The sequence below is a fragment of the Sporosarcina sp. SAFN-015 genome (genome assembly GCF_051966875.1).
In the GTDB taxonomy this organism is placed as follows: domain Bacteria; phylum Bacillota; class Bacilli; order Bacillales_A; family Planococcaceae; genus Sporosarcina.
Window position 1 is genome coordinate 173,014 of record NZ_JBQCKP010000002.1, and the last position, 55,749, is coordinate 228,762.

Sequence of the window (55,749 nt, forward strand, 5' to 3'; positions counted from 1 at the left end):
CGGAGTTGATGGACGTCCAAAATGCCGCAACAGAATCTTTCAACGTGAACCATAACGACTTTTTCACGTTTACGGATATTTTCTTTGATAATATCTTCTCCGACTGGGCGGTGCATTCACGGATTACGGACGCAAAAAGTAAGCTGAACAGCGTGCTTCACGACGTCCGCCGTGTACAAGACCAATTGCGGCGAAAACGCGATGAAGCAATGGAAGAATTGAAGCGTCTCGACCAGCAGGAGAAGGATATTATTGTGTCTTAATCAAACTCCAAAAACTCAATCCGATTGCCGAACGGGTCGTGCGAAAGAAACGGGCACGTCCTGCGATCGGCGGTTCTTCTGATATTAAACAACCGGCTGTTTCCAATCGTGATTTCAATTGTTCAAGCGCATGTACGGTGAAGCCGGGATGCGCTTTTTTGGCAGGCATGAAATCAGCTTGGATGCCAATATGAACTTCCTGCGCTCCGCATTTGAACCAGCATCCGCCGCGCCCTTGCAAGTTTTCCGGCTTCGGAATTTCTTCCATGCCAAGCAGCTTGCCGTAAAATTCGCGTGCCTGCTCTTCAGACTGAGGAGGTGCCGCGATTTGGATATGGTCGATGCCAGTGAAAAATTGAGTCATCGTATTTCGCCCCTTTTTGTTTTGTTATGTACAGTGTAGATGAGTTTTTCAAGAGAAGCTATGACGGGAAATGAAACAATATGTATAAGATTTCATTATAGTAAATTGTTTTTATAATAAGTTGCGACGGTGAAAGCATCTGTAACGACTTCTAGAGCGCTAAATGCATTTGGCAAGCTGAGGAATTTTTAATATCTATTGAATCCAGAGAGTTATCTATTAAATACGCGGAGTTATCTATTGAATGCAGAGAGTTATCTATTGAATCAAAGAAGTTATCACCAAAAAGGGTCTTTTGATTCATTTCTTATGAATCATTCAAATAACTTTACACTTCTGCATAACTTAGTGTACTATGTAACTAATACACCGGTACAGGAGGAGGTAAATAGGTGAAGCAGTGGAACGGATTATTGCATAAGGAATGGGTGCAGTGGAGAGGGCAGATTATCGTGCTAGTCATTCTGCTATTGGCGGGATTGTTTATATTGCCGTCGTTGGCAAAGGTGCTCGCAATAGGGGAAATTTCCGTATTTGAAATCACGATGGCCATCGGCTTTATAGCGGCAGGTGCATGTATATTGGTTCCTGTCATTGCATTCTCGATGATGTTTAACAAGGATATGAAAAGGCCAGATATATGGTTCCATTCTACAGCGTCCACAGTGAAGCTTGTCGGGGTGAAAATGTTGATGTCAGCTGGAATGGGCTTGGCATACTTGCTTGCTACGGTACTAGTCGTTGCGATAAGGTATGCAATTACACCTCAACCGGAGGCCATCTTCAACGAGTTATTATTTTATGGAAGTTTGTTGATCATCGGAGTTTTTCTTGCTTCCATACAGTTCATGGTATACGGTTTTTTCTTTATCGTCATAGACCAGTTGTTAAAGCCTTTTCTTAAAGGGTTTTCCTTTGTTGTCACATTAATATTATTCATCATTTCAGCAAGGATTTATGGGGAAGTAACCGGTTCTAATCTTTATGACAAATTTATACGCGTTGGCAGTTTTGATCTAATGTCCCTTAAGAACCCGGTGATCGATCTCCAATATGATTACTTCACCGTCACGAATACAGTTTTGTATGCTGGTGAGATTATATTCGCCGTTCTCTTTACTGTTGGCTTGTTCTATTTGGCAATCGCCTTGTTTGAAAAGAGGGTGCGGCTATGACAAGCTGGAATGGTTTATTGAGAAAAGAATGGGTGCTCCAGCGGATTACTTTTATAGTATTAATCGCGTTTATTATCTTCATTGCTGCATCCAGTTTTGCTCCCTTGGCGGTGGGGGGCAAATTTGATCTTATAGAGATTACGAATACGTTCTCGTTTTTGCACATGTATTTTGGTGCGTTACTATTTGTCCATAGTCTTAATACAGACATGAAGCGACCGGATATATGGCTGCATTCGCCAGCTTCGATAGGGAAGCTTTTGGGGGCTAAAATGCTGATTGCTTTACTATTGGTTGGGGTATCTAGCCTGGTTTGGAGCGGCATAGGAGTTTTCACGTATTTCATTGGAGGATTTGTAGGAGTTATTCCAGAATGGCCAAATTTGTTAAAAGTGTTATTGACTACAGTCTTTGCGATTTCTGCAAGTTTGCCGATATGGGTGATTTACAAGATTTTAGCATTGAGGGTTGGCTGGTTGGCGGCAATTGTCATGCTTATCATTCTTTTCATAGGATCGATTCTATGGGGCATTATGGAGACGGTCTGGCATGGGTTCGGACCTTTCGCCGGTTCAACTCTATACGCTATCGTTTCAATCGTATTATTCACAAGCGGAGCCATCCTGCTTGAAAAGAAAGTGAGGTACTGACGATGAGCATTGATTTTTCACCGGATAAGCCGATTTACCAGCAGCTCATCGACCGGATTTTGGGAGATATTATGCGAGGCACGCTTGCGGCGGGAGAGAAGTTGCCGTCTGTCCGTGAGTATGCAGTTGAAGCAGGCGTGAATGCCAATACGATGCAACGCGTATACAAGGAGTTGGAGCAGATGGAGATCACTGAGACGAGAAGGGGGCAGGGATCATTCGTGACGGAGGATCAGGAAAAGATCACGGCGCTTCGGAATGAAATGAAGGAACAACTCGTAACGTCATTTATTCAAAACGTGAAGTCTTTCGGATTTACGACGGACGAAATTGTAAAGTGTCTGCAGGAACGGGGTGGCGAGAATGATTGAATTGAAACATGTTGTGAAAAAATATGGGAGCAAGAGGGCATTGCTAGACGTGACGCTGTCGATTCCGAGAGGGAAAGTGATAGGGCTTGTCGGTGAAAATGGGAGCGGTAAGTCGACATTATTGAAGATGATGGCGGGTTTATTGACACCAAACAGTGGAAGCGCGACGTTTGACGGAAAGCCGATTACGCGGCGAATCGCTTCAAAAATTGCCTATATGTCCGACACGGATGATTTCTATACGTATTTCACTGTTCAGCAACTCATCGATTTTTATGAATCGCAATTCGATGATTTTGATGTGGTCAAAGCGAAGGAGATTGTGCAATTTCTGAACGTATCGCTTACATCGCGGATAAAAAGCTTATCGAAGGGGAACCGCGGGCGGGTGAAAATCGCCGTGACGCTTGCGAGGGAAGCGGACGTTTATTTACTCGATGAACCGTTCTCGGGCCTTGACCCGATGGTGCGCGACGATATTTCAAAAGGGCTCATCCGTTTTACGGATCCAGAGCGCCAGACGGTCATCATGTCGACACATGAAATTCGGGAGGTCGAGCCGCTGCTTGATGAAATTATCGTTATGAGGGGTGGTCAGTTGATTGCCCATGAGGCGGTCGACGAAATCCGTGACTTTTACGGAATCGATGCAACAAGCTGGATGGTATCGCTATTCAAAGACCAGCAAGTGGAAAGGGAGTTGGGAAAATGAAACCGGTAGTAGAATTAAAGAATTTATCTAAAACAATTCGAGGTAAGAAGATCATCGATAATTTGAATTTGTCGTTGTATCCAGGACAGATTACAGGCTTTCTCGGTCCGAATGGAGCTGGGAAAACGACGACAATCCGTATGATGGTCGGTCTCATGAAACAAACGGGAGGCGACATTGTTATCGATGGAGTGTCGCTTCGTGAGAATTTCGAGGAGGGGCTTTCGAAGGTTGGCGTTATCGTTGAAAATCCAGAAATGTATAAGTTCATGTCTGGATATAAGAACTTGATCCATTTCGCTCGTATGCATAACGGCGTGACGAAGGAGCGAATTGATGACGTCATCCGCCAAGTCGGGATGCAGAACCGAATCCATGAAAAAGTGGGGACTTATTCGCTTGGGATGCGCCAACGTCTCGGACTTGCGCAAGCGCTCCTGCACTCGCCGAAGTTCTTAATTTTGGATGAGCCGACAAATGGGTTGGATCCTGCAGGAATCCGCGAATTCCGGCAATACTTGCGTAAAATTTCCGAAACGGAAGGGGTATCCGTTTTCGTTTCCAGCCATATGCTTTCCGAGATCGAGCAAATGTGCGATCGGATTGCCGTCATTCAAAACGGTAAACTCATCGATATCCGTGAAATGTCTGAGGCGCGTGAGTCATTCTATTATTTGGAAGCGACCCCTGGGGAAAAGGCGAAGCGAATGCTTCTTGACGGAGGATTTACGGTTGAAGAGTTCAAAGGTGGCTTGCTTGTGAACGCCGAGCAGCACCAAATTCCGGGCTTGGTCGAGTCGTTTATTGCCGAAGGGCTGCAAGTGTTTGCGGTTCAACCGCACCGGAAGACGTTGGAGGATGAGTTCTTGGAGATGACAGGAGGTGGCCAAATTGCTGAAGCTAATGCAAAATGAATGGATGAAGTTATGGTATAAAAAAGGTACATGGGTCATGGTTGGCATTCTTGTAATCATAACAGCCGGCATGATGGGGTTAATGAAATGGATTAGCATGCAAGAGAATATGGGTGGCAATTTCACGAGGGAAGGGATGGTCCAGGATCCATCATCACTGGGCGGAACGGTCTTGTTGCTTACAGTTATCGTAGCAGCAGGCATTGTCGCATCCGAGTTTTCTCAAGGGACAATTAAAATGTTGTTGACACGCCCGGTAAAACGATGGAAAATCCTCTTGTCTAAATTTATAACGGTAAATCTGTTTGGCATGTTCCTCATGCTAATCGGATATATTGTCTATATCCTTTTGGCGCTCCTGTTATTTAAGTCAGGTCCAGACGCTGGTCTGTCAAGTTGGACAGTTTGGAGCAAAAGCTTATATATGCTGCTTCTTTCATTCGGTAATGTATTCATTACAACGACATTCGCGTTCACGATCGGCAGTGTATTCCGATCCAGCTCGCTAGCGATTGGACTGTCGCTGTTCATCTATTTCACTGGCTCTACGATCAGCGCCTTGCTTTCAAGATATGAAATTGCGAAATACTTGTTATTTACACATATGGATTTGACTCAATTCGAGACAGGCATGATGCTAATTCCGGATTTAACGATGCCGTTTTCACTTGCCGTATTGGCCGTTTATATCATCGTCTTCCTCGTCATCAGCTTTACAACATTCGTAAAACGTGATGTTACTGCTTAATTGATAGGTACAATCAAATAGTGGATTCCTGATTTGCCCAATACCGGTCACATAGATGGCCGGTTTTTTTAGTTCTTTTTTATTATATATTTGTCATTTTGAGGGTGGATAGATAGAGTGAAAAGGGGCAAAACCCGTCGATTTCTATCGAATTTTTCCCAATTTCCTATTGTCGGAATGTTTGCTACAGTGAAAGTAGCAACACCGAATCTATGAGGAAAAGAGGAGAATAAATGAAGAAACCATTGAAAGTTCTCGCGGCAATCGCAATTGCAGCCAGCATGGCAATCTCAACGGGAAGCGTATATGCAAAAGACGACTTCCGAGATTTCAAAGAGGATCAAATGAAGCAAAGGGGCGAAACGTTCCGAGTACTCATTACGGCAACGAGTGACAAAGAACTGCAACAGCTTCAACAAAGCTATGAGCTGCGCAATGAATTCGATGGCCACTCCTATACGACGGATGTGACAGCGAAGGAGTTTGAGGCTTTGCAACATTTGCCGCACATCACTGTCGAAAAAGTGGACGTCCTTTCGATTCAAATTGATCCGTCCTCTTTGAAGTTGAATGATGAAGTGGATGCGGCGGCTGCAAGCCAGTCTGTTCCTTGGGGAATCAAAGCGATTTATAATGACAATAATTTAACTTCTACGACAGGCGGCTCAAACGTGAGAATCGCCGTGCTCGATACCGGCGTTAACGTTAATCATAACGATTTATACTATAACGCAGAACAATGTAAAGACTTCACACAAAGCTCGTCGCTAGTAAATAATTCTTGTACCGACCGCAATGGGCATGGAACCCACGTCGCTGGGACTGCATTAGGCGAAGGCGGAGATGACAGAAGAGGGGTTTACGGGGTCGCTCCAAATGCGAAGCTTTGGGCATATAAAGTATTGAACGACTCCGGAAACGGCTATGCGGATGATATTGCGAATGCAATCCGCCACGCGGCAGATCAGGCATCAGTGCAGCGCGTGAAAGTCGTCATCAATATGTCCCTCGGTTCGAATGGAGAAAGTTCGTTAATCACGAATGCCGTCAACTATGCGTATGACCGCGGTGTATTGGTTGTCGCTGCGGCAGGGAACGACGGCTATTCCCCTGGTTCGATCGATTATCCGGCGGCATTGCCATCAGCAATCGCAGTTGCGAATCTTGAAAACCGATTGGAAAATGGCACATATCGTGTCGCCAATTCATCATCTCGGGGCCATGCAAGGACAGCAGGCGATCATCTTATCCAAACGGGAGATGTTGAACTGTCGGCACCTGGCACATCCATCTTCTCGACTTGGTACAATGGCGGATACGCGACAATTAGCGGCACATCTATGGCAACACCGCATGTCGCAGGACTGGCAGCGAAAGTCTGGGCGGAAAATCCAAGCTTCACAAACGTTCAACTACGCGCCAACTTGCAAAATCGTGCGAAATCATATGACATCCTCGGTGGTTATCATGCCGGACGAGGAGACGACATTGCGTCAGGATTTGGATTCGCACGAGTACGTTAAACTAGCCTCCTAATGAAAATCCCATACATTAGGCCGAAAACAGTCCCTTACTCCCCTGGGACTGTTTTCTCATGTAATCATGTAATTGACATGATACGTTTGAATAGTAAGAAAGTAAAGGGGTGCTTATGATGAATATCGGATCCATCCTGAAATACTACAGAATGAAAAACAATCTAACGCAAGCCGAACTTAGCAAAGGTGTCTGTTCCATCTCCCATTTAAGTAAAATCGAGTCGAATAAATACATTCCCCATAATGAAACAATCAATGAACTGTTTAAACGTATGGGCATTGAATGGGAGAGGGAAGTGGATACATACGAATATTGGAAAGCGAAATTGGAAACGTTCATTATGCACTCGGTCTATTACGACCTGAAATCGATGGAAGAAGTATATAAGGAGCTTTCCACTCAAGAGGACTATTTGCAATCGACGGATTTAGTGAACCGCTACGAGCTCTATAAGTTGCGTTACTATTTATTCAAGCGGGACATGCCTCGCGCAACTCAACAAGTCTCAATCCTAAAACGAATGGAAACATCATTTACGGACTATGAAAGAGGCGTCTCCAAAGTCATTCACCTCATGTTCGATATTTTTTCTCAAAACTTTACAGAAGCAGAAAACCGATTGGAACAAATCGAAGAATACCGCGAACGAATTCCATTCATGTTCGAAGGAGAATTATTCTATCAAAAAGCGTACTTGCTCCACAATCGAACGCAATACGGCAGATCGACATACTTTGCAGAAATGGCTGTCGACCACTTCCGAAAGGATTGCAATTATATCCGCCTCCTCCACGCACAGCTCCTGCTGGCCATCAACTACACAAATCGCGACTTTGCCTTGCAAGCGGATGGTTTATTCAAAACAATTCTCCGCAACGCCAAAATGATGGAGATGGATCAGCTGTACCAAGGAGCACTCTATAACTATTCGGTATTGCAAAATCGGAGGGGTCTCCATAAGTCGGCATACGAGATGTTGACGGAATTAAAAGCGTTGTTGGAACCGGGGACGGATTATTATCAGGCGGTACTAATCCATTTATTGCAAACCGCTGTCGAAGAACAAAAAGAAATGGATCCGTTGCTCGATGAACTGAAAAAGCTTACGGAAAGGAAGAATGACCCATATTTAAAGATTCAGTTGAATTACTTTAGAAAGACAAAATTTTCCCAACGAGAACTTTTTGACTATTGTGAACAAACGGTATTTCCTTTTCTAAAGAAACATGATTATATAGGGGAAGCAAGAAGTATCGCTTGGCGGTTGGCAAACTATTGCCGATCCATCGGCGATAACGAAAAAGCGGCACTGTATAGTTTATATTACTATGACAAAGGAGAGAAGGAATTATGAAACGAAAGTTATCCATCATTTTACTAACGGCAATGTTCGCCGCATTTGCCGGAACAGGAACTGCTTTGGCAATGGATCCGAATGACAGCGTAGAAGCAAACACAAAAGGAAGAGATAACTTAACACCACCATCGATCTTACCCCCACAAGTATAATAAAAAGGTGTTCCGAGCTTTGCAGCTGCGGGACACCTTTTCTATTTGCCGTGACGCGATTACAAAAAAGCACTTCAACAATCACTTATGATTGTTGAATGTGCTGACAAGACCAGTTATTGTGCCAAGGGCGATAAAAGCGAACAGCGTGTACATGATATAAATGAACCACATGAAGACTTCACTCCTTTTTATCGTCAATCCTACATTCCATTGTAGCATCAGTTTTGGGTGGAGGCAACGGCAGACACAAGGATGTCGAATTTGATGATGGGGGTGATTATTGGTGGTGTTTGGGTGGGTGGAAAGACCTGAGACGAGCATAACATCGTGAGACTGCGCCATAACTGGCCTGAACTCGCGCGAACCCCCGTAGAACACCATGCAAACATGCCATTTCTACCAATTCTCCTTAATTCTGAAACCCCACCCTACCACTCACCGTATTGTAACAAAGCAATAGGGGGTGCTGTGATGCGTAAAATAGTCGTTTTCATAGTTATGATGTTGATCCTTTTACCGGCCCAGGTCCATGCAAAGTCATACTCGATTGATCGGGTGCAGATCAAGGGGTGGGTGCAGCCGAATGGCGATATGTTGGTGAATGAGGTGTTCACGTATACGTTAGATGGATCGTTTTCGCAGCTGAAGAGATCGTTTCCGGATAAGCATCTCGGACAGGTCGCTCGGTTCGAGGCGTACTTGATTGACGGGCAGGATCCCGTTGTCGGGGAGATTAAACAATCTGACTTGACGAAAGCGACAGTGACACGTGAAGGAAGCACGTACAAAACAGCCATCCGTGCGGAAGATAAAGTCGTATCTGTCATTTACATCTACACGATGCAGAACGCGGTGACGTCATACGATACATACAGTGATTTGTCCGTCACCTATTTTGAGGACGGCGCCAATCATGATGAGGATTTGAATAATGTGGACATCGCGTACGTGTTGCCAGGCGACGTTGGTGATGATGCAATCCACGGGTTTATGCACGACCGTGAAGGGGAAGTGCGGATGGTTTATCGCGACGGCATTTCGTTTCATACGCCCAAGTCGGCCGCATCCACAGTGACGGAGACCCGTGTGCTGTTTCCTTCAACGATTATGACGGCGCAGCAAAAAATTGCGGAGCCGATATCGTTTGAGGAAGCCATCCATCAAGAGCAGCAGATTATCGATAAAAATGAATCCAGATGGGTAAACATCCCTGTTGCAATGAAGGCGGGGAACGGTCTCAGCATTTTCTTCATCGTACTTTTTGGTATTCTTGTCTTGCTGAGACAACGTGTATTTTCCCTGTTCGGCAGCACAGACCTCGTCCTGCAGACCGATCCGACGTATTTGGCTTTTGTCGATCGGAACGGCAAATTCAACCGGAAAAGCTTTCTATCAGGTTTGTTTTCCCTTGCTGAAAAAGGAATTATAAAAGTGGAATTGACTGATTCAGCAGCACGTTTTCAAGGGAAGGAAGGTGCCCCTGAAAAGACGCTCGTGTTTCGGCTCCTTCAATCGAATGAACACTTGAAGAAATCGAAACAAAAATTACTGCCCCATGAGCAATATTTAGTGACATGGCTATTCAAAGGAAGAGTAGGACATCGAAAATTCCATTTGCACGATATGGCAGGGCCGTCCGTCCGTGGGGATAAAGAGAATCGAACCCAGCTGCGAAAGCAAAGGCAATTCCATGAAAATCATGAAACTTGGCATGACGAAGTGCTTCATCTGATGGAAGACGCAGGGTCTCTTTCGACCTTGACGCCTAAACTAATGAAGATAGCTATTTTCCTGCTAACCACATTCGTAACGATGTACGGATTTTATGCAGATGGTGCAGGCGGTTGGGGAATTGCATTTCCTGCGATTGTAATGATTATCGGAATATATTTTTATAGTACAAATCCCGGAAAGAAATGGCCGGCAATCTTGTTCTTCATCGGAATGTTTTTTGCAGGGGCCCAAATTGCAGCTCCCGCATTAACGGACGCAGTCCTTTATGCAATCATCTGTGGGGCCATTTTATTTTTCATCGTTCCAAAAGCGATGCCAAGCTCGCTTACAGCCCTTTACACAAAGATGAGCATTACGAAATTCAGAAGACAGGTGAAACGGGGCGTGCCGAATTATATCCATTCGGATGAGATCGACCGTTGGATTGCACGTGCTTATTTATTAAATAGATCAAAGAAAAAGCTTCCGAAAATAAAACGTAGTTTGCCTGAATCAGCTTCAATGGCGGCATTGTTCGCATTGCACGTGGATCCGCTTTATTTCTCTTATTCCACTTGGGGCCCGATGCCTGTTGATAAGAGCGCATCTTCCTGGAGCGGCGGCGGATCATATGATTCCGGCGGTGGTTACAGCGGTGGAGGAGATGGCGGCGGCGGTGGCGCGGGGGCCGATTGATATAGGTTGATATGGAAAATGCCGGCTTGTAAATAGCCGGCATTTTTCATTGTTTTTCCTTCAATAAATCACGGATTTCTTTCAATAATTCTTCTTTCGCGTCAATGGCTGGCGTTTCTTCTTTTGCCGGCTCCTTTTTCCGTTTAAACTTCATCAGGATTCGGACGAATAGGAAAATCGAGAAGGCAATAATGAGGAAATCGATGATTGATTGCAGAAATAGACCGTATGTAAGATTGGCGTTTCCGATTGTCACATGAAGACCGGACACATCGACTTTCCCTGTAAGAGCAGCGATAATCGGTGTAATGATATTCGCGACGAGCGATGATACGATGTTTCCAAAAGCTGCCCCGATGACAACAGCAATCGCCAAGTCCAAGACATTTCCTTTAAATGCAAATTCCTTAAAATCTTTCCACATATTTTCACCTCCTTTCAAGTTGTTTTTCTCTTCTTGTTCGCATATAATGGGAACAAATGTTCCTAACGGAGATGAGAGCTTTGCGACAGGCTTTATTGAAAATATGTCAGCGCCATGAATTGGCGGAAATGATTTATATGAGGGCGGATGGCACATTAACGAAAAGGCGCATCCGTATCCTAGCGGTCAGCATTGATTCGTTCACGGCCTACTGCCATCTGCGCCATGAAAAACGCACGTTTAAACTAGACCGGGTCTTGTCCGTCCAACGACTGTTGAATCATGAGCGGCAGGCGATTTGAGCTTCATCATTAAAACTCTTCTTCAGGAAACCACCGATATACTTGTAAATCCACTTTTCCGTTTGCCATGAACTCCACATCTTCCGACTCAAGCAGTTCCCGTTGCAAGCCGCCTTTTTCTTCCCGATCGGAAGGGGTTGATATGCCGCCTTGCGCATTGATAATCCGGTGCCAAGGCAATTCATATTTAGCGCTCATCGAATGAAGGATTCTCGCGACTTGCCTTGCGCCGCGCGGATTTCCGGCAACGCTTGCGACTTGTCCATAAGTCATGACATGGCCGGCAGGGATATCCCGGATGATTTGTATAACTCGCTCTGTAAATGGAACCATTGTAAAACCTCCTCATTCTGAAACTATCCAAGTCACTTAATCGTACACAAGATATATAGAAATATAAATGGGAGAGTGGTCACATTGAGTAACTTGTTTACGAAGCAGAGTCACATTGGATATATGATAAAGATTGCCGGCGTGGTCGTGATGGTATGGGGATTCATTCAAGGAATCTATTCCTTGTTCATGATGGCGCAAATGGGTGGCCAGTTTATGAATGAATGGGGAGAAATGCAGTATGCAAGCGGGATAACGGGCACTGCATTGTTCGCATTCATCAGCATTATTGCGACGCATTTTCTCTACGGGCTACTGATCATCGGATTCGGGGAAGTGATTGATACATTGCAGAAGATTTATTTCCGCATGGATCCGGAAGCAAAGAAGCAATGGGAGAAAGAGCAGAGGGAGAAGAAGGAAGCTCTCACCCCAGAAGGAGAAGTGCCTTTTTGGGTAGATCAGGAAGTGAAACGATATTATGAAAAAACACAATCGAGTGTCCAATCCATCGAAAAAACGAGCGAACCATATGTGTTTAAAATTACAGTAGATGAGCGAATTGAATATATGGAAGTAGGGAACTTCGAACCTCGCATTTTATCCGATGAAGAAGCAGCTAAATTTTCAGAATGAAAAGCACCTCGTCAATCTACGACGAGGCTGCGTTTCTTTCGCTTTTGAAATTGGACGAACAGGAAAGTTGTAAGCGTGAGCCAAAACGAGCTTGCAATCATGCCGCCTAAAATGTCGCTTGGATAATGAACGCCAAGGTAAATGCGGCTTGTCGCAATCAAGCCGAACATCAAAACCGCAAAGACTACTAAAGTGATTCGACCTATCGTTGAACGGATATGGCGCCATAGCAAATAAGTAAATAGCGCGTATAAACTGAAGCCCATCATCGTATGGCCGCTTGGGAAGCTATAGCCGCCAGCTTCGGCAAGTCGATGGAATTCAGGACGTGCCCGTTTGAAAATGAATTTTAAGGTTTGATTCAATACGCCTGTCCCAATCATCGCAAAGAAAAAGAAATAAGCTTGGCTTCTGGAGTGCAACCCCCATAACAACAGGGCGGTCACTGCAATGATGAGAAGCATGACAACTTTCGTGGAACCGATGAATGTAAAAGCGTGCATGATCGGCGTCAGCCAAGGTGCTTCCAAACCTTGGATAGCATCGATGATCGACCTGTCATAGCCATTGATCATTTCGCTAAGAATTGCTGTTACAATAAAGGCAAAGGCAGCGCCGAATAAAATACATAAACTAATGGCCACGGAAGGGCGAAACGGTGATTCCTTCATCTAGATCATCCTTTCTTCTGCGACATATTGTACAGGAAAAGGCAGAAGCTGCATATAGTGGAGTGGGAAAGGGAAGTGGAATCGAATGGATATTGCCATATTGCTTATCGTAGCCTATTTTGTCGGCAATATGCTGACGGCAACAGTAGTCGGGAAACTTTTCTATCAAAAAGATATTCGTTCAGCAGGCAGCGGAAATCCAGGGGCACGCAATGCAGGCAGAGTGTTTGGAAAAGCAGCATTCACGATTGTTTTTCTAGGAGATGCGCTGAAAGGCGTCCTCATCGTGTTGTTAGCGAAATGGATGGGAGTAGACGAATGGATTCAATTGATGTGCGTTCTCGTCGTCATGGCTGGACATGTTTTTCCGATCATCTATAAGTTTCGCGGCGGACAGGGCGTATCGACGTTCATTGGCGGGATGCTCGCTTTCCATCCACTCGTCGTCGCTTGCTTCGTAGTCGTGTTCCTTGTCCTTTATCCATTTCTAAAAAACTTCAGCTCTGCCGGATTAAGCGCGATGGCACTGTCGCCACTGTTCCTCTTTGGATTGACAAAGGAATGGCCGCAGACGATTGCCGCGATTCTCGTCGTCGCTTTTCTCCTATTCGCCTATTGGAAGGATTCATTCAGCATAAGAAAAGGGTATAGAGAGAATTAAGACGAACGAGACTAAGAGAAAGGAGAAGTCATATAATGAAAGAAATTAAATCTATGGAAGAATGGGAACACGTACGAGACCAATCGAAAAAAGAGCCAGTCTTCCTTATGAAGCATAGCACGACGTGCCCGATCAGCGCTGCGGGATACCGAGTATTTGAGCAGTATGAAACGGATTTTCCGAAATACTTTCTAATTGTCCAAAGAAGCCGCCGACTGTCAAATGAAGTGGAGAGCGAATTGGGCATACAGCATGAAAGCCCACAGTTATTTCTATTGAAGGACGGCGAAGCAGTTTGGAATGAAAGCCATTACGGAATTAGCCAATCAAATATCAAATCGGCCGTCGAAGCGAACGGCTGAAACGTGCAGGCATCTCTTACAGGGGTGTCTGTTTTTTATTGGCGGGAAAAAGTCCCGAGATGAGCATAACGCCGTTAGATTGCGCCATAACTCGCCCGCACTAGCGCAAAACATGCCTAAACTTGAGTAAAACTAACCCACACTTGCACATAACGAACAACTACCCGCGCATAACCTTCCAAGCATCTATTCCTTGTGAAACTCTTCACAATAAATGACACTTATCATATGCAAAGTCATGACGTTCATCTATTCTGCAAAACGGGTAAGCAGTTTAGTATGAACATAAGGAAATTTAACGAGGAGGCGTTCACTTTGAGCAAGGAAAAAACGAAGCAATTGCACAAAAATGTTGCACCTTATGCCAAATCGGATTTAAAAAAGAGTGTCATCCAACTGATCAATACGGTTCCGCCTATATTTTTACTATGGTTTTTGGCGTATCAAAGTTTGTCAGTATCGATTTGGTTGACGATTGGAATTGCTGTACTTACGGCGGGCTTTGTCGTACGGACGTTTATCATCTTCCACGACTGCACGCACGGTTCATTCTTCAAAAATAAAAAAGCTAATGACATTGTAGGAACGATAACAGGGATTATCACGCTATTCCCATATGAAAAGTGGAAACGTGAGCATGCCATTCACCATGCAACAAGCTCCAACTTGGATAAACGGGGCGTCGGGGATATTTGGGTTATGACAGTCGAAGAATATATAGAAGCGTCGAAATGGCAGCGACTCATGTATCGCTGCTACCGGAACCCGCTCGTCATGTTCGGTCTGGGACCCTTATATTTAGTACTCATTACGGGTAGGATCAACCGTAAGGATGCGCGTCAGAAAGAACGCAATAACACGTATTTGACGAATGTAGTAATCGTCGCACTTTATGCATTCATGGCATGGCTCGTCGGTTGGGAAGCGTTCCTCATCGTCCAAGGCTCGATCATGTTTGTCGCAGCAGCGCTCGGCATTTGGCTCTTCTACATCCAGCACACATTCGAGGATTCTTATTTTGAAGAAGAGTCTGAGTGGGACTATGTGAAAGCAGCAGTCGAAGGCAGCTCCTATTACAAATTGCCGAAAGTCCTTCAATGGGCAACTGGCAACATCGGCTTCCACCACGTCCATCATTTGGCGCCGCGTGTACCGAACTACAATTTGGAAATAGCGCACGAATCAACACCGCCGCTTCAAATGGCGACAACGATCAACATTAAAACAAGCTTAGAATCACTCCGTTATAAACTATACGATCCGGCGAACAAGCGGTTCATCACATTCAAAGAAGTGAAAAGCGCAGTGAAACGCGCCACACCAAGCATTGATTTGAATGAATTGAAACCGAAGAGAACGAGCTATGACAGTAAATGATAAGATGCAGCCGCCTTCCTATGAGGCGGCTGTATGTTTTTGGTATAATGGAAGGAACAGGACGGTGAAATGGATGCAAAAATGGTATAGTATTTTCCCGAGAAATCCGTGGCTCAGTATTTATGCATGGGTCGTCTTTTGCCTGCTGCCGTTCTTTTTCATCTTCCGATCTTGGTCGGCGGTCGGAATATCAGTCGGCACCGGGTTATTAGTCCTTTTCTTCATCTCCTATTTCTTTTCATTCAAGTCTAAGAGCGGTCTCGTTTATATGTGGGTCAGCTTTGAAATCGTCATTAATATCGTCATGACACTTCTGTTCGGCTATGTGTACTTGTCGATTTTCACAGCGTTTTTCATTGGAAATATTAGATCGACTGTCGGTTTTTTCATCATGTACGGGTTACATATCTTCTTCACGGTCAGCGCAATTGTCACAGGCTTTTTCTTAGAAATCAACCTGTTCTTACCGCAAGTGCATTTCATCCTTATAACAGTGATCGGCGTCATCTTACTTCCGTTCAATCTGTACAACCGCGGGAAGCGAGAAAAACTCGAAGATCAGCTCGAGGATGCGAATGAACGCATTTCAGAATTGATTCTAATGGAGGAACGGGAGCGGATCGCGAGGGATTTGCATGATACGCTTGGTCAGAAATTGTCGATGATTGGATTGAAAAGTGACTTGGCACGAAGATTAATATCGAAAAATCCGGTTGAGGCGGAAAAGGAATTGGCCGATATACGCCAAACAGCAAGCACTGCGCTAAAGGAAGTGCGTGAGCTTTTGGCGGATATGCGTGCAACACGGCTCGTCGATGAAGTGATGCGCGCTCGCCAAATCCTTGCTGCAGCGGAAATCGAATTGGAGATCGAAGGAGATCCGGCTGTGACCGCCATACCTTCTAACGTTGAAAACGTCCTCGGCATGTGTCTAAAAGAGGCGGTGACGAATGTTGTGAAGCATAGCGAAGCAACGGTTTGCCATATCGTTTTCAAGCAGGAGGACGATAAAGTTTCCATTTTTGTGCGAGATAACGGAATTGGAATGAAAGCGAGGAAGTCGGCCGGCACAGGCTTGAAGGGAATGCAGGAGCGACTCGAGTTCGTGAATGGATCGCTCGAAACGGATGAGGACAATGGCACGACATTGAAAATCCGAGTGCCTGTCGTCATTACACATCAAGTTGAGGAGGGATTGTCGTGATTCGAATCGTCATTGCTGAAGACCAAGGAATGATGTTAGGCGCATTAGGCTCCCTTTTGAACATGGAAGACGATATGGAAGTCGTCGGAATGGCGCGGAACGGGGAGGAAGCGGTCCGCCTTGTGAAAGAGCATGAACCCGATATTTGCATTATGGATATCGAAATGCCGGTCATGACAGGTTTGGATGCAGCGGAGGAGCTCGTTGGGGTGGATTGCAAGATCATCATCTTGACGACATTTGCGCGTGCAGGCTATTTTGAGCGCGCACGGAAAGCGAAGGTTCGTGGTTATTTATTGAAAGACAGTCCAATCGAAGAACTCGTCGATTCCATCCATGCGATTCAGGCCGGACGCCGGATCTACGCGCCTGAGCTTGTCGATATCGCATACGAGGACGACTCTGAAAACCCGCTGACCGACCGCGAAACCCAAGTGCTTGGGCTCGTTGCGGAAGGAAAGACGACGAAGGAAATCGCGGGAGAGCTCTATTTGACGCCAGGAACCGTACGAAATTACATCTCCGTCATCCTCGAAAAGCTGGAAGTCGGCAATCGGATTGAAGCGATTTCGAGGTTTAAGGAAAAGGGCTGGTTTAAATAAAGTGCGTTAGGTGAAGGAATTCCATCTCCTTTGCCTTTTTTATTTTCTGCCTGTCGGCAATCGCGTCCAAAGCGTGTCTTCGTGCGTCCAATGCGATGCGCCTCGCGTCCAAAGAAAGGGGTCGCACGTCCAAATCGGCCTGTCCCGCGTCCAAAGTGAGGGGTCGCACGTCCAAAGCTGGCTGTCCCGTGTCCAAAGTGAGGGATTGCACGTCCAAAGCTGGCTGTCCCGCGTCCAAAGCGAGCCAGCCCCCGCTCAAAGCAACCCCATTCCCTCCAAAAAATCCACATGTTCAGAATGTCCTCGCCCCCACCAATATGCTATGCTTTTCTTAGCAAGACAAAAGGGGGATCTGTATGACACAACACACTTTAGCAAACGCACAGGAACGCGATCGGCAAGACAAACTCGCTTCCTATCGAGATGAATTTTACATACCGGCAGACACAATCTACATGGACGGCAATTCACTCGGTTTATTGTCGAAACGTGCTGAACAAACGCTGCTCGAATTGCTGGAGTCATGGAAAACGCTTGGCATCGATGGATGGACGGAAGGGGAGCATCCGTGGTTTTATTTATCCGAGCAAGTCGGGGAGAAAATGGCGCCGCTTGTTGGAGGAATGAAGGGCGAAGTCATTGCGACCGGCTCTACAACAACAAATCTGCATCAGCTCGTCTCGACATTTTACAAGCCGGACGGCAATAAAACAAAAATCCTCGCGGACGAATTGAATTTTCCCTCTGACATTTATGCGTTGCAAAGCCAGCTCCGACTAAAAGGCTTCGATCCTGACACGCATCTCATCCGTGTTAAAAGCCGAGATGGCCGTTATTTAGATGAAGACGACATTATCGAAGCGATGACCGACGATGTAGCGCTCATCGTGTTGCCGGCGGTTTTATACCGAAGCGGGCAAGTGCTTGATATGGAAAAGTTGACGAAAGCTGCGATTGAACGGAATATCCCGATTGGCTTCGACCTTTGCCATTCCATCGGTGCAGTTGAGCATTCGCTCCATACTTGGGGAACGGATTTCGCGTTTTGGTGCACGTATAAGCATTTAAACGGTGGACCGGGTTCCGTCGGTGGCTTGTTTATCCACGAAAAGCATTTCGGCAAAGTACCGGGGCTCGCTGGCTGGTTCGGCTCGAATAAGGAGTCGCAATTTGATATGGATCATACGATGGATCCCGCGTCGGACGTCGGTGCGTATCAAATCGGCACACCTCATGTGCTTAGCTTGGCGCCGGTTATCGGCTCGCTCGACATGTTCGAGGAAGTGGGCATCGCGACAATCCGTATGAAATCATTGGAATTGACAGGCTATATGCTCGAATTGATTGAACAGGAGCTGCAAGGATTCGGCTTTACAATCGGAAATCCGACCGACGGAACGCGCGGCGGCCATTTGTTGCTTGAGCACGAGGAGGCGGCACGCATTTGCAAAGCATTGAAGGAAGATGGCATCATACCGGATTTCCGCGCGCCGAATGGCATACGGCTCGCGCCTGTCGCTCTGTACAATACATTTGAGGACGTCTGGCAGACAGTGCAGAAGCTAAAGGTCATCATGGATGAAAAACGATACGGAAAGTTTGAGAATAAAAGGGGTGTTGTCGCATGACGGGTGAGTGGATCGATATATCACAGCGGCTGCATAATGAAATTGCCGAATGGCCGGGGGACACGCCGTTTTCCTACGAAGTTAAGTTCCCGAAAGCGGAAACAGGTTCTGTGAACATCGGAAAGATGACGACGAGTACGCATATGGGGACGCATATCGACGCGCCGTTTCACTATGACGATAATGGAATGAAAGTGCATGAGCTGCCGATTGATGTATATATCGGAAAAGCTCGTGTTATCGATGTTTCGGGACTTGAAAGCGTCGGAAAATCCGATTTGGAAGGAATCGATTTCGGTAGCGTGGAACGCATTTTATTAAAAACATCAAGCCGTCCAAACCCGGATGTGTTTCCGGAAACGTTTACCGTTTTGCGGTCGGATATCGGTCCTCTGTTGAAGGAGCGGGGAGTAAGGCTAATCGGAGTCGATACGCCATCCGTCGATCCGGAAGAGAGCAAGACGCTGGATGCTCACCATTCACTGCATGATAACGACGTCCTCATCTTGGAAAACATCGTCCTCGAAAACGTCGAGCCGGGAGATTATGAACTGATAGCACTTCCACTGCCGATTGAAGGCGGAGACGGAAGTCCAGTGCGCGCAGTCGTTAGGAAGTGGCAATCATGAGCGAAAAAGGGATCCATACCGACTTCAAGGATAATATGACATACGGCGAGTATTTGCGTCTCGATAAAGTTCTCACAAGCCAAGAACGGTTATCCGGCCACCACGATGAAATGCTGTTCATCATCATCCACCAAGTGAGCGAGCTTTGGATGAAGCTTATTTTGCATGAGCTGAACACCGCAATCGAGCTGATTGAAAAAGATGAACTGCCGGAAGCGTTCAAAATGCTAGCGCGCGTCTCCCGTGTACAAACGCAGATCATCCAGGCGTGGGATGTCCTTTCGACGTTGACGCCTGCTGAATATATGGAGTTCCGGGAAAGCCTCGGTCGCGCATCGGGCTTCCAGTCATACCAAAATCGACTGATTGAATTTGCGCTTGGCTACAAGCAGCCACATATTTTAAAAATCTATGAGAAAGACCCTGATCTTGCGGGTGAATTAAAGATTGCCTATGAAGCACCTGGAATCTATGACGTAGCCATCCGCGCTCTATCACGTGCGGGATTCCCAATCAACAAGGAATTGCTCACTCGCGATTTTTCCGTAACATACAAAGGCGATCCGACCGTGGCAGCTGCATGGCTCGAAGTATACCGCGATGTCGATCGTTATTGGGACTTGTACCAACTCGCCGAAAAGCTTGTCGATATCGAAGACAGCCACCAGCAATGGCGCTTCCGCCATATGAAAACGGTTGAACGGATCATCGGTTTCAAAACGGGCACCGGCGGTTCGTCGGGCGTAGACTATTTGAAATCCGTCCTTGACCATAAATTCTTCCCCGAGCTGTGGGACGTCCGGACGAAGTTGTGAATAAGTAAAAGCCTCGCCAGTTCACTTCGGCGAGGCTTCAATATCTTCAAATCGAATCTCTTTCATTTCTCCTCTTTTCATCTGCAACAGCGAATGCCTGATAACGCTTTTTCCCACGGTAACTATCCCGATATTGTTTTCCGTCTCGACAATCGCTCCCGTCTGCATCTCCAAATAGCGGAGACCTTCCTGCCATTTCGCATCCTTCGGGCAATCAATCGCCTTTTCGCCATTACGAATTGAAAACCCGACATCGCAATACCGGTAAATCGTCCTCTTCACTCGCCGTCTCGCATTGCCCCAAATCGCCATTTTCATAAACGTTCCCCAAATACCGGAGAAGCTCATATTATGGGACGGGCTGCTCGTGAACTGTAAAATGTCTAGCACTTCCCGTTTCGACGTCAATCGTGATCGGACTGCTGAAGCATAATGGACATCCCCTGACAGGATGATGCACTGGGACAGACTCCAATGAAACAACTGCCCGATGAAATCGGTGAATCCTTTGCCGTTATATTTCCAAGCCTCAAAATCAAGCACTTCGTGAATCGGAAACCCGAGCGCACGTAGTGGATAGACATATGAATGAAGAACAGATTCGATCAAGCCTAATCCATACAGCGGAGTAGGCGAGACGATTATAAGTGGATCCCCTCGTGTCCAATGGGACTTCAAAAGGGTCCGCGCTGTCACTTTCCAACCGGACGGGCCAATCAATCTCGGTGTCTGGACCGTCTCCTTATACATTCGCCCGACTTTCACCGGTTTCGGGTCTTGCTCAAAATGACGCATTGTCCTCGTATTTAAAAATAGCGCAGCAGGTGTAGTAGGCGCCACGAATTGCCAGCCATTAAATGACCAAAGCCGATTCGCCCAAACCTCATAAGCAGTTGAGTGAGCAATGAACCCGTCGAAATGACTACACATCGACTGTAGGAACCCCTCCCCGAACCGTTGTGGCTCATTGCCCCAACCTTGGAACGCCCAGTATGCACATAGCCCGTTCGCAATAACGTGTTTTCCCAAAGGCGAAGCGAGCACCGCACTGCGCCAGTCTGCGGATAAATTCCAGTCATCCGTCACATCATGATCATCAAATATCATATACGTAGGCATATTTGCAAAAAGCCTGCGTATTCGGTGAAGCGAACTGATCGCCCCCAGAAGATTCTTGGTCTGCTCTTCAAAACGGCCTCGATATTGCTCAAGTTCTTTGCGATCCTCTGGAAAATAAACATAGAATCCATTGTCTTCCACCAACTCATCAAACGATGGCAGAAAAACACCTTCCCATATCGCCGGACTCCAAGAGAGCAAGTACATCGCTGCATACTCACCGAACGTGAGCAAATGATTCGAAGCATTGGCCGAAGTGAACCGACAAAACCGTTCCGTTATAAATTGCCGTCCATTCACTTGCCAGATGGCCGTAGCAAATGGCTCCTCCTGCAAACCCGGATCGAATTGCCCAAGATCCTCATTACCAATATAGTGTTCGGCGACCGTTCTGATGACTGGAAACAAAGGATCCGCCACATCATCCGCATAAATTTGGTCGCCTGTAAGAAACAAAGCACTCGGCCGTCCTGCAAGATTCCTCATTTCCTTTTGTAGAAGTTCATCTGCTGCAACGAGGGCATCATCTCCCTTTCCATGAAATTTCCGACAAGATGCATATAGAAAAGTTGGAGCTGCAGTAGCGGGGATGAAAAACGAAGGGTAGGGAAGTCCATCGTACGTGATGGAATCTTCATTTTTGTGAATCAACCCGAGGCTAGCCAAATTATTTATAATTTTTCCAACGCGAAAAAGCAGGTCATAGCCAAGGAGTGTATCCGTTGGGAATTGCCCACGCACCTGTACAAGGTGAATGAACAAACGATGGCCTGCTCGTATTGATGTCGTATTCGTGGCGGTGTCAAGCGGCACAAGCGTGTCAAGACAATAAACGGCAGCGTCCACCTCAACAGGACGGTCCGTCGCCACCCAAATGGCAACAGATTCCGTGTCTACCCGCCGTAACATAGGCCCTGCTAAAATCCCCGCACTCTCCATGCAAATCACCACCATCACTGACGTTATTACTATTAGCGTATTCAGTCTTGATGACGATGGTGTGTGCAGGATGATGAGGGGTTTTGCCACCTCTGCCCATCTTCAGAAATTCTTCAGAAAATCCATGCATGAATCTTCATCTTCTTTGTAGACAATAGATGTATGAATAGAAAAAGGTGAGGTTCATCCAATGAAAAAAATACTAATGATTCTACTTTTCGCCGCATTGGCGTTTTTCTTCCTCATTAAAGATAAAGATGCTCGTAAAGAAGCAGACCCTCTCTACCACGAGGCGAAGGCCGCTATCGTCCTTGAAGCGGATTCGGGAAAAATCCTCTACGAGCAAAATGCGAAAGAAGCACTGCCAATTGCAAGCATGTCAAAGCTGATGACCCAATATATCGTCCTTGAAGCAATCTCCGACGGCCACCTCTCATGGGACAGCCAATACGAGCCATCCACTGCCGCCTTGAACCAAACGCGACATGCCGTCATATTAGGGATGGACAAGAACAAAACATACAGTGCTCGTGAGCTATTTACAGCCATGACTGTCACTTCCGCAAATGATGCTGCTATCGCACTAGCTGAGATGGTGAGCGGATCGGAAGAGGATTTCGTGAAAGAGATGAATAAGAAAGCAAAACGATTTGGCTTGCGCAACACTCATTTCATCAATGCAACAGGGCTGGATGAAGAAGAAACGAACCGTGCTTCCGCCAAAGATGTTGCTGCGATTGCAAACGAACTTCTCACACAATATCCCGAAGTGCTGGAATTCACCCGCCTGACAGACTTTACAACAAGTGAAGGGACAAAGCTATGGAGCACGAACCTTATGCTCCCCGGAATGCCGCAAGCAATGACAGGAATGGAAGGATTGAAAACAGGATATACCGAGGAAGCAGGGCCATGTTTCGCTAGCACAGGCATCTATGAAGGGAAACGGATCATCACAGTCGTCATCGGCGTCGGGGAGGACAGCAAGGATACTGCGCCACGATTCGAGCTGACACGTGACCTGATCGACCGTTATGTTTTGAATGAATCATAGAAGAGAAGTAACGACCTTGCATGGTATAATGAAAAAAAATTTGCATAAGGGGTCGATACCTGTGAATGAAACCGAAAAAGCGAAGTGGATCGAAAAATTGCCATTACTGCAAAAAATCATTGAAAAGCAGGAAGTATTATGGCGAAACCCGTTGAACGGCGACAGTGCATTCGGGATCACTCAAACGGGCATTACTGAGGCTGATGTGAAGGACGCGAGCGACCGGTTGAAACGTTTTGCTCCGTACATCGCAAAAGTATTTCCCGAGACATTAGCGGCAAACGGTATTATTGAGTCGCCGATAACGAGGATTCCAAAGATGAAAGAAGCACTCGCCTCTACATATGAAACAGAAATAGTAGGGGAATTACTGTTGAAACAAGACAATGCGCTTCCGATATCAGGCTCGATTAAAGCACGTGGCGGCATTTATGAAGTGTTGAAACATGCTGAAACGCTTGCTATCGAAAACAGGCTCCTCCATAAAGATGATAACTACGAGAAATTTGCTGAGCCGGTATTACGTAATTTATTTGCAAAGCATAAAATAGCTGTCGGTTCGACAGGAAATCTCGGTCTGAGCATCGGCATCATGAGTGCGAAGCTCGGCTTCAATGTTACCGTCCATATGTCCGCAGATGCGAAGCAATGGAAAAAGGATCTCCTACGGGAAAAAGGTGTGACAGTCGTCGAATATGCGGATGACTATAGCAAAGCAGTAGAGGAAGGCAGACGCCAGGCAGAAGCCGACCCGCTTTGCCACTTCGTCGATGATGAAAATTCGCTCGACCTTTTCCTTGGTTATGCCGTTGCAGGAGAACGAGTCGCTGCGCAATTAAAAGAACATAGCATACAAGTCGATGAGAACAATCCATTATTCGTTTATTTACCGTGTGGGGTTGGCGGGGGACCTGGCGGTGTTGCGTTCGGCCTGAAGCTTCAATTCGGGGACAATGTCCATTGTTTCTTCGCGGAACCGACACATTCACCATGCATGACAATCGGCATGATGACAGGCTTGCATGATAAAGTTTCAGTCGCAGACTTCGGCTTGGACAATCAAACAGCGGCGGACGGGCTTGCAGTCGGTACTCCATCTGCATTCGTCGGCAAAAAGATGGAACTGCTTCTCGAAGGGTGCTACACAATTGCGGATGAAACGATGTTCAAGCTATTAACAATGATTGCCGATACCGAAGACATCCGCCTCGAACCATCAGCACTTGCGGGAATGACAGGACCTGTTCAAGTAATCCGTAATGAAGTACCTTTTGCGAATGACGCAAAAGCAACCCATCTCGTCTGGGCAACTGGCGGCAGCATGGTGCCCGAAAATGAAATGGATATTTACTATGGAATCGGCAGGAAATAATCGAGCTATTTCCCGGGAAATCGACGAATTTCGGGAAATATTCCGTTAATATTTTCTCCCTCAACCGCTATAAATAGGACTTTTAAGTCGAAATATGGCCTCTAGAAGCAGGAAATAACTAAATGGAATATGAAAAGGGGCCGCTCATTGGGCCCCTTTCATTTCCTTATGTGAAAACGGACATTTCCCGACAATCGGTTCGATATCGTCGCCGATGAAAAACTGTTTCCATTCATTATGTGAAGGATCTCCGTAATGGCTAATGTCCGGATGCTTCGGCAATTGATCCCACACTTCGACACGTTCACGCACCTTTTCCCTCGACATAATGCCGCCTTTTTCGGTACCCTTCAATCCTTCGAAAATGCGTCTAGGTTGGAAGCCGAGCACCATCGACTGCCCCAAATCCCTAGTCTTCCGTTGCTTATAGGCAGGCGCGTTCCCGAATACGAAGATTGGTTCACCGCCAAAATGGAAGTCCCATAAATAATGATCAGGATCGCGTGGACTATTAGCTGGCCACTCCACTTCATCGACATCATGCAAATATTGCAGAATGTCCCAAAATTCCTTTCGGTAAGCCTCCAAATCACCTTCCGCCTCAAAAGGCTCCACGAAGACGAACAGCCCATGCCGCTTATGCTTCGGATCATCGAACAACTTCAAAAAGGCATGTAACGCGGAAGGCAAGTTGGACCAATCATCCTGCGTCACATACGCATAACGCAATTCCCCCTTCAATTCGCCGCCCATGCCGAAATAACAAGGAAACGTCTTATCCGTCACAGTCTCACGGAACGTCTGATAGCTTTCCAATAACCACTCCGGCAAATCTGATCGAGTTGCAAAATCCTCTTTCGTTAAAAGCGTAGTAGTCTTTTCATCAATCATTCTAAATCCCCCCAACTTATACTTATAGTCAATCGTTCATTTCCCTTATCAGGGGAGCATAAAACTAGTGGTTTAGTTCAATTAGAAGAGGGAATAGTCGATATGGAGAAAAAAGATGTGGAGGATGAATGCATGAGTTCCCCTGTGGAAGATCAATCAAAAACGAAGGTTAATACAGAATACGATACGTTAAAGAAAGTTATCCTTTGCCAGCCAAAATTCATGGCAATCGAAGACGTCATCAATGACACCCAAAAGCAATATGCAGATGAAAATATAGACGTAGAACTTGCGATGAAGCAGCATGAAGAATTCGAAAAGCTGCTCCGTGAACACGGCGTTGAAGTGATCAAGTTACCTTCATCGGAACAATTTCCCGAGCAAGTCTTCACGCGGGACATCGGATTCACGGTCGGAGAAGATGTATTTGTCGCCGAGATGGCGAGCGATATCCGAAAAGGGGAGGAAGAGGCCCTTGAGGAATTTCTTGAAGACGAAAATATCCCTTACCAAACGACGACAGACAGAGTTGAAGGCGGGGATGTCATCGTTGATCGCGACAAAGTATATGTCGGCATCAGCAGCCGCACATCGGACGAAGCTGTCCGCAAGCTACAGCGCGATCTGCCAAAACATAACATTATCCGCGTACCATTCAATGAAAAATATTTACACCTTGATTGTGTATTCAACATACTGTCGCCTGAAATCGGACTCATCTTCCCGGAAGCACTTTCAGCAGACATGGTCGAAACACTTTCAAGCACATATAAGCTGATCGAAGTATCTCCGGAAGAGCAATTTACGATGGGTACAAACGTATTATCAATCGGAGACGGCAAAGTATTCAGCCTCCCGCAAAACGAACAAGTGAACACCGCCATGCGCGCCCACGGATTCGAAGTCATCGAAGTCGACTTCTCAGAAATCATCAAATCCGGCGGCTCCTTCCGATGCTGTTCCATGCCGCTCGAGCGGGAATAAACCTCACGAAAAGTGAGGTTTTTTTATGGAATCGACTCCAAAAGCGCGTAAATGCTGAATTTCACGCATAAACTGCCAGAAAACCGCATAAGTCCATTTAAATGCGCATAAACAGACTAGAGACGCATAGACCGATATTTCTACGCAAAATCATTAGAAGCACGCATAAATCCCGCATGTATAGATAGTATTTAGCGCAAAAAAACAAGCACCTATATCTGGATGCCTGTCGTTTAAGCAGTCTATGACCATGAGTTATTTTTTGCTAACATCTTCATACGTGACATAGTAAATTTTATTCTTAGCATCGTAATTTACAGTAATCTTATAGACAAAGCCGGCAACTTCCCAATTTCTTGATGAGGGATTTTTGCTTTTTGACGTTGGATTTCCAAAATTCCCATCTATATAATGTACCTTTGCTTCAATTGTTCCGTTGGAATGGACTAACTGATAAGAAGCTGCCACTTTAAATTGATTTTTATTCTGTTGTACGAGAGTGAATGAAAGGTTTTGCAATCTGTCTACCACCACATTCACCGGTGCAGCAGGTGCCGTGTAATACGCCTTTTTAGTAATGGTTCCATATCTATCTGTCAATGGATACGAAAGTTCATTCACTTGCCCCGGCAGAAGTCCGTTTATCGTAACGGCTTCCTTTCTGACATTTCCTTTACTATCGGTAATCAAGATGTTAACTGTAGCTGAGTACCTTTTCGTAGTTGCATCATATTTCCACGTTGCATCCGGAGAGAAAGTAAAATCTACGTTTGCAATTGGAATTACCAACGTTGTATCGTGGACTTTCACATTATAATTCAATCCGCTTACAGCCAGTGATTGTGCCGCTGTAACAACAGGCTTCCCAACGGACCAATTCTCAACTTTATCGTACGTTAAAATGAATTGATTGCTTGAAGGGTTATACACCCATTTTGTATTTTCCGCAACCGTGGATGTAATAAACGGAACATGGATCTTTTGTGATACAGTTCGTGCACTTGAATGAACTTTTCCAGTATGCTTTCGATTATCATCAATGGTATAGGCAGAAATTTCGTATTCAACGTCACCTCTGACTGACGATACATCAACTACCGCCTCATACGTCCACACCTTCTCGCGGACCTTAGTGACCGTTATGTTTTTTGATCCAGGAATTGAGACAACGAGCTCAGGCCCGTCAATAACGACTGTACCTGTTAATCGAACCTCCTTCGCATACCGCGGAACGATGACTTCATTATACGTAATACCACCTTTCCGGTCATTCTGCTCTGTTCGAAATGTTTGTTTCTTGCCTTCCTTCGATTTTGCATTGACAACTGCTCCACTCGCACTAAAAAGCAACAAACCTGCAACCACAATAGATACAAGCTTTCTTGAAAAGACTTTCCCCATTTGACACTCTCCTCTTATTTTATCACCTGAGGGCCGTTTACATTATATGCAAAAAGAGATTTAGGTGTGCATGGCACTCTGATACATTAAATAATTATGGAGAGGAGAATATACGAAAAACACGGAGAAAGTTTGACTTTTTTCAACAGATTAAGATAAAAGACCTCATTATAGATACATAATAATTAAGCACCAACTACTATCCTATAAATAAAGAGCAGCTAAGAGTCGGTGATAAGGTTACTAAGTCGGTGATAAACGCTCGAGAGTCGATGATAAAGTCGCTTAAGTCGGTGATAACTCTCTCTCCGTACAACAAAAAAATAGGACTACCCGAAGATAGCCCCTTTCTTTAAACTTCCGACTCCACAATCTGTTTGTTATCGTGCATCGGACTTTCATATGCAACAAGCGTAACACCGAGCTCATCCTCTAATGTACTCAAAGCCCTCAACTGCTCCTCATTCAACTCTGCAAGTAGTGCGCGTTCGTGTTCTCGTTCAGGCATCATAAGCTACACACCCTTTCAAATTTAACGTTAGGGTAACCAATCGCGGATGGGATATACTAAATCAACTGAGCGCAAAAAATCCACAAAGGCTGATAAAGCCTCTGTGGATGTATACTTGTCCGATTCACATTATCCGACTTGCCAAGGACGATTGACCTTCGATTTTTTCTTTGGCTGCTTAGCCCCTAATTCAGCACGTGTCATTCGCTGAGGTTCCATTCCTTTTTCGATCCGTGAACTAACCTCTCTAGAAAGAGAATGCAAGTTAGGTGCTAAAAAAACTCGATTTGAGACGTGTCCACAGTCCGGGCAGTCTGCTATTTCTTTATTGCCAGCCATTGACTTGAAGAACAGCGTAAATTCACCGCACTCCTTGCAACGGAATGTATAATTAGGCAAAATGATTCCTCCTTATTTCGGCATAATATCCTTATCGAAAATTTGAGTAGGAATCGCGATTGTACAGCAAGCATTCGGAATATCGACAATGCCGTTGATACGACCTTCAACCGGCGCCGTACTCAAAAGCATATACGCCTGCTCGCCTGTATATCCAAGTGTCTTCAAATACTCGATTGCATTCAAGCACGCTCTGCGGAATGCGATATTCGCATCCAAATACGTCTGTTGCCCATTGCGATCATCAACGGAAATCCCTTGGAACACGAGATAATCATTGTAGTTCGGCTCAACCGGACCAGGCTGGAACACAGGGTTTTCGTGAATTTTATACTTTTCCATGCCGCCCTTAATAATGTCCACCTTCAACTCGATCCAGCCGGACATCTCAATCCCGCCGCAGAACGTAATCTCCCCGTCCCCTTGGGAAAAATGAAGATCGCCGACCGATAACTTCGCCCCTTCGACAAAAGTCGGGAAGAAGATCCTTGATCCTTTCGATAAATTCTTAATATCACAGTTTCCGCCATTTTCCCGCGGTGGCACAGTACGCGCGCCTTCTTTCGCAACTCTATCAAACTCTGCGCCAGTTAACGTACCAAGCACCACACTTTCCGATGTAGGAGCGTTTGCAAGCGCAGGCACCCGATTCGGATCCGTATCTATCAGTTTTTGCTCTCGATCATTCCATTTTTGTAAAAGCTCCATAGAAGGGGCAACACCAATGAGACCCGGATGAATAAGCCCTGCAAATTTCACGCCAGGCACATGTCGCGAAGTTGTATAAATACCTTCAAAGTCCCAAATCGACTTTTGAGCCTCCGGAAACTCGTCCACTAAAAAGCTTCCACCATTCTCCTTCGCAAAAATCCCATTAAAACCCCATTCATACCCCTGATGCGCTCCGATATCCAAAATATCGACAACAAGCAAATCACCAGGTTCCGCACCATTCACATATACCGGGCCACTCAAAACATGAACACGCGAAAGATTCACCTTCCGGACATCCTCTGCGCTATCATTATTTCCAATCTGCCCATCCGTCCATTCCTTACAATCCATTCTAAAAGAAGTACCAGGATCTACAGAAAAAGCAGCAGGAATATCCGGATGCCACCGATTGTGACCCGGATGTGCTTGCTCTTCCATCGGCTTACTCAAATCTAAAGCATACATTGTTTTCGCCATTCCTATTCCCCCAATCATAGATTTTGAATGCGCCTTCATAGTAGCAATAATATAGTAAACTGTCAAATAAATATGAAATTTGTAAAACTTGGATTTATAATGGTGTCGATTAGGAGAATTCGGAGATGGGTGGAGACTGGAAGAGCTATATTTTTTGAAGGGGAAAGGAGTACGAGGTTGCTTGTCTCATTGAATTTATAAAATTCATTCAGCTAAATTGGGAGAAGTGTTACAATGGGAACAGTATCCAGTTTTTTTCGACAACTAGTCGTAGAGAATATCATGCAAGTTTGAACTAATTAATTTAGTAAAGCAGAGGAGATTTTAAAATGACTAAAATCGTCCATGTTGTTGGTGCAATCATTCATAACGAAGAAGGTAACATTCTTTGTGCGCAACGTTCTGCAAGTATGACATTGCCTGGTTATTGGGAATTTCCAGGCGGAAAAATTGAACCAGGTGAAATACCACAGACTGCTTTGCTTCGTGAAATAAAAGAAGAACTTCATTGTGATATTGCAGTGGGACAATTTGTTGAAGAAACCGTATATAGATATGACTCATTTACAGTGCGTTTAGAAACCTATTTTGCTGAGATAATCAAAGGAACACCAATTGCTTATGAACATAGTGAATTAAAATGGGTACCATTCAAAGAGCTTTTTTCGTTACAATGGGCACCAGCAGACATTCCAGCCGTCGAAAGGGTGATACAACAATGCAAGAAGGGATTTACGAGCAATTAATCAACAAGCAAATTAAAACTGAATTGGACGAGCTTCCAGATATTTTTTCTGTGGAAAAGGAAGGAATAGACGAAGCAGAGGCAAGAGTTCTATTATCCAGTTATATTTCATCTGTAACTAGGAATGCGTTATCACATATTCGAGACGGTGGAAATAAGGAAGATGCACTGCTTAGTCAAATTCAAATTTGTAATGAAATTATCGATGTGCTTCAAAAAAAACTAAATGATGATGATTTTGGGGAACTTAAATTAGATGAGCATGCAGAGATTCTCACCTCGATTTATAAAACAATTAATACTGCTCAATCTTTAAAAAAGAAAAAAAGGGTTAGACCTGTTACCCCATTAACACAAAGCTCTTTATTCACCGGATCACATGCCGAGCCTAATATGTTGGAGGAGTTAAAAAAGGAAATTGCTACTTCTGATGAAATTGAATGGCTCGTTTCATTTGTGAAGTGGTCTGGTTTGCGCATTATTATTGAAGAGCTTCGTAATTTCACTGAACGAGGCGGCAGTCTAAGAATTATTACAACATCATATATGGAAGCGACAGATTATAAAGCACTTCACGAGTTAAGTAGGCTCCCTAATACTGAAATTCGGGTTTCTTTGGATAAAGAAAGAACACGTTTACACGCAAAAGCATATTTGTTCAAACGAAAAACAGGGTTTAGTACTGCATATATAGGCTCTTCAAACCTTTCCAACCCAGCACTAACCTCTGGACTTGAGTGGAATTTAAAAGTAACAGAGAAAGATTCATTTGATATTATTCGGAAATTTGAAGCTACCTTTGAAGGTTATTGGAATGACGAAGAGTTCAAAAGTCTGTCGGCTGATGAAAAAGAAAACTGGTCTAAAGTTCGTCAATCTTTGACAAAAGAACAAGTGGCAGAGACGAATGAGCAGTATTTCCTTGATATTCGACCGTACCATTACCAGCAAGAAATTTTAGATGAACTGGAAGTTGAACGTACTGTACATGGGCATATGAAAAACTTAGTCGTGGCGGCTACTGGTATTGGCAAGACAGCCATATCTGCCTTTGACTTCAAGCGTTTCATGCAGCAGAAACCGAATGCGAAGTTATTGTTTATCGCCCATAGAGAAGAAATCCTTAAGCAAAGTATGTATACTTTTCGTGCGATTTTAAAGAACAACAACTTTGGAGAAATGTTTGTCGGTCGTTTTGAACCTACTTCTTTCGACCAACTTTTTATGAGTATCCAAAGCTGGAATAGTCGAAAGATGATAGAAAAAACAACGGCTGGCTATTATGATTTTATCATTGTGGATGAATTTCACCATGCTACAGCACCGACATATAGAACTTTGTTAGAGTATTACGAGCCTTCCATTTTATTAGGTCTAACAGCTACCCCTGAACGAATGGATAATCAAAATGTACTTAGTTATTTTGACGACCGAATTGCAACTGAAATGCGATTAACAGAGGCGATCGACCGGAAATTGTTAAGTCCCTTTCATTATTTCTGTGTAACAGATAATGTTGATCTTTCAGCAATTAAATGGTCAAGAAGAGGTTACGATACTGACGAGCTCACAAATGTTTATACTTCAAATGACCGTCGCAGTGATCTTATTATCCACAGTATCAATACGTATGTTACTGATCTAGATCAGGTAAAAGCTTTAGGATTCTGTGTGTCAGTTGAGCACGCAAAATATATGGCTCGGTACTTTAACTCAAAGAAAATACCTTCTATCGCTTTGCATGGAGAATCGTCTGATGAGGAGAGAAATACAGCAAAGCGAAAATTAGTGAGTGGGGAAATTAAATTCATATTCGTTGTTGATTTATACAACGAAGGAATCGATATCCCCGAGGTCAATACAGTGCTATTTCTGAGACCAACTGAAAGTCTTACTGTATTTCTACAGCAATTAGGACGTGGATTACGTCTTGCAGAAGATAAAGAATGTTTAACTGTATTAGATTTCGTAGGACAAGCGCACGCAGATTATCCATTTGAAGAGAAGTTTAGGGCACTAGTTGGAAGGACGAAGCATTCCATTCGACATTATATTGAAAAAGGCTTCTATCAATTACCGAAAGGTTCCATCATTCAGATGGAGAAGCAAGCAAAGGAATATATATTACGAAATGTAAAAGAAGTAAAAAATACTAAACAAAATCTTATTACGAAGATCAAATACTTTGAAGAGGATACAGGAGAGAAGCTTACGTTATCAAACTTTCTTCATTATCATCATCTCACGCTTGCTGAATTTTATGGAAGGGGAAAAAACAGATCCTTTGAAAGGCTTAAAGTTGAAGCGGGGATCACAGATGATTTTAATAGCGAATATGAGGAAGTTGTAACAAAACGAATTCATGCTTTGTTCCATCTAGACTCAGCTGATCTAATCGAATTTTATCAGAAATACTTAGTGGGCGGGTTAATTGAAAATGAAGAACAGCAGCTGATGGTGGGGATGTTATACTATTCGTTCTTCGATGCGCCTCCAAAAAGTTTAGGATTCAGGTCAATGCATGATGGTATACAAGAAATCATTTCAAATGAAGTTCTTAAAAGTGAAATACAGCAAGTACTAGACGTGTGCATGGATAAAATCCGTTTAGTTGAAAAGCCATCGCCATTCGACTATACATCTCCACTCCGTGTTCATGCGCAATATACATCTGACCAAGTTCTTGCTGCTTTTGGTTATTTTAATGAAGAAGCCAAACCAGCATTTCGAGAAGGAGTCAAATACTTTGAGAATAAACAAACCGATATATTCTTCATCACATTAAACAAATCGGATAAGGATTTCTCACCATCGACGCAGTATGAAGACTATGCGATAAGTGACCGACTATTTCATTGGCAATCACAGAATAAGACTTCAGACACGAGCCCGACTGGCAAGCGATACATTAACCACTGGCAAAAGGGAAATAAAATTGCTTTGTTTGTTAGAGAATATAAACAAAAGGACGGTTACACTTCACCATTTGTTTTCCTAGGGACTGCTGATTATGTAAGACATGAGGGCAATAAGCCAATAAGTTTTGAATGGCGATTACATGAACGAATGCCTGCATGGCTACTACCGCTGGCGAATAAGAGTGTTTTATAATAATTAGTAAACAACTTAGCTTAATTAGCAATCCTAGAACACCAGACAACTAAGAACTGAACCATCGACGTTCATAGAGAGAATATGGGGTGGAAATAAATGAAGAATGATCGAACAGTAATGTTCTATTTTCCTGATGTGAAGCACGCCAATTCGTTGCGTATTATTCAAGATCCGACGAGTCAGATCCGTGGGTTTTATTTCACGAAGAGTCGGTTGAATGACGTTGAATCGTTGGAGTATGCAAACAATCATGCCGTTTATTTTTTGTTTTCCGATTCTGATGAATCGAGTGTGTATGTTGGTCAGTCCGTGAACGGCATTAATCGGATCAAATCCCATTTGCGTGAAAAAGACTTTTGGCAGTTCGGCATCTTGTTTGTGACGGATAATAATAGTTTTGATAAATTGAGCATTGATTACTTGGAGTATTATTTCATCCAAGCATTTTCCAGGACGCAGTACAGTTTGGAGAATCGCGATATGCGCACGGTTGAGCCAAACGTCAATGTGTTCAATCAATCGACTCTTAATTCATTTGCCTCCCATATTCAATTCTTGCTGGAAGCGTTAGGGGTTTCTTTCCGTGTGAGTATTCCAACTGAGATTGCAGTGAATGATGAAGTTGAAGTTTTTGAGGCGAAGTCGCCGTATGAAGCGTCGATTCTTCTTGCGGATGGGAAGTTCGTTTTGCAAGCCAATTCAATCATTTATGCACCATCTGAACATACGAAGGATTGGAGCGATGGAGGCACATTTTACAATCGAAATCTTCGAAGATATGAACAATTGATTGATTCAAATAAAGCCGTTAAGCTTGATGAAGGCTCTGCGAAATTAATTGATGATGTAGAATTCAACAGTCCAAGCATGCCTGCGGAGCTCTGTTCCGGTCGAGCTCAAAATGGGTGGATGTTTTGGAATGGGTTGAATGAGAAGAGGAATAAGGAAAAATAAGTTAGGCAGAGCTCCATTGTTCTGGGGTTCTGCTTTTTAATACTCAAAACGGAGGTGCGCATTGAACTTTATTCAACAAGGATCATCCACCGCAGTAATTGTCGTACACGAGATTTATGGGCTGAATCGGCATATGAAGGATATTTGCGAATCCTTGGGTGAACAAGGTTTTGATGTGTTTTGTCCTGATTTACTTGGCCGTCCAGCTTTTGACTATGTGGAAGAACAAGAGGCTTATCGTTATTTCATGGATCATGTGGGGTTTTTACATGCAAAGCATAAAGTGGAGAATCTGATCGATGATGTGCGGACTGCATATGAAAAGGTCGTTATTGTAGGTTTTAGTGTAGGGGCAACGGTAGCTTGGTTGTGTAGTGAGGATGGGCGTGTTGATGGTGTGGTCGGATATTATGGTTCGCGTATTCGACAGTTTTCGGAGTTGCAGCCGAGCTGTCATGTTTTGTTGTTTTTCCCTCGGAAGGAGTCTTCTTTTGACGTCGCTGAATTACTGTTAAACTTACAGGAAAATAATGTAAGATATTGTCAATTTGAAGGTGAACATGGTTTTAGTGATCCATACTCGGATCGATTCGATGAAATGTCAGCGCAAGAGGCCTTTCGAGAAATGAGTAGGTTTATTAGGGAAATATGAAGTAAGAATGGAGGGGATCATATGTTCATCGTAAACACAGAAGCAGCCATCTACCGTGACGGCCGTTATTTGCTATGCCAAAGAAGTGAAAAGGAAGATCACGCACCCGGCGGATTGGCGTTGATTGGGGGAAAGGTTGAGATGGAAGGGGCTTCTTCGGATATTTTAGAGCGGACGATTGCGCGTGAAGTCCAGGAAGAAGTGGGGCTTGTTATCGAAGGGCATCCACGGTATGTATATAGTACAAGCTTTGTGTCAGATCTCGGGGAGCCGGTTGTAAATGTTATCTTCTTATGTGAGCAATTCAGTGGTGAGCCATACGCTGTTAGTGCTGATGAAGTGGCGGCTTTGTTTTGGATGACGCCTGAAGAGGTGTATGAGCATCCAGAGGCTGCGGATTATTTGAAGGATTATGTCAGAAAAGCGGAGGACGTTCGTTTGAAGGGTATTTCGGTTTAATCTAACGATTGAGTAATTTGAACGGTTGTCCTAATTGTTTGGGAATAAAGCTAGGAGTACGAACGTATGTGTGGTATAATAGAAGAGTAATAGAATAGGTGACTCAAGGATGATCGGCCATTTTCCCGTGAAGGGAGGTGGTCGATATGACAGTATTCGAAGCAATGATGCTGGTATTTACATTTGCAGCACTGATTGTAGCTATATTGTCATCAAACGACAAAAAATAACCCATCCTTGAGTTAGCCGCTCAGATGGGTTATTCCTATCGCCGCCGATCCCCTATGGGAACCTACGCTATTATATTGACCGTTCAATGCGCACCATTGAGCGGTCTTTTTTACTTTATTCATTCTCTACCCCTATTATACGTATTCTATTCGAGTTGTTCAAGTTATTGGGAACAAAGGAGACTACAATTAGTAAAAGAAGTGGAAAAGGGTTTTCATACGATATGTCGAATGAAGGAGGTATTCAAGAAAAGGAGGCAAATGGAATGGGAGAATTGATGAAGGGCAAAGTGGGGATAGTTACAGCAGCTGGAAATGGCATTGGAAGAGCAAGCGCCCTAGCCTTTGCGGAAGAGGGAGCAAAGGTTGTTGTTTCTGATGTGAGTGAAGAAGCAGGGATGGAAACTGTGCGGATGATTAAGGAAATGGGCGGGGAAGCTATTTTTGTCTACTGTGACGTTTCACAGGAGCAACAGATTATTGATCTGGTAAAGCGAACTGTCGAAGAGTATGGGCGTCTAGATTGGGCACATAATAACGCGGGCATTGGTGCACCATCCAAACCGATTGCAGAAACGGAGACTGCAGACTGGGATCGTTGCATCCAAGTTACGCAAACGAGCTTGTACTTATCGTTGAAGCATCAAATCCCTGCGATGTTGAAATCGGGTGGCGGAGCGATTGTCAACACGGCATCGACGTCCGGCTTGCTCGGATCGGAAAACTTGGCTACTTATAGTGCGGCGAAATGGGCGGTTAATGGGCTGACAAAATCGGTGGCACTGGAATACGCTAAAAAGGGCATCCGCGTCAATTCGATCTGTCCTGGCATGACGTTGACATCAGCTGTAGAAGCATGGGCAAAAGAAGTGCCGGAGCAGGCGAAATATGTAGAGAACGATATTCCGCTTGGACGTATGGGGCGTCCTGAAGAACAGGCCCAAGCTGCGGTTTGGCTCTGTTCGGATAAAGCTTCCTATATTACCGGGGTGAATCTAGCTGTTGACGGGGGACAAACTGCGAAATAGGAAGTCGAAAAATAATCCATCCTTGAGTTGTACAAGCTCATGTAGGATGGATTATTTTATTTATACAGGGTTTTCACATCTTCATTCTATGATGAGAATCCATTTTTAATCTTTCTGAGCAAAAGTTGAGAAAAAATGTGTTAAGATATTCAAATAGTTTTTCGCAATCAACTAGGGACTTTTATCAATCAAAGAGGCGAGCACCTATGATATTAAGAAATGTATTACTTATCGTTCTTGGCTTTCAAATCGTCATTAACGCAACCCGTCCAATCATTACATTATCCGCATACGACATGGGTGCTTCCATGTTGGAAATTGGGATATTGACAGCGTCCTTTGCCGCGTTGCCGCTGTTAATCGCTGTTAAGGCCGGGAAATTAACGGATGCAATTGGAGATCGCCTTCCGGTCATTCTTGGTTTGCTAGGGATGGCGATCGGGATGTTGGTTCCTTACTTATTCGAATCGATTTGGGCATTATACGTCAGTCAAGTTTTTGTAGGTTCCTCTAGTATATTTATTGCTATCTCTTTACAAAATGTGCTTGGCAATCATGCGACAAAGGAAACACGGGATTATTATTTTAGTATGTTTGCATTAGCTGTTGCCGCAGGGGCATTCGTTGGTCCCGTAATGGGTGGTTATTTATCTGAGCATTTTTCTCATTCTGCCGGTTTTCTCGTATCTATGATTATTTGCATTCTTTTAATCGCTTTTGCTTTTTTTATACCAGTCGTACTGAAGGAGCAGCCCGCAGAAAAAGTAAGTCTTCGTTCTTCGTTGCAGCTAGTGAAAGAACCTCTCATTCAAAAAGCGTTATTTTCAAGTGCGCTTGTGCTGTATTCAAAGGACATTTTCGTTGCTTACTTTCCGCTGTACGGAAAGGAAATAGGACTCTCAACCTCTACAATTGGTTGGATCCTTGCCATTCAAGGATTGGCGACGATGATTGTCAGGTTTGTTTTGCCTAAATTACTGCAGCTGTTTGGTCGCGAAGTTGTTTTATTCAGTTCTATTTTGCTTGCAGGTTCTTCTTTTCTCGTTTTCACTTCATCTAGTAACATCATTCTTTTTTGTGTTTTTAGCTGTCTGATGGGGTTTGGATTAGGGTGTGGTCAGCCGATTTCTATGACGACAACCTACAATGCTTCGCCAAAATCGCGTACGGGTGAAGTTCTTGGTATTCGATTAATGACCAATCGGCTTTCTCAATTCATTGCACCGGTCTTTTTCGGGGCGGTGGGCGGCTGGGTAGGTGTAGTATCTGTCTTTTATGTTAGCGGAGCTTTCCTAATCGGCGGTGCGTTTGTGATGAAGCCTAGAAAAAATAAAGGTGAATCAGAAACGGAATAGGTATAGTTTGGTGATACATTATTAAAAAAACAATCCATCCCCGAGGATAAATGCTCGAAGGATGGATTGTGTTAATTAGATGGTTACTTCTTCATTGTTAGACAGTGCACGTTCTAGCGAATATAGTTGTTCTTCATTCAACGGAATCATCGGCAAGCGAACGCCGCCGACTTGGATTCCTTTAAGATTCAACGCTGCTTTTACAGGTGAAGGATTCGGGGCTGCAAAGAGTGCTTTCATCCTCGGCAATAGTTTGCGGTGATTGTTGGCAGCCTCTACTATATTGCCGATTTTGAAATTGCGGATCATCGTTTGCATTTCATTCCCCAACACATGAGCAGATACAGAAACGACGCCTGTTCCGCCAATTGATAGCACTGGAAGCGTTAGCGCATCGTCGCCGCTATACAATGAGAAACCTTCACGTGTACGTTCAATAATTTCAGCCATCGCGTCTAAATCACCGCTCGCCTCTTTCACGGCAACAATATTTGGAATTTCCGACAGGCGGATCGTCGTTTCGACTGACATGTTGACAGCGCTGCGCCCTGGAATATTGTACAGCATGACCGGTAAAGAAGTGGCCGCCGCAATCGTTTTGAAGTGTTGATATAACCCTTCCTGGCAAGGCTTGTTGTAGTACGGAGTGACAAGCATGATGCCATCGACGCCTGCATCTTCTGCATGCATTGTCAGTTCGATTGATTCTCTCGTGTTATTCGAGCCAGTTCCGGCAATGACCGGGACTCTTCCGTTCACCACGTCCACTGTAAATCTGAACAACTTCACTTTTTCTTCGTTCGATAATGTAGGGGATTCACCTGTCGTCCCTGCTACTACCAAGCCGTCTGATCCATTTGCGATTAAGTGATTGATCAAGCTCCTCGTTGCTTGGAAATCAATCTCACCATGTGCATCAAAAGGAGTTACCATTGCTGTTACAATTTGTCCGAAATTCATTGTTTCTCCACATCCTGTCTTTTATTTTGGTAAATAAAATAGAGGGAGAAGGGCAATTGAAAAAAAGAACACAAAAAGCAACAACGAGGGCTCGTTGTTGCTTGAAATAATGAAATAAATTATTTCTGTGCATAAGATAGCCCTCCATATAGTTTCCTATATGACAATCCTGGACTTATTCAACCCAGAACCAGCTTCGAGATAAATGAGAGTCTCTCCACTTCGGCAAATTCCCCTTTCCACAATCTTCATAGGATCTCATTGTCCTCTGATTGTGTACTGATGGTCTTTGCGCCTCTATCCTTACTTCAAAACTTGCGAAATAAGATATTATTAAATTAACTATCACTTTACAACGAATCATGCGAAATTGCAAGTGAAACGTGAAAATAATGTGAATTTATGATTTGCCAAGTATATTATTAAGGCCTTTTTACTATATTTCGAGGTGTTAGTAGTAGACTCAACTCATTCGGCCGTCTTAATTTTTACATCGCCAACGCCGATGTCGAGGGAAATGTCTATGATCGTGTCTGCTCCTGAATAGGCGTCATTGACATATACGCCATCGTTTTGTTTCGTGAAGTCTTTCAAATCAACCCTTCCAATCCCTTTTGAAACATTTACTCTAACGCCGGTCTGTTTCGGAAGGATAATCGTTACGTCGCCAACTCCTAAGTCAAAATCAGCACGGAAGCCTTTATTCCATTCGCCGCTCAGATCGATGGTGGAATCACTAACACCGCTGTCAATGGAAAGGCTATTTAGCTGGAGTCCTTCAAGGTTCAAGGTCGATTTTGAAACACCCATGTCAACGTTCAAATCGATAGGAATTTCATTTGTCAATTGGAGATCCCATTCGTTATCGACGTTGCGTTTATTGAAGCCGAATATTGTTCCTGAGCCTTGCTTAATTTTGACGAAGCCGACGTCCTTCCGAGTCTTATATGTTACTTTCGGCTCCAGTCGTTTGTGATTATAGGAAAACTCCCCGCTGACCCATTCAGGGGCACCACCTTGGATGTACAAGTTGCCAACTCCGAAGTCAATATCCACATTCAATGCGTCGGCATTGTCTTTTTCAATTGAAATATCATTTCCACTAGCTTTTGCAAACCACTTGTTATACCCATACGTGCCGAAGACGACTAAAATAACCGCCAGCAGTGTGGCCCATAGAAATTTGTTCATATCCATTCTCCTTCTGTCCCATTTTATTCTATTCTACCTTATTCAATTGAATAACTTACCAGTCGTATGTTTGATTTTCACCTACGTCTCAAGGCTGAGGGGAATTGCATTGCTCTGTTTCTAACATGTTTTGTCCCGTTCGTTAATATATTGGTAAAAAGAGTGACGGAAGGATGAGGGAATGAGGCGGGTGTTTCTATATTCAGCAACTGTGTTTGTCGGTATTGCACTGGGCATCATCATTACAATTTTAATGGAGTCCTAATCATTCATGAAAAAACAGAGCCTACAGCGGCTGCCTTAGGTTCTGTCTTACATATACATAAATCCTATTTACATATTTTTTGATTCCAAGTCAAAGATTCGTGATTTAATGCTCATGAGTTCCTTTGAGACAGCTTGTCCTTCGGAAATGCGCTGGCTAGTTTGGTGCTCAAATTGACCGCCAATTTCTTCTAAAAGATGATCGACTCGATCAAACCGGCTATGCATTTCTGATTTTAAGCTGCCAACATCGGATTTAAGATCACTCATTTCCGATTCAATATTGTCGACCTTGGCGTTTAAACTACCCATCTCCAACTTTAACCCTTCAAGCAATTGAAGTATCCTTTCCTCCATCTCTATATCCTCCTTTCCATATCGTCTGGTGTCTACGTAATCGTGGTTAGTCTGTTGTTTATAGTATACAGTAAATGTAAAAGAAAGTCTATTCCGACAAGAACGTTTGTTCCGTGTCATTGTAGTGCTTTGAAACTATGATATTTATTTAAAATCATAAAAACTGTACACTTACCTCTTGTCCTGTCTGTAAATTGACGTACTCTATGGAGACGGGGGAATCGTGAATCCAAACCGCGCACTTCCCTTGTCAATCAAAGGGGAGGAGGTATGGACATGTCGTTATTTTTTGAAGATGAAATAGAGAAGGTAAAGGGGAAACTCAATCCTTCGGAGTTAGAGGAAATGATGTCGCAGGACCCTCGCCTGAATGGACAATTAGATGAGCTTCGCGCTTTTCAACGTAGATACAGAGCGGAACAGCTGGAAGCTTCACGCAGACGTCAGACATATTATTATCATGCTTGAGTAATCAATGCAGCCCGCCAATCATTCAGTCGATTGGCGGGTTGTATTGTGGATTCTGTTTCGGGGAAGCTTATTGGAGGAGACTTGCTTTTTCTTCAACTGCTTGGACAACGTCATCAATTGACATGCCTTTCATCGTGATGACAGGGAAATTGAATTCATGTGTATTCCCTTCGTTGAGTGCTCGGACGATTCCGATGTCATAGCCGGTCACGTCTTCGTCCGTTGTAAACATCTTTGCTTCATAGCCTTTTGCTACCAGTGCATTCATGACGTCTTCATAAGGCTGTTCAACAGCAATTTTCACCATTTTCATTTTCCTCCTTTCATTCATATCCAAAGTTCTACAATACGGTTCCCTGAATTGATGGATTTATGAGTGAAGGTGTGCAAATCTCGGTTAATCGAAGGGCCGCCAATTGGTGAATGGTTGAGCTGTGCGATTACCCGAATACTACTGTAAGATTAGAAGTAGCTTTATCGGAATACAAGATATGGAAAGGGAGGAACTGAAAATGATTCATAAAATCGGACAAATTATGTTGTATGTAAACAATCAAGATGAAGCAAAAGCGTTTTGGACCGAGAAAGTTGGTTTTGTCGTAATTTCCGAGCAGGATAATGGTCAAGGAATGAGATGGATCGAAATTGCTCCGACTTCGGAGGCAGAAACGAGTATCGTTCTGCATAATAAAGAGCTTATCGCTAAAATGCAGCCGGAATTGAATCTTCAACCTCCTTCGCTGCTATTATTCACGGAAAACCTCGATTCACTCTATGAGGAACTACAAAGCAAACAAGTGAAAGTTGGCGAACTGGTCACCATGCCTACAGGCAGAGTGTTCAACTTTGCTGATAATGAAGATAATTATTTTGCAGTCTTAGAACAGAAATAATCGCACTTGATTATGAATAGGACAACTTAGAAATAGGAGTTGAGAACGATGACAGAGAGCAAAGGTTTCGGATGGCATTTCGATAACAGTTACACTCGGCTGCCGGAGCCATTTTACGCAGAAACCAATCCGGAGGAAGCTCCTTCACCAGAGTTAGTCATCTTCAATCACCCACTGGCGGAAGCGCTCGGTTTGGACGCAGAAATATTGCAAGGCAAAGAAGGAATAGATATCCTTGCGGGAAACAAAATTCCTGAAGGCGCTGCACCAATCGCACAAGCTTATGCAGGGCACCAATTTGGACATTTCACAATGCTCGGAGATGGACGAGCTGTGCTGCTTGGCGAACAGATAACGCCTGAAGGAAATCGAGTCGATATTCAGTTGAAAGGTTCTGGCAGGACGCCATTTTCGCGTGGCGGCGATGGGCGGGCGGCACTTGGTCCGATGCTTCGTGAATTCATTATGAGCGAAGCGATGCATTCGCTCGGACTCCCGACGACGCGAAGCCTTTCAGTCGTCGTAACAGGAGCGCCGGTTTATCGTGAAGAGACGTTCGAAGGAGCTATTTTGACACGTGTTGCGGCAAGCCATATCCGTGTCGGCACGTTCCAATATGCGGCTGCACGCCAAGTCGTCGAAGATTTACGGACGCTTGCAGACTATACCATTGAAAGGCATTATCCGGAAGTGGCAAGTGACTCCAATCCTTATGTATCCTTTTTTGAAAAAGTGATGGAAAAGCAAGCTTCATTAGTGGCAAAATGGCAGTTGGTCGGCTTCATCCACGGTGTCATGAACACGGATAATATGGCAATCAGCGGTGAAACGATCGACTATGGACCATGCGCCTTCATGGATACGTATGATCCGGCGACCGTCTTCAGCTCCATCGATCGTGAAGGGCGTTATGCTTATGGCAATCAACCCGGAATCGCCGAATGGAATCTAGCGCGTTTAGCAGAGACGCTCTTACCGCTCTTCGATGAAGACTCAGAAAAAGCGATCGACATCGCGCAACAAACATTGTCGGGATTTGCAAAGCTCTATCACGGGCATTGGCTGACAGGCATGAGAAGGAAGCTCGGCTTGTTCAATGAAGAAGAGCAGGATATAAAGCTCGTGAAGGACCTGTTGAACATAATGAAAGACAATCAAGCGGATTATACGAATACGTTCCGTGCATTGACAGTAGGGGATCTGAATATGCTGCCGATGTGTAAGACTCCGGAATTTAACGAGTGGCACGAACGCTGGAAGGCGCGGCTTGAAAGACAGCAGAAGTCCGAAGTAGAAGTGAATCAACTGATGCGTAAAAGTAATCCATCCATCATCCCGCGCAACCACCGTGTAGAGGAAGCCTTGGATGCAGCGATCGAGGGCGACTTCGGCGTAATGGAAAAATTGCTGAACATACTTGAAGATCCGTATGCCTACACAGCCGAACAAGAAAAATATGTCGCACCGTCCGCCTCAACTACGCCATACAGAACATTCTGCGGAACATGATGGCGGCTGAGGGCTCATAAATCAGAATAAGCGCTCATAATATACGAGGGAATATGCTCATTAACTCCAAAAAAGACCAAATCCATAAGCGATTTGGTCTTTTTTGACGAAACTTAAACCATTTTCTTCCGTATATAGAATAAGCAATCAAATGGGGTGATCGTTTGTCATATATAATTCTAATCTTTTCAGCAATCACAATCCTTGTCACTATCCATTTACTGACGAAGAACAGAAAGTTGCGGAAGCAATTTCGGAAAGAATGGGAAACCGGCATGTTTAGTAGGCAACGCGAAGCTTCGGACTCCGTGTCCTCGTACTGGGAGAATAAGAAGAATAGCATTTCCAACTATGATGGTGTCGATTTGCTCACATGGCATGACTTGTCGATGGACCAAGTTTTCGAAAAGATCAACTATACACAAACGAGCGTCGGATCTGAGTATTTATTAAATCAGCTAAGGGATATCACGCTTTCCCTTGACCATGTCGAACGAGATGAAAAACTGTACATAGTATTGGAAAACAATCAAGAACTCCGTGAGGAAATCCTACATACGTTGTCGAAGCTTGGTAAGCGGGACTATACGGATTCTTCTTCATTTTTCTATGGCAAATCCAACAAAACGCTTAAGAATCCAAACGTTTTTCTCTTTCTGGCACTCATGCCGGTTGCTTCGATCATCTTATTGTTTTTCCAATTGAAATGGGGCCTCCTTTGTCTTTTTCTATCATTTCTTGTAAATGCATTTACATATTACCGTCATAAAAACGCGTTGGAATACGGCCTGCATTCTGTTACTTATGCCGCCAGCATCATCAATACAGGGAAGAAACTGTCGACAATGCAAGACGCTTCAATTTCCGAATACACGAATCGGTTGAAAGCTAATTTGAAACCGCTCAAAAGGATTTTGCTTCTTACTAATTTCGTTTCGATCGGCAATAAAGGAAGCGGTGAATTCGATGTCATTTTCGAGTATATCCGCATTTTATTCCTCATCGATTTTATTTCCTATAGCAAGATTATTGACGCAGTAACAAAACATAAAGAAAATTATCGGGAAGTCTGGCAAGTGATCGGAAAACTGGATGCCGCGGTGGCGGTCGTTTTTTATCGCCACACACTCACTTCCTACTGCACGCCGAATTTTACCGATTCGGAGGAAATCTCTTTCACCAACATGGCGCATCCGTTACTTGATGAACCTGTCACCAACAGCTCACGTTTAGGAAAATGTACGCTGATTACTGGATCGAATGCGTCCGGAAAATCGACGTACAGCAAGGCGGTCGCCATAAATGCCATATTGTCGCAAACGATTCATACTGTACTGGCGAATAAGTGGTCAATGAAACCAAGCTTTGTTGCAACGTCAATGGCTGTGCAGGACAATGTGCTGCAAGGGGATAGTTACTTCATTGCTGAAATTAAATCGTTGAAGCGGATTATCAAGTTTCTTGAAGAAGGGAAACCATGCATTTCGGTTATTGACGAACTTCTGAAAGGGACAAACACTGTGGAACGGATCGCCGCATCCGCAGCTATAATGAAATGGCTTTCAAAAAGCAAAGGGATCAATATTACAGCTTCGCATGATATTGAATTGACCGAAATGATGAAGCATACCTATGAAAATTATCATTTTACAGAGACATTCAAAGATGGCGATATTCATTTTGATTACAAGATTCGTTCGGGTCCGTCCACCTCAAGAAATGCGATAAAGCTTCTGGAAGTGTTAGTTTACCCCGAGGAAATCACCGATCAAGCAAACCGTTTAGCAAAGGATTTCATGAATGAACGCGAGTGGGAAGTGCTGACGACTTGAAGATATTAGGATCTATTTCGCCCGGGGATTTTCTCCGGGCAATTTTTTACATAATTTTTGAACCTTTTCGAGTTTACGCAGTCTAATGTGTAAGAAGGGGAATGAGGTGTTGGGAATGGATGAGAAAGAGATAAGTGAAAAAGCGATACGTGGGGACGATGAGGCCTTTCTAGCGCTCATGCAACTCCATAAAGAAGCTCTCCTTCGAACAGCGTTTTTCTTCTTGAAAAATGAGGCGGATGCGTTGGAAGCACTTCAAGAAGTAACATATCGGGCGTATAAAAAAATTCATACGGTCAGAGAACCGGCGTATGTGAAGACTTGGCTTATCCGCATTATGATGAACTATTGCCAAGATCAGTTAAAACGAGGAAAACGGTATGTCATAACTGGAGAAGTGGACGAAGCAATTGGGAGGAAAGACGAATACCGATTGGAATTGACTGAAGCGCTGGCCACCTTGAAACCAGACGAACAGCAATTGATTTATCTAAAATACTTTCAAGACGTGAAAATAAAGGAAATCGCGGAACTAGCGAGCTTACCGGAAGGCACGGTCAAATCGCGGCTGCATAACATATTGCGATCGTTGCGAAGCCACTTCGGGGACAAAGGAGGAATGGATCATGTTTGAGAAGGAAGAAAGAAAACTATTGGAAATGAAAGATCAGTTGGATGAAATCCATCTTCCCTTAGACGAAGCAGATGATGCAATTCGCCGAGGCTTTGACCGAGCGAGACGTGATAAGGTGAAAGCGCGGAAGAAGCGTAATAGGATTTTGTCATTAGCTGTAGCCGCGCTTCTATTCTTTACATTTGTCACATCCATCCGTGTGTCTCCGGCATTTGCAAACGCGGTTGCGTCAATTCCAGGCATGGAGAAGTTCGTGGATTTAATACAGTTTGATAAAGGATTGGAAGGTATCTTTAAAAATGACTATTACCAAAAAGTCGATGCGGTTCAAACGGAAAATGGGCTGACATTGACGATAGATGGTGCAATTTTGGATGAGACGGGGATTAATATTTATTACACACTTAAATCAAAAGATAAGTTGAAGTCACTTTCTTTGGGAACAGTTGATTTAAAGCATGAAGAGGGGATTCCACCAAGCGGCATTTCTTATGGAGGTATAGATGTTTTTGATAACCCTAAGGAAGTAGCTAATCGAGTTACGTACCACTTTGAAAGTCCCATGAAATTCAAGAAATTATTATTCACACTGGATATGGATGTTTCATTCCAAGGGGAAGATATTTCGTTTTCATTGCCATTTGAATTACAGGAGAACGTAAAGCCAGGGAAGACTTTCGTGTTGAATGAAGAAATCGAGGTTGAATCGCAAAAACTAACGATTGAGGAAATCACCATTTATCCTTTACGTGTAGCTGTAAAAGTTGATTTTGATGAAGCAAATACGAAAAAAATCCTTCAATTTGAAGATATGCGATTGGAGGATGAAACTGGGGAGGTATGGGGATCCATCATGAATGGCGTCTCGGCAAGGGGCAGGGAAACTTATTTTTTGCAAAGCAATTACTTTGAGCAACCCAAAAGGCTTTACTTGCGCATCAATAAAATGCAAGCATTGGATAAAGATGAAGCGACGCTGGTTGTCGATACGGTGAAAGGCGAGATCATCAACGGCCCGAAAGACGATAGGCTGCAAATCTTAGAGGCTAGACAGTCGGGAATGCATCTTATCATGCCGGACAGGGACGGGAATCCTATGCATACCTATGACATAATTTCTACAGGCAAAGATGCGAAAGGTAAGGAGATCCATATTTCATCGACAGGGATGCATGTGGACGAAGAAGGGACGCGGCATTGGGATATGACGTTTGGAGCGACCCATTATACGAACCCACTATCCTTTGAATTGACGAGCTACCCTAACTACATTACCGGTGATGTTAAAATAGAACTGGGGAAATAATTTATTAGGCGAGCGCTCATAAATCGCGGCAAGCGCTCATAAACGGTGGCCGAGTGCTCATAAATCGGAATAAGTGCTCATAAACGGCAGCCAAGCGCTCATAAATCGGCATACGCGCTCATAAACGGCAGCCGAGAGCTCATAAATCGGAATACGCGCTCATAAACGGTGGCCGAGCGCTCATAAATCCACATAAGTGCTCATAAACCGTAGCCGAGCGCTCATAAATCCGCATAAGTGCTCATAAACCTTCAAGAAGACCAAACCGTAATGGATTTGGTCTTTTTTACTCAAACAAAACAAACATATGTTCGTTTTGTCTCCAAAAAAAATTATTGCTTCCGCAAATATAAGGGGTCGAAGAAAATTTCATACCCTTTATAGCTCGTCGAAACACCGAAACGGGAGTGGTAATGAACAATGGAAGCCATCAAATAATCCTCCGTTACCTCAAGATGCGTGCACACTTCCTCAACGCTTTTAAAGCCTGATTCATAGCATTCGATCAATTTATCTAACGAAACGATTTTTTCATATCCCCATCTCCTTGCAGCGAGTTCCAGCTTCAAATTCGTCAGTTTCTGAAGATCGGTAATATCGCCATATGTCGTTTCGTAATGACCGATTTCCTCCGCCAAAATACAATGTTTTTCGTAATGGCTCCTATTTTTATCAATAAGTACGACATCGTCCATATAAAGGCCCGCGAGCCCGGATGGAAGCGTTTTGACTTCCTTGATGACCAAGTGGGGGTATTGGGCAATCAGGGATTCATAGGTCATGGAACCACCTCACTTTCGTTGCGACTTGATGAATTGGATATATTTTTTTATTTCCACCAGTTCTTCTTCCGTTAAATCATCGTCGATATGGGCAGCGATCGTTTCAACGGTTGATGGCTTTTCGGGCACATTTAAGCCGAGCATCTGATCCAATGAAACGTGGAATGTCTCCGCAATCGCTTTGATCATCCTTGTTTTAGGTTCGATCGAATCGGATTCCCACTTCGATACCATTCCTTTCGTAATCGAGAGACCTATTTTTTGATTGATCCGATCTGCAAACTCCTCTTGGGACAATCTGTTTTCAGTCCGAATCCTTTTAATTTCATGGCCTATAGAATACATTGTGCAACCCCCTGTTCATTATGGACATTATACACTGTGGTTTCTTTCGTGACAACTTAATTAATTTATAGTAGTTGCAAATGAAACTTCTCCATGATAAAGTGTTGACTAATAAGTTTCATTAGCGACATATTGTTTCATTAATGAAACAAAAATAAGGGGTGATTGTCATGATGAAGGAGGAAATGGATCAATTATTGAAGGATTACCATTGGATGATCAACAGTGTCAAAGTCATTCGGGAAGGAATGAATGAAGTCAGCGAGGGGATGACAGCACGCTACGGACTGGATGCGGCAATGCCAAAAGCGAGTGGCGGTCGACCGAGCGATCCGATCTATCGGGAATTCAATAGAAGGGAAAGGCGTTTGAAAAAAGTGTACGAGTATGAGCGGAAAATCCAACTTGTGCAGGAGCGTATTCCGCTTATTACGGAGGACCGTGAAATCGAAGTGCTGCACTGGCTGCTGGAAGGGAAGAGTTTGCGGTGGATCGGCAGGCATATGCAAGTTTCGGATCGCCAAATCGGGAGAATAAAAGATTCCATTATTGATAGGATGTCGCAAATGTCGGACGTGCCGCAAATGTCGTAGAAATGACGATTGAAATTGTTTCGGGTTACACTGGGTGCAGGCCAAAGAAATTGGTCAGGCGCAACATAACTTGTCGCAAATGTCGGATGTGCCGCAAATGTCGTAGAAATGACGAGAAGAATTTCTCCAGGTTACAATGAGTACAGGCCAAGTAAACATGCAACGCAATAAGAGGAATTTCAAAGGGGCGTCCAATGGGCGTTCTTTTTATTTTCCTGAAAAAAGGAGGATGGGCATGGCTATTAAAGAACTGCTAGGTTATTTTTTGACACAGGGCCCGTTTGCCGTCCTGTTCGTATGGCTGTTTTGGTATCAAGTGAAAAGCAGTGAATCTAGGGAGAAAAGTTATCAGCAGTTATTGGAAACGATGTCGGAAAAATACGACGTCATTGTTGAAGAAATACGAGAAGTGAAAGAGCGATTGCCAAAGAAATAGGCATCGCTTTTTTTATTGGCGAAGCGAATGGTTCGGAAGTCCTAAGATGAACAAAAATGTGCGAAACTCGCGCAAAACCACCCGGCGCTGACCGGAAAGGAGGTGATGCCGGAAGAAAACGACGTCGAAAGGAGGTGGTTGTCATGTAGATGATCAAAAACGGCGGAATATGTATAGTCACGGAATAAAAAAATTAAATAACGAGAGGAAGATGACAAATGGTTAAAATTTATATCGATCCAGGACATGGTGGAACAGACCCCGGAGCTACTGCAAATGGTTTAAAGGAGAAAGATGTGACGCTCGCAATCGCAACGCGTGTCAAAAATATGCTTGTGAATGAATATTCCAATGCGACGGTGCGAATGAGCCGGACAGGCGATCAGACAGTCAGCTTGGTGCAACGGACGAATGATGCGAATGCATGGGGTGCCGATTATTATTTGAGCATCCATATTAATGCAGGCGGCGGAACGGGGTATGAGGATTACATCCATAGCGCACTGTCGGATTCTTCTACTACCGCTCAACTACGCAATACGATTCACGCGGAAATTGTGAAATTAATCGATATGCCGAACCGCGGCAAGAAGAAAGAGAATTTCCACGTACTCCGTGAAAGCAGGATGCATGCGATGTTGACAGAGAATGGGTTTATCGACAACGCGACCGATGCTGCAAAAATGAAAACATCCGCATGGCTCGACAAGGCGGCGAGAGGTCATGTGAATGGACTAGCCAAGGCGTTAGGCCTGCAAAAAACAAGCACACCGCCACCGACAGACAATGTTTTATACCGGGTTGTCACGGGTTCCTTTACGACGAGAGCCAATGCCGACCAGCAAATCGCCGCACTCAAGGCGAAAGGATTCGACAGCTTCATTGACATCGTCGTTCTGAATGGCACGACGTATTATCGGGTAATTACAGGCTCGTTTGCGGACAAGGCTAATGCGGACAAGCAAGTGGCTGATTTGAAAGCCGCAGGGTTTGATGCGTTTATCATTGTTGTTAATCTGTAAGGAGACAACCGCCTGTGCAATCAACTTCTGCACAGGCATTTTACATATTGGAATCAATCACCAAAAAATTCATTCGTCAAATCTCCATTCACTCCAATCGCGGCGGCGCTTCCAGATCCCGCGGCAATGACGAGCTGGGCGGGGACAATATGAGCGGTGTCCCCTGCTGCATATACATTCCACACATTCGTCCTGCCATATTCGTCAGTCTGGATGCCCCCGTATTCATTCAGCTCACAGCCGAGCTCTTCTGCGAACTGATTGCTATGGCTCCATAGAGGCGTAACGAATCCACCGGCGCGGTCAATGAGAGTTCCATCTTCAAGACAGACTCCTTTCAGCTGTCCGTTTTCACCTTCCAGCGCAGCGATGTTGTCTTCATAAACTTTGATGCCTTTCTCAAGCAATTTATTACATTCATCCGCCTCAAGCCGTCCTTCGCCATTCGTGAACACGGCCAGATCCTTGCTCCATACAAAAACTTCTTTCGCAAGTTTGTATACGTTTTTATCCGCAATGACGGCGAGCGGTTTATCTCGAAGCTCCCATCCGTCACAGTACGGGCAGCTGAACAAACTAGTGCCGTAGAACTTTTCGATATTCGGGATATTCGGCTGTTCATCCTTCAAGCCTGTCGCTAAGATGATTTTTATCGTATGAAAGCTGTTGCCTTCCGCCGTTTCCAGTTCAAAATGTATGTTGTCTAGTCGTTTTATAGAAGCAACCTTTTCGCTTTTGATTTCAACAGATGGATAGCGGGAGATATCGCTGCGAGCAAGGCGCCGGAACTCATCTGGCAAGATGCCGTCGCGGGTAATGAACCCATGGGCCTCGCGTGTCACTCGATTGCGGGCTTGGTTATCATCGAACAGCAGCACTTTTCTTCTCGCTCTTCCTAGTACAAGGGCGGCATTTAGCCCAGCTGGTCCACCGCCGATAATGATACAGTCATACATCATGGAATGATTCATCCTTTTTAGTGCAAGTTTACCCTGACGGAATGAAAATAAGCTTCCTGCACAAAGAACGACAAAAATTTCAGTTCATGAAAGAAGGTTGGCGAACCTATACTAAACTATGGAGGGATGAGGTGGAAAAAAGGATGGTGGAGCGAGGCATTGGCCTCGGATCTTGTTTAGCTGTCGTCATTTCTTGGAGTGTGCATAAATCAATACTTTGGGCCATTTTTCATGGAATCCTTGGATGGCTGTATGTTTTGTATTACGCATTGACGAGATGATCGGGAGGTTTATGATGAACGCTTTTTTGGGAATACTAAATGTATCAACCGAAGGAGTGATTATCATCATGAAAAGCTATGCTGGCGATAAAGATGAAAAGCCAAATGGGCTTCCGAAAGACTCTGCGGGATTGGCGAACGATGCGGCAAGAAAAGCGGAGGAGCAGTTAGAGTCGATCAAACAAGAAGCGCGTAATGAAATGAAAAGACAGCAGAAGAAATAGATTTTACAAAGGATGACCGACGATTTTGTCGGCATCCTTTTCATTTGTCGCAAAGATTGCGAGTTATGCTCTAGTTTAGGGTAGTTATGGCGCAATCTCGGCTACTTATGCGCGAGTTCTCGGTAGTTATGGCGCAATCTTTGCAACTTATGCTCATCTTGTAACTTTATGCCTAACAAAATGACGACATCCACCGTGAAAATAATGAATGACATTACCCACCCCGTGTATTATGATGTTGCTAACTACACATAATAGGGGGTTAGGTTAATGAAACTTCGCGTTTCTGCTGTGCAATATCATCTGCATGCAATCAGCTCTTTCGAAGAGTTTGAGGCGCAATGTGAGCACTATATCCGCAATGCCCAAGAATATGGGGCTGAGTTTGTTTTATTTCCGGAATTCTTCACGACGCAGTTGCTTTCGATTGGTGATGAAAATGGAAAAGCGCTGTCAATTGAGGCGCTGCCGGGCTTTACGAATCAATACATCGAACTGTTCACGACGCTCGCCAAAGAAACGAACATGCATATTATCGGCGGCACTCATGTTATCCAGCGTGAGGGGCGCCTTTATAATGTCGCTCATCTTTTCTTCCCGGATGGCACAGTGGAGGAGCAAGCGAAGTTGCATATAACCCCTTTCGAAATAGAAGGCTGGAATATGGCGGCTGGAAACGAGCTGAAAGTGTTCGATACGGAAAAAGGCAGGATCGCCATTTTGACGTGTTATGATATCGAATTCCCTGAAATCGTTCGGATGGTGAAGGCCGCGGGAGCAGATGTCATTTTCTGTCCTTCTTGCACAGACGACCGTCACGGGTTTCATCGCGTCCGTTATACGAGCCACGCGCGAGCGATTGAAAACCAAGTTTATGTCGTGTTGACGGGAACGGTCGGCTCCCTAAACACTGTAGATTTCATGCGCGCGAACTTTGGGCAAGCCGCAATCATTACACCGAACGACATTCCATTCCCACCAAAAGGGTTGGCAGCGGAAGGAGAGCTGAATCACGATATGCTCGTTACGGCGGATCTCGATTTGAGCCTGTTATACGAAGTGCGTGAAAAAGGTTCGGTGACCACATGGCGTGATCGCAGAACCGATTTGTACACGGATTGGGGTACTACTAGCCCAGTCGGGAGTGAGAGCAGTGGCATATCGCAGTGAGGTGATGGTCTCCCATAACGGGAGCTTCATTCCTGTTGCCATTCGCAATTATACACATGCGGATTTCGATGCCATGATCGCACTTCAGGCGGAATGCTTTCCGCCGCCTTTTCCGGAAGACTTATGGTGGAGCCGTGAACAGTTGGAGAACCACGTAAGCCTGTTTCCTGATGGGGCCATTTGTGTTGAATATAACGGTCGAATCATTGGTTCCCTTACGACGCTGCTCGTGAATTTTAATCCCGATGAACCAAAGCATACGTGGGAAGATGTGACGGATGGCGGGTTTATTCGCAACCATATTCCTGAAGGGAACACACTTTATATCGTCGATATCTGCATTAGCCCCGAGTTCCGGAAAGCGGGGCTTGGCAAGTGGATGTTGCAGGCGATTTACCAGCTCGCGGTCAAGCTCGACGTTGAACGGGTTCTTGGCGGAGGTCGCATGCCGGGCTACGGAAAGGTCGCCGGAGAAATGACTGCGCAGCAATATGTAGAGAAGATCGTTCGTGGAACAGTAAAGGATCCTGTCATTTCGTTTTTGCTTCGCTGCGGGCGCATGCCTGTCACGTTGATTGAAAACTATTTGGAAGACGAAGAATCGCATAACTATGCGTTATTAATGGAATGGAAGAATCCGTTTAAGAGGGGGAAATAGAGATGGAATTTATTCGCGTGAACAATATTGAAGATCCGTTATTTGCAAAAATGCACACATTGTTAGGGGAGATTTTCCCACCGGAAGAAGTGTTGGAGTTCGACTTATGGAAAGAGCCGCTCGAGGATCCGGGCATTCGCGTTTTTGTTGCGGTGCATAAAGGGGAAGTAGTCGGTGCAACTGAATACCGCTATTATCCGGACTGGAATATAGCAATGACCGATTTCACGATTATCGGGCAATCGGGCCTTGGCATCGGCCGCTTCTTGGCGAAACGGCGTGAAGAGGATTTACAGAGGCTGGCGAAAGAAAATGACAAGACGCTATTCGGCATGTTCGCTGAAATTTACGATCCATATGAGCGAGAAGATTTCGCTTTCGGCGGTGTGATGGCTATGAATCCGTACGTCCGGAGGGAAGTGCTCTCCCATCTCGGCTACAAGCGCCTCGATTTCACATATGTACATCCATCATGGAAAAACGATGGGGAAGCAGTGGAAGGCCTCGATTTCTGCTTCATGCCGACAGATGAGCAAGTGACGGAGATTCCATCCAGCCTAGTCGTAGATTTCTTAATGGATTACTATTCGGTCTTGCCGAATAAACCACAACAATGGCTCGATATGGTAGAAGCATTGAAACAAAAAGAAACAGTTGCGCTGCGACCGTTATAAAAACGAAATAGACTGTCTGAGAAAGCCGTTGATAACGGACTTTCTACGGCAGTCTATTTTGATTATATGGGCACGAATGCCTCCCGCGCTTAAAGTGAGTCGTCGCGCGTCCAAAGCGAGTCGTCGCGCGTCCAAAGTAAGTCGTCGCGCGTCCAAAGTGAGTCGACGCGCGTCCAAAGTGAGTCGACGCGCGTCCAAAGCGAGTCGTCCCACGTCCAAAGGATCGCTTGCCAGATTTACCCCTTCCTCATTACAAAGCTCAAATGCCGTCCCGCTTTCTTATCTTGACGGTACGAGAAGCCATCCGGGCTCACATAGGTGCATGTCCGGTCGATGGCGATCCGGTTTTCCGGAATCCCGGCCAGTTCCAATTGCTTCTTCACTGTTTTCTGGTTGTCGATATGGTATTTATTCGTTGTTTCATTGAAATACATTAATTCATCCGCATAGCCGAGCGCTTTGAATTTCACATATACATCCTCGTCCACT

Annotated in this window: 64 protein-coding genes, 1 pseudogene and 1 riboswitch (2 of these 66 cut by a window edge); of the genes and pseudogenes, 46 read left to right on the top strand and 19 right to left on the bottom strand. The window is 44.6% G+C overall.

Annotation, left to right across the window (positions count from 1 at the left end; all coding sequences use genetic code 11):
- Positions 1-263 carry the final stretch of a hypothetical protein gene (locus ACTHPA_RS03825; RefSeq protein ID WP_440498798.1) on the top strand. Its footprint begins 688 nt before the window's first position, so 263 of the gene's 951 nt are visible here — the last part of the coding sequence; its start codon lies off the left edge, out of view; the stop codon is at positions 261-263.
- On the opposite strand, the pseudogene ACTHPA_RS03830 reads toward ACTHPA_RS03825, so the two are convergent.
- Positions 260-627: pseudogene (locus ACTHPA_RS03830) on the bottom strand (VOC family protein). The gene ACTHPA_RS03825 and the pseudogene ACTHPA_RS03830 sit on opposite strands and share 4 nt — an antisense overlap.
- Positions 628-1,019: 392 nt before the next feature.
- Here ACTHPA_RS03830 and ACTHPA_RS03835 point away from each other — a divergent pair.
- From ACTHPA_RS03835 to ACTHPA_RS03880, 10 genes are all read left to right on the top strand, one after another.
- Positions 1,020-1,802: a hypothetical protein gene (locus ACTHPA_RS03835; protein ID WP_440498799.1), complete on the top strand. Its 783-nt coding sequence runs from the start codon at positions 1,020-1,022 to the stop codon at positions 1,800-1,802.
- Positions 1,799-2,452: a hypothetical protein gene (locus tag ACTHPA_RS03840; RefSeq protein WP_440498800.1), complete on the top strand. Its 654-nt coding sequence runs from the start codon at positions 1,799-1,801 to the stop codon at positions 2,450-2,452. Before ACTHPA_RS03835 ends, ACTHPA_RS03840 begins: the two co-directional genes overlap by 4 nt.
- A gap of 2 nt (positions 2,453-2,454) precedes the next feature.
- Positions 2,455-2,823 carry a GntR family transcriptional regulator gene (locus ACTHPA_RS03845; protein ID WP_440498801.1) on the top strand — a complete coding sequence of 123 codons (369 nt, stop codon included), beginning with the start codon at positions 2,455-2,457 and terminating at the stop codon, positions 2,821-2,823.
- Complete coding sequence (locus tag ACTHPA_RS03850; RefSeq protein WP_440498802.1) at positions 2,816-3,535, top strand: ABC transporter ATP-binding protein; 720 nt, start codon at positions 2,816-2,818, stop codon at positions 3,533-3,535. The genes ACTHPA_RS03845 and ACTHPA_RS03850 overlap by 8 nt, the downstream gene beginning before the upstream one ends.
- Entirely contained in the window at positions 3,532-4,449 is a 918-nt protein-coding gene (locus tag ACTHPA_RS03855) for an ABC transporter ATP-binding protein (RefSeq protein WP_440498804.1), read from the top strand. The genes ACTHPA_RS03850 and ACTHPA_RS03855 overlap by 4 nt, the downstream gene beginning before the upstream one ends.
- A complete protein-coding gene (locus tag ACTHPA_RS03860; RefSeq protein WP_440498805.1) occupies positions 4,418-5,197 on the top strand; it encodes an ABC transporter permease in 780 nt (259 codons plus the stop codon). Before ACTHPA_RS03855 ends, ACTHPA_RS03860 begins: the two co-directional genes overlap by 32 nt.
- A 233-nt stretch (positions 5,198-5,430) precedes the next feature.
- Positions 5,431-6,720 (top strand): S8 family peptidase, encoded by a 1,290-nt coding sequence (locus ACTHPA_RS03865; RefSeq protein ID WP_440498806.1) that lies wholly within the window; start codon positions 5,431-5,433, stop codon positions 6,718-6,720.
- A gap of 131 nt (positions 6,721-6,851) precedes the next feature.
- Positions 6,852-8,090, top strand: a complete 1,239-nt coding sequence (locus tag ACTHPA_RS03870) for a helix-turn-helix domain-containing protein (protein WP_440498808.1) — start codon at positions 6,852-6,854, stop codon at positions 8,088-8,090.
- Complete coding sequence (locus tag ACTHPA_RS03875) at positions 8,087-8,245, top strand: hypothetical protein (protein ID WP_440498809.1); 159 nt, start codon at positions 8,087-8,089, stop codon at positions 8,243-8,245. The genes ACTHPA_RS03870 and ACTHPA_RS03875 overlap by 4 nt, the downstream gene beginning before the upstream one ends.
- A 474-nt stretch (positions 8,246-8,719) precedes the next feature.
- Positions 8,720-10,657 carry a DUF2207 domain-containing protein gene (locus ACTHPA_RS03880; RefSeq protein WP_440498810.1) on the top strand — a complete coding sequence of 646 codons (1,938 nt, stop codon included), beginning with the start codon at positions 8,720-8,722 and terminating at the stop codon, positions 10,655-10,657.
- Between the two features lie 46 nt (positions 10,658-10,703).
- Here ACTHPA_RS03880 and mscL read toward each other — a convergent pair whose 3' ends face one another.
- A complete protein-coding gene (gene mscL, locus ACTHPA_RS03885) occupies positions 10,704-11,081 on the bottom strand; it encodes a large conductance mechanosensitive channel protein MscL (protein ID WP_440498812.1) in 378 nt (125 codons plus the stop codon).
- 80 nt (positions 11,082-11,161) lie between these two features.
- Here mscL and ACTHPA_RS03890 point away from each other — a divergent pair, with 80 nt between their 5' ends.
- Positions 11,162-11,383, top strand: a complete 222-nt coding sequence (locus ACTHPA_RS03890) for a transcriptional regulator (protein WP_440498814.1) — start codon at positions 11,162-11,164, stop codon at positions 11,381-11,383.
- 9 nt (positions 11,384-11,392) lie between these two features.
- On the opposite strand, the gene ACTHPA_RS03895 is transcribed toward ACTHPA_RS03890, so the two are convergent.
- Positions 11,393-11,716, bottom strand: a complete 324-nt coding sequence (locus tag ACTHPA_RS03895; protein ID WP_440498815.1) for an MGMT family protein — start codon at positions 11,714-11,716, stop codon at positions 11,393-11,395.
- An 84-nt stretch (positions 11,717-11,800) separates the two neighbouring features.
- Between ACTHPA_RS03895 and ACTHPA_RS03900 the strand changes: the two genes are divergently transcribed.
- Positions 11,801-12,352 (top strand): hypothetical protein, encoded by a 552-nt coding sequence (locus tag ACTHPA_RS03900; RefSeq protein ID WP_440498817.1) that lies wholly within the window; start codon positions 11,801-11,803, stop codon positions 12,350-12,352.
- A gap of 11 nt (positions 12,353-12,363) precedes the next feature.
- On the opposite strand, the gene ACTHPA_RS03905 is transcribed toward ACTHPA_RS03900, so the two are convergent.
- Positions 12,364-13,023, bottom strand: coding sequence for a phosphatase PAP2 family protein (locus tag ACTHPA_RS03905; protein WP_440498818.1), 660 nt, complete (start codon positions 13,021-13,023; stop codon positions 12,364-12,366).
- An 85-nt stretch (positions 13,024-13,108) separates the two neighbouring features.
- On the opposite strand from ACTHPA_RS03905, the gene ACTHPA_RS03910 reads away from it, so the two are divergent.
- The 5 genes from ACTHPA_RS03910 to ACTHPA_RS03930 all read left to right on the top strand — a co-directional run bounded on the left by ACTHPA_RS03910 (position 13,109) and on the right by ACTHPA_RS03930 (position 17,229).
- A complete protein-coding gene (locus ACTHPA_RS03910; protein WP_440498820.1) occupies positions 13,109-13,684 on the top strand; it encodes a glycerol-3-phosphate acyltransferase in 576 nt (191 codons plus the stop codon).
- Between the two features lie 35 nt (positions 13,685-13,719).
- Complete coding sequence (gene ytxJ / locus ACTHPA_RS03915) at positions 13,720-14,046, top strand: bacillithiol system redox-active protein YtxJ (RefSeq protein WP_440498821.1); 327 nt, start codon at positions 13,720-13,722, stop codon at positions 14,044-14,046.
- Between the two features lie 315 nt (positions 14,047-14,361).
- The gene (locus ACTHPA_RS03920; protein ID WP_440498823.1) at positions 14,362-15,423 is read left to right on the top strand and encodes a fatty acid desaturase; all 1,062 of its coding nucleotides are present in this window, start codon (positions 14,362-14,364) and stop codon (positions 15,421-15,423) included.
- Between the two features lie 73 nt (positions 15,424-15,496).
- Entirely contained in the window at positions 15,497-16,627 is a 1,131-nt protein-coding gene (locus ACTHPA_RS03925; protein WP_440499206.1) for a sensor histidine kinase, read from the top strand.
- Complete coding sequence (locus ACTHPA_RS03930; protein ID WP_440498825.1) at positions 16,624-17,229, top strand: response regulator; 606 nt, start codon at positions 16,624-16,626, stop codon at positions 17,227-17,229. The genes ACTHPA_RS03925 and ACTHPA_RS03930 overlap by 4 nt, the downstream gene beginning before the upstream one ends.
- Here ACTHPA_RS03930 and ACTHPA_RS03935 read toward each other — a convergent pair.
- On the bottom strand, positions 17,222-17,488 hold the full coding sequence (locus ACTHPA_RS03935; RefSeq protein WP_440498826.1) for a hypothetical protein: 267 nt from the start codon (positions 17,486-17,488) through the stop codon (positions 17,222-17,224). The genes ACTHPA_RS03930 and ACTHPA_RS03935 overlap by 8 nt on opposite strands.
- A 97-nt stretch (positions 17,489-17,585) precedes the next feature.
- Here ACTHPA_RS03935 and kynU point away from each other — a divergent pair, with 97 nt between their 5' ends.
- The 3 genes from kynU to kynA are packed head-to-tail and all read left to right on the top strand — an operon-like array spanning position 17,586 to position 20,301.
- Positions 17,586-18,857 carry a kynureninase gene (gene kynU, locus ACTHPA_RS03940; RefSeq protein WP_440498828.1) on the top strand — a complete coding sequence of 424 codons (1,272 nt, stop codon included), beginning with the start codon at positions 17,586-17,588 and terminating at the stop codon, positions 18,855-18,857.
- Positions 18,854-19,486, top strand: a complete 633-nt coding sequence (kynB, locus tag ACTHPA_RS03945; protein ID WP_440498830.1) for an arylformamidase — start codon at positions 18,854-18,856, stop codon at positions 19,484-19,486. The genes kynU and kynB overlap by 4 nt, the downstream gene beginning before the upstream one ends.
- Positions 19,483-20,301, top strand: coding sequence for a tryptophan 2,3-dioxygenase (gene kynA / locus ACTHPA_RS03950; RefSeq protein ID WP_440498832.1), 819 nt, complete (start codon positions 19,483-19,485; stop codon positions 20,299-20,301). The genes kynB and kynA overlap by 4 nt, the downstream gene beginning before the upstream one ends.
- A 21-nt stretch (positions 20,302-20,322) precedes the next feature.
- Here kynA and ACTHPA_RS03955 read toward each other — a convergent pair whose 3' ends face one another.
- Positions 20,323-22,359 carry a DUF7800 domain-containing protein gene (locus ACTHPA_RS03955; protein WP_440498833.1) on the bottom strand — a complete coding sequence of 679 codons (2,037 nt, stop codon included), beginning with the start codon at positions 22,357-22,359 and terminating at the stop codon, positions 20,323-20,325.
- 190 nt (positions 22,360-22,549) lie between these two features.
- Between ACTHPA_RS03955 and ACTHPA_RS03960 the strand changes: the two genes are divergently transcribed.
- Both ACTHPA_RS03960 and ACTHPA_RS03965 read left to right on the top strand, forming a co-directional pair.
- Positions 22,550-23,413, top strand: coding sequence for a D-alanyl-D-alanine carboxypeptidase family protein (locus ACTHPA_RS03960; protein WP_440498834.1), 864 nt, complete (start codon positions 22,550-22,552; stop codon positions 23,411-23,413).
- A gap of 61 nt (positions 23,414-23,474) precedes the next feature.
- Positions 23,475-24,785 (top strand): D-serine ammonia-lyase, encoded by a 1,311-nt coding sequence (locus tag ACTHPA_RS03965; protein ID WP_440498836.1) that lies wholly within the window; start codon positions 23,475-23,477, stop codon positions 24,783-24,785.
- Between the two features lie 144 nt (positions 24,786-24,929).
- Here ACTHPA_RS03965 and ACTHPA_RS03970 read toward each other — a convergent pair whose 3' ends face one another.
- Positions 24,930-25,676 (bottom strand): YqcI/YcgG family protein, encoded by a 747-nt coding sequence (locus ACTHPA_RS03970; RefSeq protein WP_440498837.1) that lies wholly within the window; start codon positions 25,674-25,676, stop codon positions 24,930-24,932.
- Between the two features lie 132 nt (positions 25,677-25,808).
- On the opposite strand from ACTHPA_RS03970, the gene ACTHPA_RS03975 reads away from it, so the two are divergent.
- Positions 25,809-26,660, top strand: coding sequence for a dimethylarginine dimethylaminohydrolase family protein (locus tag ACTHPA_RS03975; protein ID WP_440499207.1), 852 nt, complete (start codon positions 25,809-25,811; stop codon positions 26,658-26,660).
- A 255-nt stretch (positions 26,661-26,915) separates the two neighbouring features.
- Here ACTHPA_RS03975 and ACTHPA_RS03980 read toward each other — a convergent pair whose 3' ends face one another.
- From ACTHPA_RS03980 to fmdA, 4 genes are all read right to left on the bottom strand, one after another.
- The gene (locus tag ACTHPA_RS03980; RefSeq protein ID WP_440498839.1) at positions 26,916-28,061 is read right to left on the bottom strand and encodes a hypothetical protein; all 1,146 of its coding nucleotides are present in this window, start codon (positions 28,059-28,061) and stop codon (positions 26,916-26,918) included.
- Between the two features lie 352 nt (positions 28,062-28,413).
- Positions 28,414-28,572, bottom strand: a complete 159-nt coding sequence (locus tag ACTHPA_RS03985; RefSeq protein ID WP_440498840.1) for a hypothetical protein — start codon at positions 28,570-28,572, stop codon at positions 28,414-28,416.
- 129 nt (positions 28,573-28,701) lie between these two features.
- Complete coding sequence (locus ACTHPA_RS03990; RefSeq protein ID WP_440498841.1) at positions 28,702-28,971, bottom strand: FmdB family zinc ribbon protein; 270 nt, start codon at positions 28,969-28,971, stop codon at positions 28,702-28,704.
- Positions 28,972-28,983: 12 nt separating this feature from the next.
- On the bottom strand, positions 28,984-30,162 hold the full coding sequence (gene fmdA / locus ACTHPA_RS03995; RefSeq protein ID WP_440498843.1) for a formamidase: 1,179 nt from the start codon (positions 30,160-30,162) through the stop codon (positions 28,984-28,986).
- Positions 30,163-30,491: 329 nt separating this feature from the next.
- Between fmdA and ACTHPA_RS04000 the strand changes: the two genes are divergently transcribed.
- From ACTHPA_RS04000 to ACTHPA_RS04035, 8 genes are all read left to right on the top strand, one after another.
- Positions 30,492-30,908: a (deoxy)nucleoside triphosphate pyrophosphohydrolase gene (locus ACTHPA_RS04000; RefSeq protein ID WP_440498845.1), complete on the top strand. Its 417-nt coding sequence runs from the start codon at positions 30,492-30,494 to the stop codon at positions 30,906-30,908.
- Positions 30,881-34,018 (top strand): DUF3427 domain-containing protein, encoded by a 3,138-nt coding sequence (locus ACTHPA_RS04005; RefSeq protein WP_440498847.1) that lies wholly within the window; start codon positions 30,881-30,883, stop codon positions 34,016-34,018. The genes ACTHPA_RS04000 and ACTHPA_RS04005 overlap by 28 nt, the downstream gene beginning before the upstream one ends.
- 99 nt (positions 34,019-34,117) lie before the next feature.
- Positions 34,118-34,975, top strand: a complete 858-nt coding sequence (locus tag ACTHPA_RS04010) for a GIY-YIG nuclease family protein (protein ID WP_440498849.1) — start codon at positions 34,118-34,120, stop codon at positions 34,973-34,975.
- A 61-nt stretch (positions 34,976-35,036) separates the two neighbouring features.
- A complete protein-coding gene (locus ACTHPA_RS04015; protein ID WP_440498850.1) occupies positions 35,037-35,627 on the top strand; it encodes a dienelactone hydrolase family protein in 591 nt (196 codons plus the stop codon).
- 21 nt (positions 35,628-35,648) lie between these two features.
- Positions 35,649-36,086 (top strand): NUDIX hydrolase, encoded by a 438-nt coding sequence (locus ACTHPA_RS04020; protein WP_440498852.1) that lies wholly within the window; start codon positions 35,649-35,651, stop codon positions 36,084-36,086.
- Between the two features lie 146 nt (positions 36,087-36,232).
- Positions 36,233-36,316 (top strand): putative holin-like toxin, encoded by an 84-nt coding sequence (locus tag ACTHPA_RS04025; RefSeq protein WP_440499208.1) that lies wholly within the window; start codon positions 36,233-36,235, stop codon positions 36,314-36,316.
- A gap of 266 nt (positions 36,317-36,582) precedes the next feature.
- Positions 36,583-37,344: a glucose 1-dehydrogenase gene (locus tag ACTHPA_RS04030; protein WP_440498854.1), complete on the top strand. Its 762-nt coding sequence runs from the start codon at positions 36,583-36,585 to the stop codon at positions 37,342-37,344.
- 206 nt (positions 37,345-37,550) lie between these two features.
- Entirely contained in the window at positions 37,551-38,699 is a 1,149-nt protein-coding gene (locus ACTHPA_RS04035; RefSeq protein ID WP_440498856.1) for an MFS transporter, read from the top strand.
- 75 nt (positions 38,700-38,774) lie between these two features.
- Here ACTHPA_RS04035 and dapA read toward each other — a convergent pair whose 3' ends face one another.
- The 3 genes from dapA to ACTHPA_RS04050 form a co-directional block, all read right to left on the bottom strand.
- Positions 38,775-39,659: a 4-hydroxy-tetrahydrodipicolinate synthase gene (gene dapA / locus ACTHPA_RS04040; RefSeq protein WP_440498857.1), complete on the bottom strand. Its 885-nt coding sequence runs from the start codon at positions 39,657-39,659 to the stop codon at positions 38,775-38,777.
- A 129-nt stretch (positions 39,660-39,788) separates the two neighbouring features.
- Positions 39,789-39,967: riboswitch (Lysine riboswitch) on the bottom strand.
- A gap of 160 nt (positions 39,968-40,127) precedes the next feature.
- Positions 40,128-40,850 (bottom strand): toast rack family protein, encoded by a 723-nt coding sequence (locus ACTHPA_RS04045; RefSeq protein ID WP_440498858.1) that lies wholly within the window; start codon positions 40,848-40,850, stop codon positions 40,128-40,130.
- Between the two features lie 333 nt (positions 40,851-41,183).
- The gene (locus ACTHPA_RS04050) at positions 41,184-41,471 is read right to left on the bottom strand and encodes a hypothetical protein (protein ID WP_440498860.1); all 288 of its coding nucleotides are present in this window, start codon (positions 41,469-41,471) and stop codon (positions 41,184-41,186) included.
- 276 nt (positions 41,472-41,747) lie between these two features.
- Here ACTHPA_RS04050 and ACTHPA_RS04055 point away from each other — a divergent pair, with 276 nt between their 5' ends.
- Complete coding sequence (locus ACTHPA_RS04055; RefSeq protein WP_440498862.1) at positions 41,748-41,939, top strand: hypothetical protein; 192 nt, start codon at positions 41,748-41,750, stop codon at positions 41,937-41,939.
- A 70-nt stretch (positions 41,940-42,009) separates the two neighbouring features.
- Here the strand turns inward: ACTHPA_RS04055 and ACTHPA_RS04060 are convergent, their stop codons facing one another.
- Complete coding sequence (locus ACTHPA_RS04060; protein WP_440498864.1) at positions 42,010-42,249, bottom strand: YkuS family protein; 240 nt, start codon at positions 42,247-42,249, stop codon at positions 42,010-42,012.
- Positions 42,250-42,454: 205 nt separating this feature from the next.
- Here ACTHPA_RS04060 and ACTHPA_RS04065 point away from each other — a divergent pair, with 205 nt between their 5' ends.
- The 5 genes from ACTHPA_RS04065 to ACTHPA_RS04085 all read left to right on the top strand — a co-directional run bounded on the left by ACTHPA_RS04065 (position 42,455) and on the right by ACTHPA_RS04085 (position 48,116).
- Positions 42,455-42,835 (top strand): VOC family protein, encoded by a 381-nt coding sequence (locus ACTHPA_RS04065; RefSeq protein WP_440498865.1) that lies wholly within the window; start codon positions 42,455-42,457, stop codon positions 42,833-42,835.
- A 48-nt stretch (positions 42,836-42,883) separates the two neighbouring features.
- Complete coding sequence (locus ACTHPA_RS04070) at positions 42,884-44,344, top strand: protein adenylyltransferase SelO (protein ID WP_440498867.1); 1,461 nt, start codon at positions 42,884-42,886, stop codon at positions 44,342-44,344.
- A 164-nt stretch (positions 44,345-44,508) separates the two neighbouring features.
- Positions 44,509-46,176 (top strand): MutS-related protein, encoded by a 1,668-nt coding sequence (locus tag ACTHPA_RS04075; protein ID WP_440498868.1) that lies wholly within the window; start codon positions 44,509-44,511, stop codon positions 46,174-46,176.
- A gap of 115 nt (positions 46,177-46,291) precedes the next feature.
- Positions 46,292-46,810: a sigma-70 family RNA polymerase sigma factor gene (locus tag ACTHPA_RS04080; protein ID WP_440498869.1), complete on the top strand. Its 519-nt coding sequence runs from the start codon at positions 46,292-46,294 to the stop codon at positions 46,808-46,810.
- Positions 46,803-48,116 carry a DUF4179 domain-containing protein gene (locus ACTHPA_RS04085; RefSeq protein ID WP_440498870.1) on the top strand — a complete coding sequence of 438 codons (1,314 nt, stop codon included), beginning with the start codon at positions 46,803-46,805 and terminating at the stop codon, positions 48,114-48,116. Before ACTHPA_RS04080 ends, ACTHPA_RS04085 begins: the two co-directional genes overlap by 8 nt.
- A 332-nt stretch (positions 48,117-48,448) precedes the next feature.
- Here the strand turns inward: ACTHPA_RS04085 and ACTHPA_RS04090 are convergent, their stop codons facing one another.
- Together ACTHPA_RS04090 and ACTHPA_RS04095 are read right to left on the bottom strand one after the other, a co-directional pair.
- Entirely contained in the window at positions 48,449-48,898 is a 450-nt protein-coding gene (locus tag ACTHPA_RS04090) for an ImmA/IrrE family metallo-endopeptidase (protein ID WP_440498871.1), read from the bottom strand.
- 9 nt (positions 48,899-48,907) lie between these two features.
- The gene (locus tag ACTHPA_RS04095; protein WP_440498872.1) at positions 48,908-49,243 is read right to left on the bottom strand and encodes a helix-turn-helix domain-containing protein; all 336 of its coding nucleotides are present in this window, start codon (positions 49,241-49,243) and stop codon (positions 48,908-48,910) included.
- Positions 49,244-49,413: 170 nt separating this feature from the next.
- Here ACTHPA_RS04095 and ACTHPA_RS04100 point away from each other — a divergent pair, with 170 nt between their 5' ends.
- From ACTHPA_RS04100 to ACTHPA_RS04110, 3 genes are all read left to right on the top strand, one after another.
- Entirely contained in the window at positions 49,414-49,836 is a 423-nt protein-coding gene (locus ACTHPA_RS04100; RefSeq protein ID WP_440498874.1) for a DNA-binding response regulator, read from the top strand.
- A gap of 235 nt (positions 49,837-50,071) precedes the next feature.
- Positions 50,072-50,272, top strand: a complete 201-nt coding sequence (locus tag ACTHPA_RS04105; RefSeq protein ID WP_440498875.1) for a BhlA/UviB family holin-like peptide — start codon at positions 50,072-50,074, stop codon at positions 50,270-50,272.
- A 218-nt stretch (positions 50,273-50,490) separates the two neighbouring features.
- A complete protein-coding gene (locus tag ACTHPA_RS04110) occupies positions 50,491-51,294 on the top strand; it encodes an N-acetylmuramoyl-L-alanine amidase (protein ID WP_440498876.1) in 804 nt (267 codons plus the stop codon).
- Positions 51,295-51,347: 53 nt separating this feature from the next.
- Here the strand turns inward: ACTHPA_RS04110 and ACTHPA_RS04115 are convergent, their stop codons facing one another.
- Entirely contained in the window at positions 51,348-52,253 is a 906-nt protein-coding gene (locus tag ACTHPA_RS04115; protein WP_440498877.1) for an NAD(P)/FAD-dependent oxidoreductase, read from the bottom strand.
- A 131-nt stretch (positions 52,254-52,384) separates the two neighbouring features.
- On the opposite strand from ACTHPA_RS04115, the gene ACTHPA_RS04120 reads away from it, so the two are divergent.
- The 5 genes from ACTHPA_RS04120 (at position 52,385) to ACTHPA_RS04140 (ending at position 55,260) form a co-directional block, all read left to right on the top strand.
- On the top strand, positions 52,385-52,534 hold the full coding sequence (locus tag ACTHPA_RS04120) for a hypothetical protein (RefSeq protein ID WP_440498879.1): 150 nt from the start codon (positions 52,385-52,387) through the stop codon (positions 52,532-52,534).
- 14 nt (positions 52,535-52,548) lie between these two features.
- Positions 52,549-52,758 (top strand): hypothetical protein, encoded by a 210-nt coding sequence (locus ACTHPA_RS04125; RefSeq protein ID WP_440498880.1) that lies wholly within the window; start codon positions 52,549-52,551, stop codon positions 52,756-52,758.
- 270 nt (positions 52,759-53,028) lie between these two features.
- Positions 53,029-53,928: a carbon-nitrogen hydrolase family protein gene (locus ACTHPA_RS04130; protein ID WP_440498881.1), complete on the top strand. Its 900-nt coding sequence runs from the start codon at positions 53,029-53,031 to the stop codon at positions 53,926-53,928.
- Positions 53,912-54,586, top strand: coding sequence for a GNAT family N-acetyltransferase (locus ACTHPA_RS04135; RefSeq protein WP_440498882.1), 675 nt, complete (start codon positions 53,912-53,914; stop codon positions 54,584-54,586). Before ACTHPA_RS04130 ends, ACTHPA_RS04135 begins: the two co-directional genes overlap by 17 nt.
- 2 nt (positions 54,587-54,588) lie before the next feature.
- On the top strand, positions 54,589-55,260 hold the full coding sequence (locus ACTHPA_RS04140; protein WP_440498884.1) for a GNAT family N-acetyltransferase: 672 nt from the start codon (positions 54,589-54,591) through the stop codon (positions 55,258-55,260).
- A gap of 236 nt (positions 55,261-55,496) precedes the next feature.
- Here ACTHPA_RS04140 and pgeF read toward each other — a convergent pair whose 3' ends face one another.
- Positions 55,497-55,749: the 3' end of a peptidoglycan editing factor PgeF gene (gene pgeF / locus ACTHPA_RS04145; RefSeq protein ID WP_440498886.1), read on the bottom strand. 509 nt of this gene lie beyond the right edge of the window; 253 of the gene's 762 nt are visible here — the last part of the coding sequence; its start codon lies beyond the right edge, outside the window — the gene reads right to left on this strand; the stop codon is at positions 55,497-55,499.

Excerpts from the sequence above, each read along its gene's own strand:
- ACTHPA_RS03840 (WP_440498800.1), top strand. The coding sequence starts at position 1,799 with ATGACAAGCTGGAATGGTTTATTGAGAAAAGAATGGGTGCTCCAGCGG.
- ACTHPA_RS03845 (WP_440498801.1), top strand. The coding sequence starts at position 2,455 with ATGAGCATTGATTTTTCACCGGATAAGCCGATTTACCAGCAGCTCATC.
- ACTHPA_RS03850 (WP_440498802.1), top strand. The coding sequence starts at position 2,816 with ATGATTGAATTGAAACATGTTGTGAAAAAATATGGGAGCAAGAGGGCA.
- ACTHPA_RS03855 (WP_440498804.1), top strand. The coding sequence starts at position 3,532 with ATGAAACCGGTAGTAGAATTAAAGAATTTATCTAAAACAATTCGAGGT.
- ACTHPA_RS03865 (WP_440498806.1), top strand. The coding sequence starts at position 5,431 with ATGAAGAAACCATTGAAAGTTCTCGCGGCAATCGCAATTGCAGCCAGC.
- ACTHPA_RS03870 (WP_440498808.1), top strand. The coding sequence starts at position 6,852 with ATGAATATCGGATCCATCCTGAAATACTACAGAATGAAAAACAATCTA.
- ACTHPA_RS03875 (WP_440498809.1), top strand. The coding sequence starts at position 8,087 with ATGAAACGAAAGTTATCCATCATTTTACTAACGGCAATGTTCGCCGCA.
- ACTHPA_RS03880 (WP_440498810.1), top strand. The coding sequence starts at position 8,720 with ATGCGTAAAATAGTCGTTTTCATAGTTATGATGTTGATCCTTTTACCG.
- mscL (WP_440498812.1), bottom strand. The coding sequence starts at position 11,081 with ATGTGGAAAGATTTTAAGGAATTTGCATTTAAAGGAAATGTCTTGGAC.
- ACTHPA_RS03895 (WP_440498815.1), bottom strand. The coding sequence starts at position 11,716 with ATGGTTCCATTTACAGAGCGAGTTATACAAATCATCCGGGATATCCCT.
- ACTHPA_RS03905 (WP_440498818.1), bottom strand. The coding sequence starts at position 13,023 with ATGAAGGAATCACCGTTTCGCCCTTCCGTGGCCATTAGTTTATGTATT.
- ACTHPA_RS03910 (WP_440498820.1), top strand. The coding sequence starts at position 13,109 with ATGGATATTGCCATATTGCTTATCGTAGCCTATTTTGTCGGCAATATG.
- ytxJ (WP_440498821.1), top strand. The coding sequence starts at position 13,720 with ATGAAAGAAATTAAATCTATGGAAGAATGGGAACACGTACGAGACCAA.
- ACTHPA_RS03925 (WP_440499206.1), top strand. The coding sequence starts at position 15,497 with ATGCAAAAATGGTATAGTATTTTCCCGAGAAATCCGTGGCTCAGTATT.
- kynU (WP_440498828.1), top strand. The coding sequence starts at position 17,586 with ATGACACAACACACTTTAGCAAACGCACAGGAACGCGATCGGCAAGAC.
- kynB (WP_440498830.1), top strand. The coding sequence starts at position 18,854 with ATGACGGGTGAGTGGATCGATATATCACAGCGGCTGCATAATGAAATT.
- kynA (WP_440498832.1), top strand. The coding sequence starts at position 19,483 with ATGAGCGAAAAAGGGATCCATACCGACTTCAAGGATAATATGACATAC.
- ACTHPA_RS03955 (WP_440498833.1), bottom strand. The coding sequence starts at position 22,359 with ATGGAGAGTGCGGGGATTTTAGCAGGGCCTATGTTACGGCGGGTAGAC.
- ACTHPA_RS03960 (WP_440498834.1), top strand. The coding sequence starts at position 22,550 with ATGAAAAAAATACTAATGATTCTACTTTTCGCCGCATTGGCGTTTTTC.
- ACTHPA_RS03970 (WP_440498837.1), bottom strand. The coding sequence starts at position 25,676 with ATGATTGATGAAAAGACTACTACGCTTTTAACGAAAGAGGATTTTGCA.
- ACTHPA_RS03975 (WP_440499207.1), top strand. The coding sequence starts at position 25,809 with ATGAGTTCCCCTGTGGAAGATCAATCAAAAACGAAGGTTAATACAGAA.
- ACTHPA_RS03980 (WP_440498839.1), bottom strand. The coding sequence starts at position 28,061 with ATGGGGAAAGTCTTTTCAAGAAAGCTTGTATCTATTGTGGTTGCAGGT.
- ACTHPA_RS03985 (WP_440498840.1), bottom strand. The coding sequence starts at position 28,572 with ATGATGCCTGAACGAGAACACGAACGCGCACTACTTGCAGAGTTGAAT.
- fmdA (WP_440498843.1), bottom strand. The coding sequence starts at position 30,162 with ATGGCGAAAACAATGTATGCTTTAGATTTGAGTAAGCCGATGGAAGAG.
- ACTHPA_RS04000 (WP_440498845.1), top strand. The coding sequence starts at position 30,492 with ATGACTAAAATCGTCCATGTTGTTGGTGCAATCATTCATAACGAAGAA.
- ACTHPA_RS04005 (WP_440498847.1), top strand. The coding sequence starts at position 30,881 with ATGCAAGAAGGGATTTACGAGCAATTAATCAACAAGCAAATTAAAACT.
- ACTHPA_RS04010 (WP_440498849.1), top strand. The coding sequence starts at position 34,118 with ATGAAGAATGATCGAACAGTAATGTTCTATTTTCCTGATGTGAAGCAC.
- ACTHPA_RS04020 (WP_440498852.1), top strand. The coding sequence starts at position 35,649 with ATGTTCATCGTAAACACAGAAGCAGCCATCTACCGTGACGGCCGTTAT.
- ACTHPA_RS04025 (WP_440499208.1), top strand. The coding sequence starts at position 36,233 with ATGACAGTATTCGAAGCAATGATGCTGGTATTTACATTTGCAGCACTG.
- ACTHPA_RS04030 (WP_440498854.1), top strand. The coding sequence starts at position 36,583 with ATGGGAGAATTGATGAAGGGCAAAGTGGGGATAGTTACAGCAGCTGGA.
- ACTHPA_RS04035 (WP_440498856.1), top strand. The coding sequence starts at position 37,551 with ATGATATTAAGAAATGTATTACTTATCGTTCTTGGCTTTCAAATCGTC.
- dapA (WP_440498857.1), bottom strand. The coding sequence starts at position 39,659 with ATGAATTTCGGACAAATTGTAACAGCAATGGTAACTCCTTTTGATGCA.
- ACTHPA_RS04045 (WP_440498858.1), bottom strand. The coding sequence starts at position 40,850 with ATGAACAAATTTCTATGGGCCACACTGCTGGCGGTTATTTTAGTCGTC.
- ACTHPA_RS04050 (WP_440498860.1), bottom strand. The coding sequence starts at position 41,471 with ATGGAGGAAAGGATACTTCAATTGCTTGAAGGGTTAAAGTTGGAGATG.
- ACTHPA_RS04055 (WP_440498862.1), top strand. The coding sequence starts at position 41,748 with ATGTCGTTATTTTTTGAAGATGAAATAGAGAAGGTAAAGGGGAAACTC.
- ACTHPA_RS04060 (WP_440498864.1), bottom strand. The coding sequence starts at position 42,249 with ATGGTGAAAATTGCTGTTGAACAGCCTTATGAAGACGTCATGAATGCA.
- ACTHPA_RS04065 (WP_440498865.1), top strand. The coding sequence starts at position 42,455 with ATGATTCATAAAATCGGACAAATTATGTTGTATGTAAACAATCAAGAT.
- ACTHPA_RS04070 (WP_440498867.1), top strand. The coding sequence starts at position 42,884 with ATGACAGAGAGCAAAGGTTTCGGATGGCATTTCGATAACAGTTACACT.
- ACTHPA_RS04080 (WP_440498869.1), top strand. The coding sequence starts at position 46,292 with ATGGATGAGAAAGAGATAAGTGAAAAAGCGATACGTGGGGACGATGAG.
- ACTHPA_RS04085 (WP_440498870.1), top strand. The coding sequence starts at position 46,803 with ATGTTTGAGAAGGAAGAAAGAAAACTATTGGAAATGAAAGATCAGTTG.
- ACTHPA_RS04090 (WP_440498871.1), bottom strand. The coding sequence starts at position 48,898 with ATGACCTATGAATCCCTGATTGCCCAATACCCCCACTTGGTCATCAAG.
- ACTHPA_RS04095 (WP_440498872.1), bottom strand. The coding sequence starts at position 49,243 with ATGTATTCTATAGGCCATGAAATTAAAAGGATTCGGACTGAAAACAGA.
- ACTHPA_RS04100 (WP_440498874.1), top strand. The coding sequence starts at position 49,414 with ATGATGAAGGAGGAAATGGATCAATTATTGAAGGATTACCATTGGATG.
- ACTHPA_RS04105 (WP_440498875.1), top strand. The coding sequence starts at position 50,072 with ATGGCTATTAAAGAACTGCTAGGTTATTTTTTGACACAGGGCCCGTTT.
- ACTHPA_RS04110 (WP_440498876.1), top strand. The coding sequence starts at position 50,491 with ATGGTTAAAATTTATATCGATCCAGGACATGGTGGAACAGACCCCGGA.
- ACTHPA_RS04115 (WP_440498877.1), bottom strand. The coding sequence starts at position 52,253 with ATGATGTATGACTGTATCATTATCGGCGGTGGACCAGCTGGGCTAAAT.
- ACTHPA_RS04125 (WP_440498880.1), top strand. The coding sequence starts at position 52,549 with ATGAACGCTTTTTTGGGAATACTAAATGTATCAACCGAAGGAGTGATT.
- ACTHPA_RS04130 (WP_440498881.1), top strand. The coding sequence starts at position 53,029 with ATGAAACTTCGCGTTTCTGCTGTGCAATATCATCTGCATGCAATCAGC.
- ACTHPA_RS04140 (WP_440498884.1), top strand. The coding sequence starts at position 54,589 with ATGGAATTTATTCGCGTGAACAATATTGAAGATCCGTTATTTGCAAAA.